This window comes from Chlorogloeopsis sp. ULAP01, from assembly GCF_030381805.1.
Lineage (GTDB): Bacteria > Cyanobacteriota > Cyanobacteriia > Cyanobacteriales > Nostocaceae > Chlorogloeopsis.
The window spans coordinates 115343-173013 of sequence record NZ_JAUDRH010000003.1 but is presented as its reverse complement, the minus strand read 5'-3'; the positions used below and the strand labels follow the sequence as shown (position 1 = coordinate 173013).

General features: G+C 39.9%; 54 protein-coding genes and 1 tRNA gene (2 of these 55 running past the window's edge). 26 read left to right on the top strand and 29 right to left on the bottom strand.

The window, feature by feature from the left end; all coding sequences use genetic code 11:
* Nucleotides 1-1135 carry the 3' end of a phosphoketolase family protein gene (locus QUB80_RS07040; protein ID WP_289788794.1) on the top strand. Its footprint begins 1247 nt before the window's first position, so 1135 of the gene's 2382 nt are visible here — the last part of the coding sequence; its start codon lies beyond the left edge, outside the window; its stop codon occupies nucleotides 1133-1135.
* Nucleotides 1136-1223: 88 nt separating this feature from the next.
* Here the strand turns inward: QUB80_RS07040 and QUB80_RS07035 are convergent, their stop codons facing one another.
* Nucleotides 1224-1904 (bottom strand): Uma2 family endonuclease, encoded by a 681-nt coding sequence (locus tag QUB80_RS07035; RefSeq protein ID WP_276747380.1) that lies wholly within the window; start codon nucleotides 1902-1904, stop codon nucleotides 1224-1226.
* Nucleotides 1905-2231: 327 nt separating this feature from the next.
* Between QUB80_RS07035 and gap the strand changes: the two genes are divergently transcribed.
* Together gap and QUB80_RS07025 are read left to right on the top strand one after the other, a co-directional pair.
* Nucleotides 2232-3281 (top strand): type I glyceraldehyde-3-phosphate dehydrogenase, encoded by a 1050-nt coding sequence (gene gap / locus QUB80_RS07030; protein ID WP_289788793.1) that lies wholly within the window; start codon nucleotides 2232-2234, stop codon nucleotides 3279-3281.
* 310 nt (nucleotides 3282-3591) lie between these two features.
* Nucleotides 3592-4587 carry a transaldolase gene (locus QUB80_RS07025; RefSeq protein ID WP_289788792.1) on the top strand — a complete coding sequence of 332 codons (996 nt, stop codon included), beginning with the start codon at nucleotides 3592-3594 and terminating at the stop codon, nucleotides 4585-4587.
* Between the two features lie 70 nt (nucleotides 4588-4657).
* On the opposite strand, the gene QUB80_RS07020 is transcribed toward QUB80_RS07025, so the two are convergent.
* Nucleotides 4658-5128, bottom strand: coding sequence for a hypothetical protein (locus QUB80_RS07020; RefSeq protein ID WP_289788791.1), 471 nt, complete (start codon nucleotides 5126-5128; stop codon nucleotides 4658-4660).
* A 444-nt stretch (nucleotides 5129-5572) separates the two neighbouring features.
* On the opposite strand from QUB80_RS07020, the gene QUB80_RS07015 reads away from it, so the two are divergent.
* Entirely contained in the window at nucleotides 5573-6787 is a 1215-nt protein-coding gene (locus QUB80_RS07015) for an acetate kinase (RefSeq protein WP_289788790.1), read from the top strand.
* A gap of 117 nt (nucleotides 6788-6904) precedes the next feature.
* Nucleotides 6905-8410 (top strand): alpha-amylase family protein, encoded by a 1506-nt coding sequence (locus QUB80_RS07010; protein WP_289788789.1) that lies wholly within the window; start codon nucleotides 6905-6907, stop codon nucleotides 8408-8410.
* A gap of 202 nt (nucleotides 8411-8612) precedes the next feature.
* Here the strand turns inward: QUB80_RS07010 and QUB80_RS07005 are convergent, their stop codons facing one another.
* The 3 genes from QUB80_RS07005 to QUB80_RS06995 form a co-directional block, all read right to left on the bottom strand.
* Nucleotides 8613-9440 carry a hypothetical protein gene (locus tag QUB80_RS07005; RefSeq protein WP_289788788.1) on the bottom strand — a complete coding sequence of 276 codons (828 nt, stop codon included), beginning with the start codon at nucleotides 9438-9440 and terminating at the stop codon, nucleotides 8613-8615.
* Between the two features lie 776 nt (nucleotides 9441-10216).
* On the bottom strand, nucleotides 10217-10846 hold the full coding sequence (locus tag QUB80_RS07000; RefSeq protein WP_289788787.1) for a hypothetical protein: 630 nt from the start codon (nucleotides 10844-10846) through the stop codon (nucleotides 10217-10219).
* Nucleotides 10847-10875: 29 nt separating this feature from the next.
* The gene (locus QUB80_RS06995) at nucleotides 10876-11316 is read right to left on the bottom strand and encodes a hypothetical protein (protein WP_289788786.1); all 441 of its coding nucleotides are present in this window, start codon (nucleotides 11314-11316) and stop codon (nucleotides 10876-10878) included.
* A gap of 382 nt (nucleotides 11317-11698) precedes the next feature.
* Between QUB80_RS06995 and QUB80_RS06990 the strand changes: the two genes are divergently transcribed.
* Nucleotides 11699-12172, top strand: a complete 474-nt coding sequence (locus tag QUB80_RS06990; protein ID WP_289788785.1) for a TspO/MBR family protein — start codon at nucleotides 11699-11701, stop codon at nucleotides 12170-12172.
* Nucleotides 12173-12378: 206 nt separating this feature from the next.
* Here the strand turns inward: QUB80_RS06990 and QUB80_RS06985 are convergent, their stop codons facing one another.
* The 3 genes from QUB80_RS06985 to QUB80_RS06975 form a co-directional block, all read right to left on the bottom strand.
* Nucleotides 12379-12576, bottom strand: coding sequence for a helix-turn-helix domain-containing protein (locus QUB80_RS06985; protein ID WP_289788784.1), 198 nt, complete (start codon nucleotides 12574-12576; stop codon nucleotides 12379-12381).
* A gap of 85 nt (nucleotides 12577-12661) precedes the next feature.
* Complete coding sequence (locus QUB80_RS06980) at nucleotides 12662-12946, bottom strand: hypothetical protein (protein ID WP_289788783.1); 285 nt, start codon at nucleotides 12944-12946, stop codon at nucleotides 12662-12664.
* A complete protein-coding gene (locus QUB80_RS06975) occupies nucleotides 12927-13172 on the bottom strand; it encodes a hypothetical protein (RefSeq protein ID WP_289788782.1) in 246 nt (81 codons plus the stop codon). Before QUB80_RS06975 ends, QUB80_RS06980 begins: the two co-directional genes overlap by 20 nt.
* 603 nt (nucleotides 13173-13775) lie before the next feature.
* On the opposite strand from QUB80_RS06975, the gene QUB80_RS06970 reads away from it, so the two are divergent.
* A complete protein-coding gene (locus tag QUB80_RS06970; RefSeq protein ID WP_289788781.1) occupies nucleotides 13776-16268 on the top strand; it encodes a tetratricopeptide repeat protein in 2493 nt (830 codons plus the stop codon).
* Between the two features lie 30 nt (nucleotides 16269-16298).
* On the opposite strand, the gene QUB80_RS06965 is transcribed toward QUB80_RS06970, so the two are convergent.
* The 6 genes from QUB80_RS06965 to QUB80_RS06940 form a co-directional block, all read right to left on the bottom strand.
* On the bottom strand, nucleotides 16299-16526 hold the full coding sequence (locus QUB80_RS06965) for a YlcI/YnfO family protein (protein ID WP_289788780.1): 228 nt from the start codon (nucleotides 16524-16526) through the stop codon (nucleotides 16299-16301).
* A 908-nt stretch (nucleotides 16527-17434) separates the two neighbouring features.
* The gene (locus QUB80_RS06960) at nucleotides 17435-19411 is read right to left on the bottom strand and encodes a DICT sensory domain-containing protein (protein WP_289788779.1); all 1977 of its coding nucleotides are present in this window, start codon (nucleotides 19409-19411) and stop codon (nucleotides 17435-17437) included.
* Nucleotides 19412-19564: 153 nt separating this feature from the next.
* The gene (locus QUB80_RS06955) at nucleotides 19565-20185 is read right to left on the bottom strand and encodes a pentapeptide repeat-containing protein (RefSeq protein ID WP_289788778.1); all 621 of its coding nucleotides are present in this window, start codon (nucleotides 20183-20185) and stop codon (nucleotides 19565-19567) included.
* Nucleotides 20186-20552: 367 nt separating this feature from the next.
* A complete protein-coding gene (gene murQ / locus QUB80_RS06950) occupies nucleotides 20553-21479 on the bottom strand; it encodes an N-acetylmuramic acid 6-phosphate etherase (RefSeq protein WP_289788777.1) in 927 nt (308 codons plus the stop codon).
* A 122-nt stretch (nucleotides 21480-21601) separates the two neighbouring features.
* On the bottom strand, nucleotides 21602-22009 hold the full coding sequence (locus tag QUB80_RS06945) for a DUF3110 domain-containing protein (RefSeq protein ID WP_289788776.1): 408 nt from the start codon (nucleotides 22007-22009) through the stop codon (nucleotides 21602-21604).
* Nucleotides 22010-22195: 186 nt separating this feature from the next.
* Complete coding sequence (locus tag QUB80_RS06940) at nucleotides 22196-22600, bottom strand: NIL domain-containing protein (protein ID WP_289788775.1); 405 nt, start codon at nucleotides 22598-22600, stop codon at nucleotides 22196-22198.
* Nucleotides 22601-22960: 360 nt separating this feature from the next.
* On the opposite strand from QUB80_RS06940, the gene QUB80_RS06935 reads away from it, so the two are divergent.
* From QUB80_RS06935 to QUB80_RS06915, 5 genes are all read left to right on the top strand, one after another.
* The gene (locus tag QUB80_RS06935) at nucleotides 22961-24451 is read left to right on the top strand and encodes a catalase (RefSeq protein ID WP_289788774.1); all 1491 of its coding nucleotides are present in this window, start codon (nucleotides 22961-22963) and stop codon (nucleotides 24449-24451) included.
* A gap of 181 nt (nucleotides 24452-24632) precedes the next feature.
* Nucleotides 24633-25223 carry a thioredoxin family protein gene (locus QUB80_RS06930; RefSeq protein ID WP_289788773.1) on the top strand — a complete coding sequence of 197 codons (591 nt, stop codon included), beginning with the start codon at nucleotides 24633-24635 and terminating at the stop codon, nucleotides 25221-25223.
* A 411-nt stretch (nucleotides 25224-25634) separates the two neighbouring features.
* On the top strand, nucleotides 25635-25940 hold the full coding sequence (locus QUB80_RS06925; protein WP_289788772.1) for an ArsR/SmtB family transcription factor: 306 nt from the start codon (nucleotides 25635-25637) through the stop codon (nucleotides 25938-25940).
* Nucleotides 25941-26076: 136 nt separating this feature from the next.
* A complete protein-coding gene (locus QUB80_RS06920) occupies nucleotides 26077-26292 on the top strand; it encodes a hypothetical protein (RefSeq protein WP_289788771.1) in 216 nt (71 codons plus the stop codon).
* A 379-nt stretch (nucleotides 26293-26671) separates the two neighbouring features.
* Nucleotides 26672-27049: a hypothetical protein gene (locus QUB80_RS06915; protein WP_289788770.1), complete on the top strand. Its 378-nt coding sequence runs from the start codon at nucleotides 26672-26674 to the stop codon at nucleotides 27047-27049.
* A 65-nt stretch (nucleotides 27050-27114) separates the two neighbouring features.
* Here QUB80_RS06915 and QUB80_RS06910 read toward each other — a convergent pair whose 3' ends face one another.
* Nucleotides 27115-27240 carry a hypothetical protein gene (locus QUB80_RS06910; RefSeq protein ID WP_289788769.1) on the bottom strand — a complete coding sequence of 42 codons (126 nt, stop codon included), beginning with the start codon at nucleotides 27238-27240 and terminating at the stop codon, nucleotides 27115-27117.
* A 27-nt stretch (nucleotides 27241-27267) separates the two neighbouring features.
* On the opposite strand from QUB80_RS06910, the gene QUB80_RS06905 reads away from it, so the two are divergent.
* The 3 genes from QUB80_RS06905 (at nucleotide 27268) to QUB80_RS06895 (ending at nucleotide 31752) form a co-directional block, all read left to right on the top strand.
* Complete coding sequence (locus QUB80_RS06905) at nucleotides 27268-29370, top strand: M3 family metallopeptidase (RefSeq protein ID WP_289788768.1); 2103 nt, start codon at nucleotides 27268-27270, stop codon at nucleotides 29368-29370.
* Nucleotides 29371-29747: 377 nt separating this feature from the next.
* Nucleotides 29748-30488, top strand: a complete 741-nt coding sequence (locus tag QUB80_RS06900; protein WP_289788767.1) for a DUF928 domain-containing protein — start codon at nucleotides 29748-29750, stop codon at nucleotides 30486-30488.
* 412 nt (nucleotides 30489-30900) lie between these two features.
* The gene (locus QUB80_RS06895) at nucleotides 30901-31752 is read left to right on the top strand and encodes a universal stress protein (RefSeq protein ID WP_289789093.1); all 852 of its coding nucleotides are present in this window, start codon (nucleotides 30901-30903) and stop codon (nucleotides 31750-31752) included.
* Nucleotides 31753-32003: 251 nt separating this feature from the next.
* On the opposite strand, the gene QUB80_RS06890 is transcribed toward QUB80_RS06895, so the two are convergent.
* Complete coding sequence (locus tag QUB80_RS06890) at nucleotides 32004-32939, bottom strand: ABC transporter permease (RefSeq protein WP_289788766.1); 936 nt, start codon at nucleotides 32937-32939, stop codon at nucleotides 32004-32006.
* Between the two features lie 801 nt (nucleotides 32940-33740).
* Between QUB80_RS06890 and QUB80_RS06885 the strand changes: the two genes are divergently transcribed.
* Complete coding sequence (locus tag QUB80_RS06885) at nucleotides 33741-33959, top strand: hypothetical protein (RefSeq protein WP_289788765.1); 219 nt, start codon at nucleotides 33741-33743, stop codon at nucleotides 33957-33959.
* Between the two features lie 4 nt (nucleotides 33960-33963).
* Here QUB80_RS06885 and QUB80_RS06880 read toward each other — a convergent pair whose 3' ends face one another.
* A complete protein-coding gene (locus QUB80_RS06880; protein ID WP_289788764.1) occupies nucleotides 33964-35163 on the bottom strand; it encodes a helix-turn-helix domain-containing protein in 1200 nt (399 codons plus the stop codon).
* Nucleotides 35164-36224: 1061 nt separating this feature from the next.
* Here QUB80_RS06880 and QUB80_RS06875 point away from each other — a divergent pair.
* Nucleotides 36225-36386 carry a hypothetical protein gene (locus QUB80_RS06875; RefSeq protein ID WP_289788763.1) on the top strand — a complete coding sequence of 54 codons (162 nt, stop codon included), beginning with the start codon at nucleotides 36225-36227 and terminating at the stop codon, nucleotides 36384-36386.
* A 79-nt stretch (nucleotides 36387-36465) separates the two neighbouring features.
* Here the strand turns inward: QUB80_RS06875 and QUB80_RS06870 are convergent.
* The 4 genes from QUB80_RS06870 to QUB80_RS06855 form a co-directional block, all read right to left on the bottom strand.
* Nucleotides 36466-36539, bottom strand: a tRNA-Pro gene (locus tag QUB80_RS06870).
* Nucleotides 36540-36587: 48 nt separating this feature from the next.
* A complete protein-coding gene (locus QUB80_RS06865; RefSeq protein ID WP_289788762.1) occupies nucleotides 36588-36953 on the bottom strand; it encodes a DUF1818 family protein in 366 nt (121 codons plus the stop codon).
* Nucleotides 36954-37029: 76 nt separating this feature from the next.
* A complete protein-coding gene (locus QUB80_RS06860) occupies nucleotides 37030-37539 on the bottom strand; it encodes a hypothetical protein (protein WP_502875283.1) in 510 nt (169 codons plus the stop codon).
* 53 nt (nucleotides 37540-37592) lie between these two features.
* Nucleotides 37593-37829, bottom strand: coding sequence for a DNA-directed RNA polymerase subunit omega (locus QUB80_RS06855; protein WP_289788760.1), 237 nt, complete (start codon nucleotides 37827-37829; stop codon nucleotides 37593-37595).
* Nucleotides 37830-38059: 230 nt separating this feature from the next.
* Between QUB80_RS06855 and QUB80_RS06850 the strand changes: the two genes are divergently transcribed.
* Both QUB80_RS06850 and QUB80_RS06845 read left to right on the top strand, forming a co-directional pair.
* On the top strand, nucleotides 38060-38230 hold the full coding sequence (locus QUB80_RS06850; RefSeq protein ID WP_289788759.1) for a hypothetical protein: 171 nt from the start codon (nucleotides 38060-38062) through the stop codon (nucleotides 38228-38230).
* 230 nt (nucleotides 38231-38460) lie between these two features.
* Complete coding sequence (locus QUB80_RS06845; RefSeq protein WP_289788758.1) at nucleotides 38461-38880, top strand: fasciclin domain-containing protein; 420 nt, start codon at nucleotides 38461-38463, stop codon at nucleotides 38878-38880.
* 15 nt (nucleotides 38881-38895) lie between these two features.
* On the opposite strand, the gene QUB80_RS06840 is transcribed toward QUB80_RS06845, so the two are convergent.
* Complete coding sequence (locus QUB80_RS06840; RefSeq protein ID WP_289788757.1) at nucleotides 38896-40359, bottom strand: glycoside hydrolase family 13 protein; 1464 nt, start codon at nucleotides 40357-40359, stop codon at nucleotides 38896-38898.
* 570 nt (nucleotides 40360-40929) lie between these two features.
* On the opposite strand from QUB80_RS06840, the gene QUB80_RS06835 reads away from it, so the two are divergent.
* Entirely contained in the window at nucleotides 40930-42690 is a 1761-nt protein-coding gene (locus QUB80_RS06835) for a WD40 repeat domain-containing protein (protein WP_289788756.1), read from the top strand.
* A 103-nt stretch (nucleotides 42691-42793) separates the two neighbouring features.
* Here QUB80_RS06835 and QUB80_RS06830 read toward each other — a convergent pair whose 3' ends face one another.
* Complete coding sequence (locus QUB80_RS06830; RefSeq protein ID WP_289788755.1) at nucleotides 42794-43426, bottom strand: PEP-CTERM sorting domain-containing protein; 633 nt, start codon at nucleotides 43424-43426, stop codon at nucleotides 42794-42796.
* Between the two features lie 220 nt (nucleotides 43427-43646).
* On the opposite strand from QUB80_RS06830, the gene QUB80_RS06825 reads away from it, so the two are divergent.
* Complete coding sequence (locus tag QUB80_RS06825; RefSeq protein ID WP_289788754.1) at nucleotides 43647-43802, top strand: hypothetical protein; 156 nt, start codon at nucleotides 43647-43649, stop codon at nucleotides 43800-43802.
* 39 nt (nucleotides 43803-43841) lie between these two features.
* Here the strand turns inward: QUB80_RS06825 and ftsH are convergent, their stop codons facing one another.
* Both ftsH and QUB80_RS06815 read right to left on the bottom strand, forming a co-directional pair.
* A complete protein-coding gene (ftsH, locus tag QUB80_RS06820; RefSeq protein WP_289788753.1) occupies nucleotides 43842-45779 on the bottom strand; it encodes an ATP-dependent zinc metalloprotease FtsH in 1938 nt (645 codons plus the stop codon).
* A 98-nt stretch (nucleotides 45780-45877) separates the two neighbouring features.
* The gene (locus tag QUB80_RS06815) at nucleotides 45878-46546 is read right to left on the bottom strand and encodes a DUF1614 domain-containing protein (RefSeq protein WP_289788752.1); all 669 of its coding nucleotides are present in this window, start codon (nucleotides 46544-46546) and stop codon (nucleotides 45878-45880) included.
* A 153-nt stretch (nucleotides 46547-46699) separates the two neighbouring features.
* On the opposite strand from QUB80_RS06815, the gene QUB80_RS06810 reads away from it, so the two are divergent.
* Nucleotides 46700-46891 carry a hypothetical protein gene (locus QUB80_RS06810; RefSeq protein WP_289788751.1) on the top strand — a complete coding sequence of 64 codons (192 nt, stop codon included), beginning with the start codon at nucleotides 46700-46702 and terminating at the stop codon, nucleotides 46889-46891.
* A gap of 91 nt (nucleotides 46892-46982) precedes the next feature.
* The gene (locus QUB80_RS06805; RefSeq protein ID WP_289788750.1) at nucleotides 46983-48155 is read left to right on the top strand and encodes an AI-2E family transporter; all 1173 of its coding nucleotides are present in this window, start codon (nucleotides 46983-46985) and stop codon (nucleotides 48153-48155) included.
* Between the two features lie 4 nt (nucleotides 48156-48159).
* Here the strand turns inward: QUB80_RS06805 and QUB80_RS06800 are convergent, their stop codons facing one another.
* Entirely contained in the window at nucleotides 48160-48876 is a 717-nt protein-coding gene (locus tag QUB80_RS06800) for an SDR family NAD(P)-dependent oxidoreductase (protein ID WP_289788749.1), read from the bottom strand.
* Nucleotides 48877-49481: 605 nt separating this feature from the next.
* Here QUB80_RS06800 and QUB80_RS06795 point away from each other — a divergent pair.
* On the top strand, nucleotides 49482-50714 hold the full coding sequence (locus QUB80_RS06795; protein ID WP_289788748.1) for a succinate--CoA ligase subunit beta: 1233 nt from the start codon (nucleotides 49482-49484) through the stop codon (nucleotides 50712-50714).
* Between the two features lie 371 nt (nucleotides 50715-51085).
* The gene (locus QUB80_RS06790) at nucleotides 51086-51970 is read left to right on the top strand and encodes a succinate--CoA ligase subunit alpha (RefSeq protein ID WP_289788747.1); all 885 of its coding nucleotides are present in this window, start codon (nucleotides 51086-51088) and stop codon (nucleotides 51968-51970) included.
* 48 nt (nucleotides 51971-52018) lie between these two features.
* On the opposite strand, the gene QUB80_RS06785 is transcribed toward QUB80_RS06790, so the two are convergent.
* The 3 genes from QUB80_RS06785 to QUB80_RS06775 all read right to left on the bottom strand — a co-directional run bounded on the left by QUB80_RS06785 (nucleotide 52019) and on the right by QUB80_RS06775 (nucleotide 56791).
* The gene (locus QUB80_RS06785) at nucleotides 52019-53713 is read right to left on the bottom strand and encodes a hypothetical protein (protein WP_289788746.1); all 1695 of its coding nucleotides are present in this window, start codon (nucleotides 53711-53713) and stop codon (nucleotides 52019-52021) included.
* A gap of 62 nt (nucleotides 53714-53775) precedes the next feature.
* Nucleotides 53776-55692 (bottom strand): ABC transporter permease subunit, encoded by a 1917-nt coding sequence (locus QUB80_RS06780; protein WP_289788745.1) that lies wholly within the window; start codon nucleotides 55690-55692, stop codon nucleotides 53776-53778.
* A 148-nt stretch (nucleotides 55693-55840) separates the two neighbouring features.
* On the bottom strand, nucleotides 55841-56791 hold the full coding sequence (locus tag QUB80_RS06775; RefSeq protein WP_289789092.1) for an ABC transporter ATP-binding protein: 951 nt from the start codon (nucleotides 56789-56791) through the stop codon (nucleotides 55841-55843).
* Nucleotides 56792-57370: 579 nt separating this feature from the next.
* On the opposite strand from QUB80_RS06775, the gene QUB80_RS06770 reads away from it, so the two are divergent.
* On the top strand, nucleotides 57371-57671 hold the start of the coding sequence (locus QUB80_RS06770; protein ID WP_289788744.1) for a hypothetical protein. It continues 542 nt past the right edge of the window; only the first 301 of its 843 coding nucleotides appear in the window; the start codon lies at nucleotides 57371-57373; the stop codon falls past the right edge of the window.

Here is a 57671-nt window from a genome sequence, read left to right as displayed (position 1 = left end):
AGAAAGCTTTAACTTTCGGATTTTTGGCCCAGACGAAACAAAATCCAATCGCTTGGATGCCGTATTTGAAGTTACAAATCGAACTTGGGTAGCCGAAACTCTCCCTGAAGACGAGAACTTATCTGCCGATGGACGGGTCATGGAAATACTCAGTGAAACTACTTGTCAAGGATGGTTAGAAGGCTACCTCCTTACCGGTCGTCACGGCTTCTTTTCTTGCTACGAAGCATTTATCCACATCGTAGACTCAATGTTTAACCAGCACGCCAAGTGGCTGGATACTTCCCGTGACATTCCCTGGCGCAGACCAATTGCTTCCCTCAATTATCTGCTCACTTCCCACGTTTGGCGGCAAGATCACAACGGCTTCTCTCACCAAGATCCTGGCTTTATTGATATTGTTGTCAATAAAAAAGCAGGCGTGATTAGGGTGTATCTACCCCCCGATGCCAATTGCCTGTTGTCAGTAACCGACCATTGCCTAAGAAGTCGTGACTATGTCAACGTCATCATTGCCGGAAAACAACCTGCTTTACAGTACCTTGGCATGGACGCAGCAATCAAGCACTGTACCAAAGGTATTGGTATTTGGGAATGGGCAAGTAACGATCAAGGTAGCGAACCCGATGTAGTCATGGCTTGTGCTGGCGATATTCCCACTTTGGAAACCTTGGCAGCAGTAGACATTTTGCGGCAGAACTTCCCCGATTTGAAAGTGAGGGTAGTAAACGTAGTCGATCTGATGGTATTGCAACCACCGAGCGAACATCCTCACGGTTTAAGTGATAAAGACTTCGATAGTATTTTCACTACAGATAAGCCAATTATCTTTGCCTTTCATGGCTATCCCTGGTTGATTCATCGTCTTACCTATCGCCGTACTAACCACAATAACTTGCACGTGCGCGGCTACAAAGAGGAGGGAACCACCACCACACCCTTTGATATGGTTGTCAGGAACGACTTAGACCGCTTTAATTTAGCAGATGATGTAATTGATCGAGTACCAAAGTTGGGTTATAAAGCAGCTTATGTGAAGCAGATGCTCCATGATAAGCTTATTGAGCACAAACATTACATCGCCAAGTACGGTGAAGATATACCGGAAATTCGCGACTGGAAGTGGCCCTATTAAATGGCAAAACTAGGACATTAGGAATAAACCTGGCTTTTTGAAAAAGCTGGGTTTATCAAAAATAGGATTTCTAGCACACTGCTTGAGTCTAAATTGTATCCGGGTCAATATTTAACTCCCGCAATTTCGCTGCCAAACGTTGTGCTTTTTGTTCTGCTTGTTGTGCTGTTTCTTCAGGTGTTGCTACTAGTTGACCATCTGGTGTAAAAAAACGCAATAATCCCTGATAAACTCCCAAATATAACCTTAGCTGATGACTCCACAAATATCCTTTTTCCGAAGCTTGCAGAGGTTGATATTCTCCATCTACTAAATGAAATCCTGCAAATTCTAATGTGTATGGGTCGAACCAAAAATAATCTGGCGTGCGGAAAGTATCTTGATAAATTTCTTTTTTTAAACCTTTGTCTGTATTTGCTGTTGAATCGGAAAGAATTTCTAGAATTAGATTGGGGTATTTCCCATCTTCTTCCCAAACCACCCAACTTTTACGGGTTTTACGTTCGGTTCCCAGCACTACAAAAAAGTCTGGCCCTCGGAAATGTTCTGATTTCAGTTGGCGTGGACTATAGTAAATAGTCAGGTTTCCAGCAGCATAGAAATCATTTCTGTCTCGCCACAGCCATTCTAGACATGATAAAAGTAAAATTATTTGTCGTAGATGCAGTTCGCTTTCCAAGGGAGGCTCATCACTATATAAATCACCAGGTGGAAAAATAACATCTTGGCAGATGCCTCCTTGAGAACCTAATTCTTGAGTAATAGTCATAGAATTGTTGCGGCATCAAGTAGTTATGGATTTATTTTAGCGATCGCTAGATACAATCTTAAATAAACTCATTAGCCGCCTCTGGATTTTAAGTACGTTGTTGATTTTGGTATATTGTCTGTCGGTATTTTTATGAAGTTAAAACCTAAGAATATTACAAGAATCTTAAAAGATGCCAATTAAAACCGCTTTTGTTGACTCAGGCTGTCAGGATCGGGTAAGTCAAACTTTATAGTGACTAAAGCCAAATGAATTATCCCCGCTGAAAGCAGCGTGAAGGGGAGGAAAATAACTCTTGGTAGAGTTTCAGGAATAGGAGATTATATCTTGGCTAAGTTGAAAGTAGGTATTAACGGATTTGGTCGGATTGGGCGTCTGGTGTTTCGCGCTGGCATCAATAACCCTAACATCGAATTTGTGGGTATTAATGACTTGGTGCCGCCAGATAACCTCGCTTACTTATTAAAATATGACTCCACCCACGGTATGTATAAGGGTCAGGTGGAAGCAAAAGATGACGGTATCGTTGTGAATGGGCAATTTATCCCTTGCGTATCAATTCGGAATCCGGCAGAATTGCCCTGGGGTAAATTAGGTGCAGATTACGTTGTCGAATCTACGGGACTGTTCACAGATTTTGATGGAGCGGCAAACCATATAAAGGCAGGAGCAAAGCGAGTGATAATTTCTGCTCCTACCAAAGATCCAGAAAAAGTTAAAACTCTATTGGTTGGTGTAAATCATAACTTGTTCGATCCAGCCAAAGACACTGTTGTTTCTAATGCCAGCTGTACTACTAACTGTCTTGCCCCCATTGCCAAGGTGATCAATGATAACTTTGGTTTAACTGAAGGCTTAATGACGACAGTCCACGCTATGACTGCCACCCAACCCACCGTAGATGGCCCTTCCAAAAAGGACTGGCGCGGCGGACGTGGTGCGGCGCAGAATATCATTCCCTCATCTACTGGGGCAGCAAAAGCAGTAGCGCTGGTGTTGCCAGAGTTGAAAGGCAAGTTGACAGGTATGGCATTCCGGGTTCCTACACCTGATGTCTCAGTGGTTGATTTAACCTTTAAGACAGCAAAGGCTACTAGTTATAAAGAAATCTGTGCTGCTATGAAGCAGGCTGCTGAAGGAGAATTAAAAGGTGTACTAGGATACACAGATGAGGAAGTAGTTTCCACAGATTTTCAAAGTGATTCTCGCTCTAGCATTTTTGATGCTGGTGCTGGGATTGAACTTAATTCCAACTTCTTCAAGGTTGTGGCTTGGTACGACAATGAGTGGGGCTATTCCAATCGGGTAGTTGACCTCATGTTGTCAATGGCACAGAAAGAAGGACTTTTGGAGCGCACAGCAGTAGCAGCAGTGTAATTGAGAGTAATGGTGAGCAGATCCCCAGCTTTTTGAAAAAGTCGGGGATTTTTTAACCAAAATTGCAAAATGATTTAACGAAATTGCATACGATCGCACAACCAATCTGCAAAGAAACTGCCTAGAATAGGCCAGGAGGGGAGTACTCAGGACTTTTTCCAAAATTCTTAATGTGTAATTGGTAATCAGTAATCAAGAATATTAATGAATCCCTAAATAACCAATTACTCATTACCACTAAATTTAAGCATCAATAGCATCACAGCTAAATGGTATCTGTCCTGAACCAACTACATTCAAGAGGTTAAAAATGTCGAAGAATTTACTTGAACAATTGCGAGAAATGACCGTAGTAGTCGCAGATACGGGAGATATCAAGGCAATTGAAAAGTTCAAGCCACAAGATGCGACTACCAATCCCTCCTTGATTACCGCTGCGGCACAGATGCCGGAATATCAGGAAATCGTCGATCAGACTTTACTCCAAGCAAAGAAAGATGCTGGTTCAGGAGCAAGTCAAGCGCAGATAGTTTCTGTTGCGTTTGATCGTTTGGCAGTGTCCTTTGGATTAAAGATTTTGCAGATTATCCCTGGTAGGGTGTCTACAGAAGTAGATGCACGCTTATCCTACGATGTGGAAGGAACAGTGGCTAAAGCACGGGAGTTAATTGCCCAGTACAAAGCTGCTGGAGTTTCTCGCGATCGCATTCTGATTAAAATCGCTTCGACTTGGGAAGGTATTCGCGCTGCTGAAATACTAGAAAAAGAAGGAATTCACTGCAACCTTACCTTGCTGTTTGGCTTGCATCAAGCGATCGCCTGTGCCGAAGCGAAAGTTACCCTAATTTCTCCCTTCGTCGGACGTATTCTCGACTGGTACAAAAAAGAAACCGGAAGAGATTACGCTCCAGCAGAAGATCCGGGAGTTGTTTCTGTCACAACTATCTACAACTACTACAAAAAATTCGGCTATAAAACCGAAGTTATGGGAGCTAGCTTCCGCAATATCGGCGAAATCACCGAACTCGCAGGCTGCGACTTGTTAACTATTTCTCCAGCACTTTTGGGTGAATTGCAGGCAACTGTTGGCGAACTGCCTCGCAAACTCGATCCCAAGAAAGCAGCAGGAATGGACATTGAAAAAATTTCGATGGACAAAGCTAACTTTGACAAGATGCACGCGAGCGATCGCATGGCATCAGAAAAACTAGACGAAGGTATCAAAGGTTTCACTAAGGCACTGGAAACTTTAGAACAACTATTAGCAGAAAGACTGACTAAATTAGAGGCTAAAGTTACTGTTTAATCGCAATTGCCGTATATCTCTACAATGAATGAGATTCCCCCTAGTCCTCGCAAAAAGGCTAGGGGATTTTTTAACGAAACATACTGGCACTTATTTGCATAGCTCTGTTAATAGCTTCTGCACTAGATTTCCTGGCTTGAGTCAGTGCTTGTAGGTGTGCTTGTACCAAATTAACGTTTGTTGGAGATTGGGTTAATTGTGCGTACACCCCAAGTAGCAAATCAGGATCAATGATTGGCAACCCATTAGTTTGTACATAAGGATTTCGTGTAACTATGATTACAGGATTATTCCCATAGATAATAACAGGAGGATAGGTGCAGTAGGGATTGTAAGGGCTGTATACACCCCATTGACCACCGTATAAACCGTAAGGATTACTTATGCTGAAAACACCATACTGACCACCATAAAATCCATACTGATTAAGAATTGAATTTGCTTCGTATGTGTTGCTTGATAAAACTCCTAAAAATTGCCCATCACCACCGAATAATTGAGCAATGCCATTGACATTAACCAAAAAATCTATAAGTTGCATTATTTTTGCAGTATATTATTTCATTTTTCATTTTCTAAAGAAAATATATGAGCAACATCAGTAGCAGTATTGAAAGTTTTATGAAGATAGTTAGGCATGACGATACATCAAATCACTCACTTGCAACCTTTAACACCGATGACTTCAAACGGTTTTCTGAGATTACCACGATCAATTCGCACAGCATTTCTTCAACCTTACCTTTAACAGAGATACAGTAGTCATGAAGTGACGAGAAAGCAGTAGCTAGTTATAAAAGTGGTAAAACCGTGCAATTGAAGTTCGTCTGAAGTTCGTCAGGAGGTCGAGAAGCGTTTTAATCTAGTTGGAGTGTGCGATCACCATTTAGCGAGACGAAACCAGCAAAGCAGTTATCCCTCCAGCGAAAGTTGGCTGAAAAAAAGGTAAAAGCTACAAAATAAAAGACAGATTTTTCTTCTGACTATGAAAATACTGGTACTAAATGCCGGATCGAGTAGCCAAAAAAGTTGTCTGTACGAGATCACAAGTGAAGCTCTACCTCAAGAACCACTCCAACCTCTTTGGGAAGGGAAGGTAGATTGGACTCATCATCAAGGCGTTGCAGAAATTGAGGTTAAAACCGCTACTGGAGAATCGTTGCAAGCCCAAATCTCGGCAGAGTCTCGTCCTCAAGTTATTGCCTATCTACTCGATACTCTATACAAAGGTTCTACCCAAGTCATTAATGAACTGTCAGAAATTAATGTGGTAGGACATCGTGTGGTACATGGTGGACAAGAATACCGTGAAAGTGTAGTAATTACTGAAGATGTCAAAGATGCGATCGCTCGTCTTTGCAGTCTTGCACCTGCCCACAATCCCGCAAATTTGGAAGGCATTGAGGCAGTAGAGCAACTGTTGGGAGATATCCCCCAGATAGCAGTTTTTGATACCGCTTTTCATAGCAATATGCCCGATGCAGCAGCAATCTATCCCGGCCCCTACGAGTGGGTAGAGCAAGGTATCCGTCGCTACGGTTTTCACGGTATTAGCCATCAGTATTGCGCTCAACGGGCGGCTCAAATTCTCGGTCGAGATTTAGCTTCTCTAAGAATAATCACTTGCCATCTTGGTAATGGTTGCTCTCTGGCAGCAGTTAAAAACGGTCGCAGCATAGATACGACAATGGGCTTCACCCCGCTAGATGGACTGATGATGGGCAGTCGTTCGGGTGCTGTTGATCCTGGTATTCTCATCCACTTATTGCGCCAAGATGGTTATACTGTTGATAAGTTAGATAAAATTTTAAACAAAAATTCTGGTTTACAAGGAATTTCAGGGGTGTCTAGTGATATGCGACGAATTCGCTCTAGCATCGCTCAAGGTAATTCTCGCGCTCAACTAGCTTGGGATATATACGTACATCGCTTGCAATCCTATATTGGTGCGATGATCGCGAGTTTGCGAGGACTAGATGTTTTAGTATTTACAGCTGGTGTAGGTGAAAATGCTGCTGATATTCGCGCTGGGGCTTGTGAAGCTTTTGAATTTTTGGGATTGAAACTCGATTCGCAAAAAAATATCGGCAATCCAGTAGACTCAAATATTGCCGCCCCTGACTCAACGGTGCGAGTATTGGTAATTCATACCCAAGAAGATTGGGCGATCGCAACTGAATGTTGGCAATTACTGATGTAGCTCATGTTAACGGATTTTCTTAGATATCCTGACCGAGTAAATTTATATTCCTCTAGGGAAGTTATTTGTTTATCACATCAGTCAGAAGAAAAATGGACTGCAAAGAGTGTTAAATGCTTGCTGAAATTGGAGGAAAATAGCTTAAAAATTTTCCTAACAAGTCCTAAACTTCCAGTTTCTCGCCTTTGTTTACGCTGGCAAACAGAATTTCCCGAACAATCTCGCTTTCTAGGAGATAGTTGGGAACGCAGTTATGGAGAACTAGAATGGCGAGGACTTTTCCCAGAGCGCGTCATGCCCTGGTATATGTTGATTTATGATGGCAAATTAACGCATGGATTGGGAGTAAAAACGCGATCGCGTTCTTTTTGTTTCTGGCAGACAGATGCAGAAGGAGTGAGTTTATGGTTAGATGTGCGCTGTGGTAGTGTAGGCGTTCAACTGGGAACTCGAACTCTAGAGGCAGCAACTGTCGTATTTAGAAGAGGAGAAGAAGGTGAAACTCCTTTTCAGGCAGCGCAGGCATTTTGTCAACAGTTGTGTACATCTCCCAGGCTGCCATCTCACCCTGTATATGGAGGAAATAACTGGTATCACGCCTACGGTAAAAGTTCAGCTACTCAGATTCTCGATGAAGCCAAACTAATTAGCGATTTATCTGCAAATCCAGATAATCGCCCATACATGGTTATTGATGACGGATGGCAAATCTGTCGAGAACCAGGTAATGGCGGCCCTTGGTGTATGGGAAATGCTAAATTTCCAGATATGGCAGCCTTAGCGTCACAAATTCAGGCAGTTGGTGCTAAACCAGGGCTGTGGTTTCGTCCTCTATTGACAGCAGAGTACGTGCCGCAAGAATGGAAGTTAGGAGTTCAGCGTCAAAGTCATTTGGGAATAGAATATCCCCTCGATCCTTCCCAACCAGAGGTATTGGAATTAATACGCAATGATATGCAGCGTTTTCTGGACTTGGGATATCAACTTATTAAACATGATTTTACAGCTTGGGATATTTTCGGACGCTGGGGACGGCAAACTTGGGTAAAACCTTTGGGAGCAGAATTGACTGATGATGGATGGGCATTTAGCGATCGCTCTCGTACCACAGCAGAAATAATTTTGGAACTGTACCAGGCATTACGTGAGAGCGCAGGAGATGCAATCCTCATCGGCTGTAATACAGTTAATCATTTAGGTGCAGGTTTTTTTGAACTCCAACGCATTGGAGATGATACAAGTGGTTTGGAGTGGGAACGAACTCGTCGCATGGGAATCAACTCCTTAGCATTTCGCATTCCTCAACATCAGGCATTTCATGCTGTAGATGCTGATTGTGTAGGGTTAACTCCCTTAGTACCGTGGGAAAAAAATCAAGAGTGGTTGACACTTGTTGCTCAAAGTGGAACTCCCCTCTTTGTCTCCGCAAATCCCGCTTCTATTAAAGTTGAACAACGTCAAGCCTTAGAGAGAGCTTTTACATTTGCTGCTAAGGAATTACCCCCAGCAGAACCCCTTGATTGGTTGTACAACACCTGCCCCCGACGCTGGAAACTCAATGGAGAAGAAGTGACATTTAATTGGTTTGATACAACAGGAGCCTGGGTTTTTACAGATTTGTAAAGTTTTAAGAAGGCAGAAGGCAGTCCCTATGAACTTCGTACACCACCAAGTATGAAAGAGGATTCTTTCCCCTACACCCCTAAACCCTTATACCCCTACACCCTCTTTCAAGTCAGGAGGCAGCAGGCAGAAGGGAAGAGGTTTGACTTGTTCTAGTTCTCGTTACTAGGTTACCAGGTTGAAACGAGAGGGCTGCTAGCCTCTAGAATGTTGTGACTGTTGCAATATGCTGGTACAGTGACTCCATAAAATTGTAAGTATCATCACACGCTTGAAAAAAACCTTGGCGCAATCGCTCTAGATCCGATTCACTATTCAATGTTCTCTCAATCGTATCAACTGCTTGATTAGCGTGTTCTTCTTCACCACTAGAGTCTAAATGGATTTCAAACCAAATTGTTTGCGCTAACTGTTCTGAGAATTTTGATTTGCAACTTTCTTCAATCAGATCAATTTGATACGCACCTTCTACTTCTACCCCTAATGAGTATCCCAAGGCAAAAGGAATATCACTGGTAAAACCTTTTACCATTGAATCAATAAATTGTTGTGCGACAACTGGTTCTTGAATTTGAAAACCGCAAGACTCAATAAATTCTTTTAAAATTACACAATGCATCCGTGGCCGACTTTCTTCTGCAAGCATAGTTTTTATATAATTGCGCCAAGTTTTGTCTTGGTGTGCATTTAATGCTTGGCGTAAAACGATCCAAAAGAAGCCATGACAGGAAGCATGATAATAATCATTAAAAAAGATTTCAAATCCTTGTGTAGATAAGTCTTGACTAAGAAGCTTTGAATACATCCGATTCGTTAATACTGGATGCTCCTGAATCGCAAAACGGTGTATTTCATCGATAATATCTGATTTAGCAACTCTCTTCTTGGCTTTAATTCTTTTATCCAAAATTTCCGCCATTTTTTTAGAGCTTGAAAAGTTGACTTTAGCTAGGTCAGTTGCATTATTATTAAACGAAAGAGATTGCAAATCCAGATAAGTTATCGATTGCATATAAGTCAGTTGTGTCATACTAATTTACTTAGAAAAACACTCAAAATTGCACAGCAATACCATCAAATTAATTACAATTTGAAGTCGCTGTGTTATGGTGTTTAACTTGATTTTTTGTCTAGAAAAATCATCTGTTGCATTATTATTTAATTTTTTCTTCAAAATCTATCCGTAATTACCTAGATTTGTCAAAAATATTGGGTAATAAATATAACTATGTAAAATTATGTACACAGTATTTATGTTGAGTAACAAATTTGTGTAAAGATTAACAGTAATTTAGTAATATTACAGTATGCTTTTAAAACTTAGATTTTATTGATTTAGATTTAGACTACGTTACAATTAGCAACCTATTGTGATGTTAGTAAACTAAAATTTTAATCATTTTTTAAACATTAAAAAATAATTTATTTTATCGTTTATGTATTAAAAAAACTGAAGGTTCAAGTATAATTACGTACTTGTCATGATTACCTGACTTTTCTGTAACTTAACAGTCTTGCTTATTTACCTACTTAAGAAATATCCGTAATACTAACTACAGCTAGGTCATGATGGTTGGGAAACTTGGAATAGTCTTTTGGTAAAGACTTTACAATTCAAAATAGGTATCTGCTAGAAATTACGCAAATTATGATTTTTATACCATTTGGCTGATGATTGCTTAAACATCACCCGTAAGTAGTAAATATATTAAGCAAGTAAATATACTTAGAATAAGAGATTGACAAATCGACCAAATTAATATTTTTTGGGATTAGGGGCTAAAAGCTTGAGACTAAGCCGCTCCCCTAAATCAATTGCAAATAACTAAAAATTTTTCTTGCTAAAGGCTCAAAACCATCGCCGAATTCTGCTGGATAGTGTTGTACTGCCCAGAAGGCTCTGCCATTGTATTCACCAACAAAGACACTGCCAACGATATTGCGATCGCCTTGTTGCCGAAAGACTATTTTTTCTGTTGCCCAAGGATATAAATCCTCTTGAGCTTGAGAACGGTTAGTTACTTGCCATTTATTGATGGCAAATAAACCATTATTTCCCAATAATCTTTCTGTTGTCTGTTGCAAAGTTAACTTTTCACCAGGAAAGAAAAACTGTACGTATACGTTTTTATTGGGTTTACAATCAGGTTGAAGCCAATAAAACCATACTGCTGTTCCCTCCCCGGAACTAACTGTTTGATCTACAAAACGATTGGCTGGTACATAGGTTGTAAAGGGTAAACCTGCTCTTTTGTAGAGGTTGAGCGTAATTTTCTGTTTTTCTCCTTCTACATTAATGGTGTCAGTAATTGTATTTGCTCTCGGCTGGACTATTGGTAGAGTAGAAGTTGGTGTGGGATTTGGATTCACTTGCACCGTACAGCCATTGCTAAAGATGAGTGCGATCGCACTCATAATAGAAAAAATCTTATTCATAATTTTGATGCTTTTTTAGCATTACTATTTCAGCAACGTCGCAAAAGTACAAGCCAAATCATAAACAGCCTCAAAGGCAAAGGAATAGTTGTAGGCAAATCTGCGATCGCCCTGCGAGTAAAAGTATGTTCAGGACTAATTGCACCGATTATTAGTTCGCGCTCTTGTAAAACAAACTCTCTAGAAAAAGGGGATTCAGCTTTTAGCTCGTATTTGGTATCAGCATAGTTAATTTCAAACATTCTTGCAAAGGGATTAGGTTTCACAGCCCAGGCAATACGTTCACCGTTTTGTTCTAGAAAAAAAATTGCACTTACTGGAGTTTCACGGTAAGCTACATAGCAAGAATTTGAAATAAAAAATTGACCAGCTTCTCCCCAAGCTGAAAATTCGATACTTCCAATAGCTAAATTATCCTCTACAACGTCACAATTCCAAGTAAACCAATTTTTTGGAGTCGTCTTGAGCACTCTTGCCTCCCAAATTTTATTTATGATGGACTTTTTTGCTGTTCATTAGTCCTCATCCTAAATAGAGATGGCAGCAATTGAACTCATGCATTTGGATCACCAATTCAGGTGATTGTAGCGGTTTATGTAGAGTAAATCTTTTGCACTCATTCTATTTTCAAACAAATCGACCACAGATAGACACAGATGAACACGGATAATATCTGTGTCTATCTGTGTTTATCTGTGGTTATAATTAACAATTATCCGGATTTGTGTAAGCAATCTAGTAATCTTCACCCCATCTGCTAGAACAGAGTGAGGTCTTAAACTCAAGATAGGTGCAATAATGTTCACTAAAGTCTAAACTGCTAATAAAATCCTACTTTTACAGGTATTTGTTGTGAAAGCTAGATGGATTATTGTCGCAGTCTCAGCAGCGCTGTTTTTTGGCGGCAGCCTGTTTACATCTTTACGCGATCCCTGGTTTCAGAGCTTGGAACGCCCAGACTGGTTGACATTTGAGTTTATCATCCCGTTTGTCTGGTTTGTGATTTGGAGTTGTACTACAATTTCTGCAATATTAGTGTGGGATCAAAGCTCAAAAAGATTTCGTCCTTGGTTTTTGATGGCGATGTATGCAGCGATCGCTATTTTGACTTCAGCATATAGTCCGATTGTGGTTGAACTTCGCAGCCTTTTTGGTGGAATGATTGTTGGTGGCTTGGCAACAATTCTTGTTTACATTTTGGCATTTTTGGTTAAACCAATTTCCAGAACAGCTTCTTGGTTATTTTTACCTTACGCTCTTTGGGGGCCATTTGGTACTTATTTGACTTGGGTATTGATTCAACTTAATCCCGGCGTAGGCAAATAAAAAAGGGTACTGGGTGCTGGGTACTAGGGATTGGGAAGAAAAGGACAAGGAGAGTGGAAGGGAATTTATAATATTCCTTCTGCCACGCCACGTGCTACAAGTCGGCGCTAGACGCTCGCCGCCGTCAGGCGTTGCGTTAGCTAGCGGCTACCCGGAGGGTAGCCGCTAGGGCGCAGTGGCTCCTCTGCCTCCAGCATAGCTGCCTCCTACTCAAACCAATCTTGATGGCGACAAACAAGCCGTTTTCTGGCTTGATATTCCTGCACAGCACCTTCAGTAATAACTCGTTGTCCGTTTCGTCTGCGAGTAGGAAGTTGTCCTGAGTGTAAAATTTGGTGCATTTGGCTTAGATCTATACCTAAACGCCTGGCTGCTTCCAAAGTTGAAATTCCGCGATTAAGCATACTTTTTTTCCTGCTTCTGAGTTGCTAAATTTGCTTTGAATGCCCAGATGAGTCAGTCTTGTTTACAGTAAAGTATCAAGTTGCCTCAATTATTTTCAAAATCACACTCATCTTCTAACGCCAGTAAATTTTGACGTTTATTCTCATTTTTAAGAACACCCACATAGTAATCGGCATAGCGAAAAGCAGATGCACGATCATAAGCAGCAATAGATATGGCTTGTAAGAATACGTTTGTGGGGATTTCAAATCCAGAGAATTTTTCGTATAAAGTCAATAAATCCTCAGCCGTTGGAAACAAACCAGTGTTTTCTACTGATTCCGAGTAATCAAATATATCCTCTATATCTTCAATGAATGCTTTGGACATCTTGTACCTCCCCAAAAGCATAAGATGCAAAACCTGTGATGAAATTTAACTGCTGCTCACGAGTTTGTAAGTTGACAGGGAGTTCAGTATCAGAGCATCCTATCTGTCTCAAAATTTCCAAGCAGTAAGCACTGAGTTGAGTATATGAAGCTTGCTCTAATTCTTGAGCAACCTCTTTTGCCCTTTCCAGATTGACTCGAATCACTGTCATTACAGGGCTGGTCATAAAATGCACCCTAATTAAACTGGATAATTGCAGTTTTGATCGGGATCGCAAAAGAGTGTAACCGTGTTTTTGCGGTATTTATGAAAAGGAAAAATTAAAGTAGCAGTGTATTTACGCAAATATGTCTGGAGCGATCGCCTATAAGCCTATAAACTGTGCTGTGAATATTCAACAAGGCTTGGGAAGTTTGACGGCAGTATTTTTGGAATTTATCTTAAAACAAAGAGGGCTGTTTTAGGGATAGAGCACTAAGAAATAAGTACAAATAATTCATCAGGATGACAAAAATAATTTAAGTTTATTAGAGTTAGTATTGCTGCCATTAAGTCTCAAAATATGTAGTTTAGAATACTTGTAAATAATTAATACAAAAACTACATTTATAATTTACTATTTTTCATCTAAATGCTGTGACAGTATTTGAGAATGATTATGGTAGAAGCAACTCTGTACTCTTTTCTATTCTTTAAACTTAATTAAAAAAAGTTTTTTTAAGAAGGTTTCATCTTCAGACTTCGAGAAATTTTGAGATGGAAACAACAAAACAAGATTATAAAAAGGGTTTTGAGAATAAGATTTAAATAAACTTTATAAGTTTTAACTATGCCCTATTTTGCACGAATTTTGTCTTATTATCGCTTAGTCATTACTGGCATGATTGCTACTTCCATCTTGAGTACTGCTGGGTTTTATACGTGGCGAAATTTACCGAACAATGACATTGTTGTTCTACTTGCTAACTTTGAAGGTTCGGGTTTAAAACATAAAAATTACCGTGTGACTAAAAATATTTTTGATAGTTTAGATGATGCTACTAGAGGCTTTCCTGGTGTTAAAATCCAATATTTAAATAAAACTATCACAGGACAAAAGGATGCTCGTGATGAGGGTAAAAAACATAAGGCAACTATTGTGATCTGGGGTGATTATGGAGCGACAGATGTCGCCGTACAGTTGAGCGCCCATTTTGAAGTTTTACCTTCTCTCAAAGAATTACCTAAAATCAAACGACTAGAGAAAACCGCAGATGTATCAGAATTAAAAAGTTTTAAATTGCAAACTAGCGTCTCCAATGAAATGATTTATTTAAGCCTTGTTACAATCGGAATCATCCGCTACAAAGCCAGTGATTTAGATAAGGCTATTGCTAGTTTCAATGATGCGCTAAAAATTAAAAAATCTGTTCTCACTTTGGATAAGAGCATAGTTTATTTCTATAAAGGAAATGCCTATGCTCAAAAGAAATACTATAATAGTGCTATTGCTGACTATAATCAAGCCATTAATTTAGACTCTAGTTTAATTAATGCTTACTATAATCGAGGGCTAACTTACTATTATAAGAAAGAGTATGCTCGTGCTATTTCTGACTATAACCAAGTTATTAAAATTGACCCTAATATAGCAGAGGTTTATAAAAATCGGGGATTGGTCTACGCTGAGAAAAAAAATTATGATCTCGCCATTGCTGACTACAATCAAGCCCTAAGGCTTGATCCTAATTTAGTGAATGCTTACAATAATCGAGGGGTTGCTTATTACTACAAACAAGATTATAGGCGTGCTATCACTGACTATAATCAAGCTCTTAAACTAGATCCTCATGATGCTAAAGCGTATAACAATAGAGGTAATATTTACTACTCTAAAAAAGACTATGAGCGCGCTATTGCTGACTATAGCCAAGCTATTAAACTTGACCCTAATTTAGCAGAAGCTTATAAAAATCGGGGGCTGGCTTACGCCGACAAAAAAGATTACGAACACGCTGTTGCTGACTACAACCAAGCCATTCAACTTGATCCCAATTTAGCAGAGACTGAAAAAAAACAGGATCTATCTTATGTTGATCCAGCTGCCCAAAAGAGTAATAACAAATCCTCTACCGATAACAACAAAGCTCTCAATGTTGATTCCGATGATGCAAAAGCTTATAAAAAGCGAGGCAATACTTATTATCGCCAAAAAGATTATGATCGCGCTATTGCTGACTATAACCAAGCTCTTAACCTAGATCCTAAGGATGCTAAAGTTTATAAGAATAGAGGAAATGCTTATTACTACAAAAAAGACTATAGTCGCGCTATTTCTGACTACACTCAAGTTCTAAAAATTAATCCCTATGATGCTGAGGCTTACAACAATCTGGGATTAGTACATGCTGATAAAAAAAACTACAATCATGCTATTGCTAACTACAACCAGGCTATTAAACTTAATCCTAATCTAGCCGAAGCTTATAACAATAGAGGCAATGCTTACTACTACAAAAAAGACTATAATCGTGCCATTGCTGACTATAACCAAGCTCTCAAACTTGATTCTGGCTTAATTAAAGCCTATTACAATCGCGGACAAGCTTACTACTACAAAAAAGACTATAACCGCGCCATTACAAATTACAATCAAGTAATTGAACTTGATCCAGATGATGCCAAAGTTTACTATAATCGTGGACTAGCTTACTACCACAAAAAAGACTACGATCGCGCCATTGCAAATTACAACCAAGCCATTAAACTCGACCCAAATGATGCTAAAGTTTACTATAATCGAGGGTTAGCCTACTACTACAAAAAAGACTACGATCACGCCATTGCTGACTATAACCAAGCCCTCAAACTCGATCCTTATGATGCCAAAGCTTACAACAATCGAGGGAATGCTTACTATCCCAAAAAAGACTATGATCGCGCCATTGCCGACTATAACCAAGCCCTCAAACTCGATCCTAATCTAGTCGAAGCTTACAACAATCGAGGGAATGCTTACTATCCCAAAAAAGACTACGATCGCGCCATTGCTGACTACGATCAAGCCCTTAGGCTCAACCCTAATCTAGCTGAAGTGTACGGCAACCGATGCCAAGTATACCTTAGAAAAGGCGAGTATGATCGCGCCATTAGTGACTGTAATCAAGCTCTCATGCTTAATCCTAATCTCTCTGATGCTTACTACAACCGAGGAATTGCTTACAAAAATAAAGGTAGCAAAGACGAGGCTATCAAAGACTTCAAAAAAGTCTTGGAACTAGATAGCGAGCAAGAGTTACATCAAAAAGCTGAAAAACAACTTCAAGAGATAGGCTCTAGATAGTACAGCCTATAGATTATTCTACAAGCCCTCTCAAAAATAATAACTTTGACTCTCGCTGATTAATTTGCTCTGATGAGAGACGATTGCAGACATACACACTTCAAGCACAACATCATCAGGGAAAACTTCCTCTAAATACCGTGCGATCGCTTCCCTAACTACATCAGCTTCAGTACATCCAGAAGCTTGGGCTAAGAATTGAATCTTTTGCTGCCATTTTTCAGGAATCCTAGTTCCTACCATTGGTGAAAATACCATTAAAGCTACTCCACTATAATTAATTATGTGAGTAATTAATTATACGTAAGCTTTAGGAAGTCAATGGCATTTTTAAAGATTAACTTTAGAAATTTTGTAAAAAAAATAACCAAATATTGAGTTACCGTAAATAAACTACATACACCAAAGGTTACTGGCTAATAGATTCTTTAAATTCCTAATACCTAATCACTAGTTCCTAACCGCTATTTATTCTTCTGCCTCCTTGTTACTATCCGATTTTATATCGTGTGCCGTATAAAATGTTCTGTTGGTTTATCGTACAGACTATTTTCCCTAAGCTTGTAGGAAACCATCGTATAGCTTAATACTAAGCATCCTAGAAAAAAAATGACACTAAACCAAGTCATGAGGTTATTGGTTATTGAAAGCTCTCTCTCTAACAATCGCATCTTGGCTGCGTCAAATTCAGTTCTAGTTATCTTAGTGGTATGAAATTGTGTAGTTAGATTAGGAATGCGCGATATCGTCTCTGTTAGCTTGTTCTTCTGTTTTTCCAGGGGCATATATTAAAGCTCATTCGTCAGCAACAAAGATAACATGGCTTTTGTCAAGTAGCAATTATGCTGAAAAAATTAAAAAATAATGTATAAATAAACGCTTATAGTTGTTTTTCAGCCAACTGAGAAGCTCCAACTCTTTCTTGCTTAAGCTTTGTGTTTTTTGACTGGATTGTCTGACAACAAGAATTTAGAGGAAATTTATACTGTCTGCGTCAAGAAATTTTGATATGACAACATATGCGATCGCTTTTTGTACAGTTTAAAGCAAATTTACTTAAGTCATGGCTTCGTATTCATCCATATCAATTCCAAACTAACAGTGTCAGGTGCAGTTTCAGTTGAGTAAAGTTGCACGGATAAAATTTTTGCTCAACAACATAACCTCTAAGCGATCGCCAACGTAAAATGAAACTCGCTACCCTGATTTTTACCCCCAGAAGTTGCCCAAACCTCTCCCCCTAGCTTTTGAATAATTTGGCGACAAATTGCCAAACCCAATCCAGTACCGCCAATAGTACGCCGCAGAAAACCTTCTTCTTGATAAAAACGTTGAAAAATGGCTTCGAGCTGATTTGGCTCAATTCCCCGACCTGTATCTGCAATAATGATTTCTAACATTTTCTGTAGCTTCGGCTTTCTTTGGGAAGAAACAGAAGTAACTGAATCTATTTCAGGATTTAAAACTTGGGCGCGAATCGTGACTCTGCCATCGGGTTTGGTAAATTTGCAAGCATTATCCAAAAGCTTTGTCAATACTTCTATCAATCCTTCGCCATCCGCTTGTACCAAGGGTAATTCCGGTGGTAACTCCAGAAAAATTTGAGGTAGAGGCTGCACTGATAAACGTTCTTTGAGGCTACCTAAAACTAGATCTAAACTTACCTGTAGAGAAATTGGCTCTAGCTGCCAGCGCATCGAGCCTGCTTCTAAACGAGAGAGGGTAAGAAAATCTTGGATCAACCGCCGCATTCTTTCTAAATCGGTTAAAGCAGTTTGCAGCATAGACTGCTGCATTTCTGGTGGCATTTCCCCTTCAGTAGCTAAACTCTCCAAACAAATTTGGATCGTAGACAGGGGAGTTCGCAATTCATGTCCTACGATCGCTATAAGGTTGCTTTGGGTACGTTCTAGTGCTGCTAGTTGCTGGTTAAGAGTTTCTAGGTTACGGTAAGCTTGAGCTTGGATGAGGGCAACTCCCACAGAGGTAGCGATCGCTTCTACCACAGCCTGCTCAGAATCACTCCAAACATAGGCAGACTCACCACAATGGTGCAATTCCAATATTCCCAACCAGGTTTCTTGATAGCGAATTGGCACCAGCAAGCACGAGCGAATCTGCCAACGCTGTAGTTGAGAGCTTAATTTTGAATCTGCTCGTATACCCAAATCTTTTGTAGTGTCGGTGATAACAACTGAGCGATCGCCAACTAAAGCAGCTTGAAACAGTGGATGAGTTGCCAATGACCAATTTTCGCCTTTCATCGCCGGAAAATCAAAGGCTACCCATTCATACTCAATCGGCGCTACCACTTCACTCACTTGATATGGGTAAAGTAAACAACGACAAGGGCTAAATAACTGCCCCAATTCTCTAACTGTAATTTGGAAAACTTCTTCTGGTTTTAAAGAACTGCGGATAGCGGCGGTGATCAAATTAATTAAGCGTTCATTGCGCTCTTTTTTCGTAATGGTGCGATAGGCTTTGAGTTGTTTATATTGGCTAGATTGCAAATAGGTTACCAGGCGATCAGTAAATAATCTGGCATCAATTTCTAGTATGCGATCGCTTGCTACACCAAATGAAGCTGTAGGAGATAAACCGTAGCGCTTTTGCGATCGCTTGATAGCAGCAGCCAATTCTGGGCGATATACTAAAATTTTATCCAGTAACAGCCCAGCTGCAACCATACTAATCTGACGATCAAAAGTCCAAATTCCTTTAAATTGCCTTGCTTGATCCAGTGCTGCTGCATCTATTGGCGAAGCGAATTCAAGGGCAACTATACAGGCAGCATACTTTTTACCAATAATAATCAAATGCCATTCCTGTGCTAAATCATCTTCTGGAGCGAGGGGAATGGTGAAATAGGGAGCTGAAACTGCTGCAAAATCAGACTCTCGTGCAGCTAAGACATAAATCTGATTTGTACGCTGGGCAATTCGCTGATAGCGACGGCTCTCCTGACGATAGAAGCGCTCTTGCTGAAAGTTAGCAATTACCAAAGGTTGATCTTTCCCTACCAGCACCAAGTCTTCCATTGCGTGAGAAAGTGCTGTCAGGGAAGCCTTGAAATAAATCTGAGGACGTAGATGCGGTAGAGTTTGAAGTAAATCCTGCAATAGGGAATTGGCACTCTTCATCACTAATAAGCTTTAGAGCCGCCTTCTGTTACAAGTTTTTAAACTAATACTACGGAGCTATAAAAATGATTTGCTCCTCCAAAATCATGATTATGCGATCGCCACAATCAATTTATGAATGATTTCTGAATGATATCACCAGGCAGGGTGCTATCAGCCTGCTCTGTGCAAAATTGATTCTGGCGAAAAAGTTTTACCCAAATTGGCATCACGCAGATCCACATCACCCAAATTGATGCAACTTAAGTCTGTATTGCGTAAATCAGTTCTTGACAAAATAGCCTTTGTCATGCTGACATTGTACAAATCTGCCTTACTCAAATTTGCTCCAGTCAAATCTGCCTTACTCAAATTTGCTCCTGCTAGATTGGCACCAGTAAGATCCGCATAGCGTAAATCCGCACCTTCGAGATGTGTATTACTCAGATCGGCATAACGCAGATCAGCTAGCCGCAGATCAGCTTCAGTTAAAATCGCTCTGTGCAAATCCGCTTTGGTGAGGGTTGCTCGAATTAAACAAGCTTTGCTCAAACAAGCCCAAATTAACAAAGCCTCTGTTAAGTCAACTCTCCATAAAATTGCTTGCTCCAGAATTGCCTCACTTAAATTGGCTCGATACAAAGAAGCTCCAGATAGATTAGTTCCACTCAAGTCTGCCTGCCCCAGGTTTATCCCAGCTAAACAGATTTCACTCAAGTTTAATTGTCGCAAGCTGACCTGTAAAAAATCCTTGTTGCCTGCACTATGGTGTTTGAGAATGTCATCAGCATCCATGATCTTTACAACTGGACTTTTTTCAGTTTGTAAACTTATGTAAATAAATATAACAAAAATTAAAAAATAAGCCAATCATCGCTGTGCATAAACACAGCGAGATTGAGGGCGAATACAGTCGCAACATTTTGTTTCAGCTTTGCACCATCAGATCCAAAAAAGAAACAATTTTCATAAATCATTGATGAGAGCAGCCTAATTCTCAGTCAATACGGTTACGATAGCCGAACCCTTAAAAGGTGCAACAGAGAAAGCCTGCAAAAGCAGGCTTGGTTCTAACTAGCCTCAGGCCTTAGCCTGTAGGCTGAAGTTAACAACAATCTTGGATTCTCAGTACCAAAAATTTATTGAAACATTTTAAAATACACTAAGACAGACTGTTATTTTTTTGACTAGAAACTGCCGCTCTCAAATTACCTTGATATTCTGAAAGCAACTTTAAGCCTGCCTCTTTTTCCAAACCAGTCCAATGCATTAACAGTGCTAATTTAACCCATTTACCGCTTCGTTCTAGTAAAAACCCAGATGCCTCACGACTTAAACCTGTTAAGTCTTGCAAAATTCGTAAAGCGCGATCGCGTAATTTTTGATTAGTAACTGCTACATCTACCATGCGATTGCCATAAACTTTACCCAAACGTACCATCACACCTGTAGAAAGGATATTTAAAGCTAGCTTTGTTGCCGTACCTGCTTTGAGGCGAGTAGAACCAGCTAATATTTCTGCCCCGGTTAACAAGCGGATGTCAACATCTACTTCCACGCTTACCTGTTCGACTGGTACGCAGGCAATAAAAATAGTAGTAGCTCCCCTTTGACGAGCAGCATTAATTGCACCGTGAACAAAAGGTGTTGTACCACCAGCCGTAATGCCAACTACTACATCTAGTTGTGTCACTTGACGTTGTTGAATCGCAGCCTCTCCATCTTGAGAGCGATCCTCTAAGTCTTCAGAACTGCGCACCAACGCGCCAGCACCACCAGCAATAATTCCTTGTACTAGTTCTGGAGGCGTACAAAAAGTAGGTGGACACTCAGCAGAATCTAGTACCCCCAGTCTACCACTTGTGCCTGCACCAACATAAAACAAACGCCCTCCCTGGCGCAAACACTCAGCAGTACGTTCAATTGCCTCCGCCAAATCAACTCTAGCTGCTGCCACCGCAGCTACTGCTTTTTGATCTTCATTATTAAAAAGTTCTACCAATTCTAAAGTACTGAGCTGGTCTAAATTAAGACTATTTGAATTAACCTGCTCTGTTAAAAGATGCCCGCGCTCCTGCAAATTCGTCATTTATTCTTTGTCCTTTGTCATTTGTCATTTACCCACGGTGATGGGAAGCTCAAAGTCAACAGTCCAAAATTCAGAGTAAAGGATTGTGATCATTGATTATTAAAAGTTGAGTAAATGACGAACTACAACAATCCCTCCAATCTGCGACGTATACTTTCCAGTTCAGAATCAGAGAATTCTGGCTGTTGTTGTGATTCTTGTTTTTCAGGCACAGATTCCTCTGCGTCTGGTTTCCAATCAGTTTCTTCAACATTTACTTCTGGAGGAACTATTAATGCGCTGTTTTCTGGGATAATTTCCCAATCATAGTCAGCACTTTGGCAAAATTCCTTAATTTCTTCCGCATCTATTGCCTCTACTGTCGGTGTGGGGAAATCCTGAGCTTCCAGCATCAAAGCAAAACGCAGGGCATCGTCTTCTGATTCAAACATGAGAATTTTGTTGCGATCGCTGACTCGAATTGTGTGAATTCCCTCATTTTCTGTACCAGCATTAAAAATTAACACAAAAACACGCATGGGTGTAATCATCTTTCCTATCATCTGGGGCCTATTTTTTTAATATGTGATACTGTGATAGTACTAGGATTAATTTAAAATAACTTCACAACTACTTTTGAGTAATTTAACCTAGTTTTTGTCAGAATTTACTCATGTAACTACCAGGTGATTGCGAAGTTGGGGCGATGAACCCCAGCTTTTTATTTGAAGATTTTTTCAAATATTCGTGGAAATTGCTTGCACAGGACACGTCGGAATACATTGTTCGCAGACTATGCAGCGCGATCGCGTAAATGTCAATTTATAGCTTTCTGGGTTGAGGGTTAACGCTTCAGTAGGACAGACTCCTGTACATAACCCACAATGCACACACAAATTTTCGTCGATGGCAATTTCCCCTAATGTGTGGGAAACACTGATATTTTGTGATCGCATCCACTCAATCGCAGCATCTAGCTGATCTATATCTCCGGAAAGTTCCACAACTAGCTTGCCAATTTGGTTCGGTGCCACTTGGGCGCGGATGATATTAGCTGCAACATTAAAATCTTTTGCCAGTCGATAAGTAACTGGCATTTGAATGGCACGTTTAGGAAAAGTGAGGGTAACTCGTTTTTTCACAATGGTTGAAATTCTTTTGCATCCACCTCATCTTTAGTTCTAGCGTACTTATGCAAACAGCGCCCGTACGTGCGATCGCTAGATTTTCTTAAACCTTCTTAAACCTTTCATATTGTTTTGCGCCACATCTGTTGAGGACGTACATACTAATTACGCTGGCTCATTCTCAAGAATTGAGTAAATATTAAAATTTGTTACAATCTCTGCTAAAACCCTACTAATCCATAGTCGTTTTGACTACGTTATAGAAACAAAGTCATAACGACTATGAATAAATTGACTGTTTATGAGTTCAAGCGCGAACTACCGAACAGATAAATATTGCAACGTTTTATTAAACTTATGGAGAAATTGCCCACTATGGCTGATCCCAAAACATTGACAACCGCCGATGGTATTCCAGTTGCAGATAACCAGAACTCTTTAACAGCAGGTGATCGTGGCCCTGTGTTAATGCAGGATTTTCATTTAATGGAGAAGTTAGCTCACTTCAACCGAGAACGAATTCCTGAGCGTGTTGTGCATGCGAAAGGAGCCGCCGCATTTGGCACATTCACCGTTACTCACGACATTACTCGCTACAGTAAAGCCAAAGTTTTTTCAGAAATTGGCAAGCAAACCCCAGTTCTTCTCAGGTTCTCTACGGTAGGAGGCGAAAAAGGTTCAGCCGATGCTGAACGCGATCCCAGAGGCTTTGCAGTCAAATTCTATACAGAAGAAGGTAACTGGGATTTGACAGGTAATAATACACCAGTCTTCTTTATCCGCGATCCGCTCAAATTCCCTGATTTTATCCACACGCAAAAGCGCAATCCGCAGACAAATTGTAAAGATGCCAACGCCATGTGGGATTTTTGGTCACTTAGCCCAGAGTCTCTACATCAGGTTACAATTCTATTTTCCGATCGCGGCACTCCTAAAACCCATCGGCACATGAACGGTTATGGCAGCCATACATTCAGCTTGATTAATGCCCAAGGAGAACGGGTGTGGTGCAAATTCCATTTCAAAACCATCCAAGGCATTGAAAACTTTACAGCAGAAGAAGCAATTCGAGTTAAGGGTGAGGATCCCGATCATGCCACCCGTGATTTATTTGAGGCGATCAAGCAAGGAAACTATCCGCGTTGGCGAGTCTGCATTCAGGTAATGACACAAGAACAGGCGGCACGGCATCAAGATAATCCCTTTGACTTGACAAAAGTTTGGAAGCATTCAGAATATCCCTTGATTGACGTAGGTATTCTCGAACTCAATCGCAATCCTCAAAACTACTTTGCCGAAGTTGAGCAGGCGGCGTTTTCTCCTTCTAACGTCGTTCCCGGCATCAGCTTCTCTCCCGATAAGGTATTGCAAGCTCGGATTATGTCCTATCCCGATGCTCACCGCTATCGGATCGGTGCCAACTATCAGCAATTACCTGTCAATCAGCCAAAATGTCCGGTAATGCACTACCAGCGTGATGGTGCGATGGTATTGGGTAACAACGGCGGCAATGCACCCAACTATGAACCCAACAGTTATGAGAACGCACCGAAGCAAAATTGTGCTTATGCAGAGCCAGCTTTGGATTTAGGCAATGTCAAAGTCGATCGCTACGATCACCGTGCCGGAAATGACGATTACACCCAAGCAGGAGATCTCTATCGGCTGATGACACCCGATCAACAGGAGCGTCTGATCCAGAACATTGTAGGCAGTTTAAGTCAGGCGCGACACGATCTGCAAATGCGTCAACTTTGCCATTTCTTCCGGGCAGATGTGAATTACGGTAGTCGCGTGGCAGAAGGTTTAGGAATAGCGATCGATCCATCTATGTTTCCCAAGTCTGCCCAACCCGTTGCTCGGTAAGAGGGGATAGGGAAGATGGGGGAGATAGGGAAGATGGGGAAGAATTTACTCTTACACTTCCTCAACTCCTGTCTCCTTGTCCTCTTCTTACCTGGCAGCAGTCAAAAAACACAAGGCCATTACCTAACAAAAGTACTAGAGTTAAAGATAACAGTGCTTAATATGTTTTAATAAACCTGTTATGAGTACGGATTCACCTGTGAATTCTCCAATCAAGCCGGAATCTTCTTTTGGAGTGCGCCTGAGAAATTTTTTAATTGCAGTTGTGGCGATCGCCCTTAGTGTTGCCCTTGTTTTGGGATTGAAAAGCGAAACTAGCTCAGTTTCCCTGACTAGTTTAGATGAACAATCTACACCATTAGAAGTAGCTTTGACCAATGGCAAGCCATCGTTAGTGGAATTTTATGCTAATTGGTGTACTGTTTGCCAGAAAATGGCACCTGACATCGCTCAACTAGAACAGCAATATGCAGACAAAGTTAATTTTGTTATGCTCAATGTGGATAACACCAAATGGCTGCCAGAAATGTTGAAATATCGGGTAGATGGTATTCCCCATTTTGTATATTTGAGCCAGAAAGGAGAATCTGTTGCACAGGCGATCGGCGATCAACCCCGCACAGTTATGGCAAGTAATTTAGAAGCCTTAGTTGCTAATTCACCCTTACCCTATGCTCAAGCTAGTGGGGAAGTTTCTAAAGTTTCAGCATCAGTAGCACCAGCAGGTAGCAAAGACGATCCGCGCAGTCATGGTAGTCAAGTAGCAGATTGAATTTATAGTGGGGGCATTGTAATAGCGTCTCCTGACTATAAAATTTATCTAAAACACACGAGAGAGCCAGAGGCTCTATATTCTCGTTACCAGGTTGAACCTGGTAACGAGATTACCCTGTTGTTAAGAGGGCAAATTTTCTCTCCCCAGCTTTTTAAGCTTACAGATTGGTCGCATACTTGCTAACCTAGTAAAACTAATAGCTAGAGGTTAATGTATTTTTAATTACGAAAATACTGTCAGTGTAAATAGAACAGAAAGACTAATTTCATCATAATTACAAAAAATCTCTCCTTTTAAGGAATTTTACAAGAAACAGTATGTTAATTCCCTACATTTATTTTGATTTAGGCTAATTACACTACCAATAGTAGTCTTGAAACATCGAATTTATTCGATATAATTAGCCTTATGGATACGAAAGATACTGATATATTTAAAGTTCTTGCTAACGAAACTAGGCTACAAATCTTGCATTGGTTGAAAGAACCTGAAGCAAACTTTCCTCCTCAAGATGTAGATCCTAGTACAGTTGGTGTTTGCGTTAGTAGTATTCAAAAGAAAACTGGCTTGGCTCAATCTACTGTGTCTCATTATTTGTCTATGCTGGAGGCTACAGGGCTGATTATATCTACACGCCAAGGACAGTGTACCTATTATCGTCGTAATGAAGAAGCTTTCTCTGAGTTTGTCACTCATGTGGCTACAGAGTTATAGTATAGATAGAGATAAATTCTCCTCTTCATCAATTCTTTTTATCTAATATCGAAATTATTCGATATTTCTAATAGTCAAAATACTGTTATGGTGTAGGAGCGACAGACAAGCGACAGTGTAGATGAGGGAGAGCAGGATGCTAGCAAGTTATTTAGTGTTGTTGTTTATCGGCTTGGGTGCTATCTGGCTAGGACTCAAAGTACGTGAGGAAGTCTATCGCATTGCAGTTGTATTTAGCGGAGTAATGCTGTTAATAATGGGATTCGTGTTGTCTCCATCTGTTGTGCAATTTTGTGTTGTGCTAGTTTTGCTGGGGCTGCATAAACTATATACTCCGCAGCCGAAATTTTAGATATTTGGAACTAAACCATCAAATTGTTGAGTTTTAACAGGATAGATTATTAGCGCAACTTACAATCGAACTGTAGTAGATCGGCGACATAGCGATCGCGCTCTTGCTAATTAATGGTTATGGAAGCAGTTCTAAATTATTTGTGAAAAAAATTTGTGAAAAAAAAGATTCCCAAGCTCCCTAACTTCTAAAAGAAGTCGGGGATCTGTATGTTGAAAAATAGGATTGCCATATATATCGTCAGGCTGATGTGCGCTTTTAATAAAAGCTAAATACTGATATCGTAACTTGCAAAAAAATTTTCTGTGAATTACGTTCTCGGCATAATTAGCATGAGAAACATTCCCAGACATCTACTAATACAGAAGGTTTCATCTCGATGAATCGAGTAATAACTTGGATAGAAGGTATTCACTTACGCCAGATAGTTACTGTTTTGCTAGTAACTATTGCATTTTTATTTAGTACAGCATTTGGCAATTCTTATCAACACTCTGCTCAGGCGAAAGCGCTAACACCAGAAGCACAACAATATCATTCTGAAGGTGGCGAAGAATTTCAAAAAGCAGTAAAGGATACTCAAGAATCTGGTAAAAATATCTTAGAAAGCGCTAAAGAGAATATCATTGAAAAACTTAATCTTAATGAACCGATTCCTCCAGCGACTAAAGAGTTTTTCCAGGATGTAAAAGAAAATACTCAACAAGCAGTTAAGAACCCACAAGTAGTTATCCAAGGTTCTCAAAATCAACAATAAAAAATTAGCTTTTAAAAGCGAAATTTAAGTACAAACTGTTCAAATTAACCCACAGCTTAGTAAAGTTAGGCTGTGGGCTTTGTAAATAACTGTATGAGTACGGGTATTTTGACATTGGCTACAGAGAAACCCCCAATAGTAGATGCGATCGCTACATTAGAAAATAGAGAAAGATAAATCACTGATCGCATTTAATTTTAGGGTACTCAGAATAAATCATGAGTGAAAAAGCTACTATTTTAGATAATCCGTTGCTTCAAGGCTCTGGTTTGCCTGCATTTGCAGACATTAAACCAGAACAGGTGGTGCCAGCATTCAACCAGCTGCTAACAGAATTAGATCAAGAACTTACCAAATTAGAGTCTAAAGTACAGCCGACTTGGAACGATTTAGTAGAACCTCTAGAAAAAATTACCGAACGTCTCAGTTGGAGTTGGGGTGTAGTCAGCCATTTGATGGGGGTAAAAAATAGCCCAGAACTCAGAGAAGCTTATGAAACCGTACAACCGCAGGTAATACAGTTTTCTAACAAGTTGAGTCAAAGTCAACCCATATATAATGCTTTTAAAGCACTGCGCAACAGTAATAGTTGGGATAATTTAGACTCTGCCCAAAAGCGGATTGTGGAAGCTGCGATTCGAGATGCAGAACTTTCTGGAGTTGGTTTGCAAGGTGAGGCAAAAGAGCGTTTCAATGCCATTCAAATGGAGTTGGCTGAACTCTCCACTAAGTTTTCTAACCATGTCCTAGATGCAACAAAAGCTTTTGGCTTGACGTTAACAACTCAAGAAGAAGTTGACGGTTTGCCCCCCAGTTTACTTAGTTTAGCAGCACAAGCAGCACGAGATGCGGGAGCAGAAGATGCAACTTTAGAAAATGGGCCTTGGCGCATTACTTTAGACTTCCCCAGTTATGTTCCTTTTATGCAGTCTAGTACTCGTCGTGACTTGCGCGAAGTGCTTTACAAAGCCTACATGACTCGTGCTTCGTCTGGAGAGTTAGATAATAATCCAATCATTGAGCGCGTTTTAAAGTTACGTCAAGAACTAGCAGAGCTACTTGGCTATAAGACTTATGCAGAAGTTAGTTTAGCGAGTAAAATGGCTCCCAATGTAGAGGCTGTAGAAAAACTACTGGAAGAATTGCGCCAAGCTAGTTACGATGCAGCAATGCAGGAATTAGAAGATTTGAAAGCCTTTGCAGCTTCTAAAGGTGCAGCAGAAGCTAATGATTTAAAGCATTGGGATTTTAGCTTTTGGGCAGAACGCCAACGAGAAGAAAAATTCGCCTTCACACAAGAAGAACTACGTCCCTACTTTCCTCTACCCCAAGTGCTAGATGGTTTATTTGGATTGGTGAAGCGCATATTCAGTGTGACAGTCACACCTGCTGATGGGAAAGCGCCCGTTTGGCATGAGGATGTCCGTTATTTCCAAATAGCTGATGAGGCAGGTAATCCCATCGCTTACTTTTACCTAGATCCTTACAGTCGCCCCGCCGAAAAGCGTGGTGGTGCATGGATGGATACCTGTATTAATCGGGGTAAATTCACAGAAAATGGTTCGGCGAAGACTCGCTTACCCGTAGCGTATTTGGTATGCAACCAAACACCCCCAGTTGATGGCAAACCAAGCTTAATGACTTTTACGGAAGTAGAAACTTTATTCCATGAATTCGGCCACGGTTTGCATCATATGCTAACTAAGGTAGATTATGCTGGAGCCGCAGGTATTAATAATGTCGAATGGGATGCTGTAGAATTGCCTAGTCAGTTCATGGAGAATTGGTGTTATGATCGCCCGACTTTGTTTGGCATGGCTAAACATTACGAAACTGGCGAAACCTTACCAGAACACTATTACCAAAAGCTACTAGCGGCAAAGAATTATATGAGTGGCAGTGGGATTCTCAGACAACTGCACTTTAGCCTCCTTGATATCGAACTGCACCACCGCTATCGCCCTGGTGGAAATGAAACACCCAAAGATGTACGCGATCGCATTGCCAAGACAACTACTGTCATCCCACCGTTACCAGAAGATTCTTTCTTATGCGCTTTTGGACATATTTTTGCGGGAGGATACGCAGCAGGTTACTATAGCTATAAATGGGCAGAAGTCCTTAGTGCAGATGCGTTTGCTGCTTTTGAAGAGGCAGGTTTAGAAGACGAGCAAGCCGTAAAAGTTACAGGTAAACTTTATCGTGATACAGTTTTGGCTCTCGGTGGTAGTCAGCACCCAATGGAAATATTTAAGTCTTTCCGGGGGCGTGAACCAAGTACAGAACCATTACTCAGGCATAATGGTTTAGCTGCTGCCTAAGACAACAAATTTATCAGCATATGATGGGTAAAGCTTGCGCTCTACTCATCCTACAAATGATAAAAACAACAAAGAAGGCGCTATAACTAGCGCCTTATTACCGTGATTAGATGAATTCATAAGGTAAGGAACAAACTTAGATACTCACCTTATTTATTCAGGGATAGTTTCTGCGTGAACAATAACATGGATAAGAATAATACAAAAGTACATTAAATAGTCTCTTAAGGTTTGAATGTCAGGGAACTATTTTTTCCTAACCAGGTGTCTGGTTTGTAAGGAACACAAGCAAAATAATATTTTTTGACGTGTATCGCCCAAATTTTTTGAAAGTTTGTTTATCTTTGCTTCTGCATATATTCCCTTGGGGCTTACCCTTGGAGGCTATTGCACAGAAAACCTCCAATTCCCAACTACCAAGCAAAACAAAACAAACAGGTAATCGTAGCAACAAAAGTGGTAACCTCCAAGTTAAGATACCTGTGAAGAAACTACCAGCACGCCGGGAAGCTGGGAGTACACGTAGAGGTAGCTGTATTTCTGGCGATCCGGCACTTTTGGCTTTACTGTTGCCAGCAACTAATTTGGGATTGACAAGTGCTGCTTATCCTCGTTTTTTTTGGTACTCACCTAAAAATACAGCCCTACAGACAAAGTTTTCCTTATATAAGATAGATGAGCGATCGCGCCAGCAAACCCTCCTGTACAACACAACCTTCAAACCCAGTACTGAAGCAGGCGTAACTAGTTTAGCCCTACCTAATCAAGGTAAGACTCCACCCTTGGAAATTAATCAAACTTATTATTGGACTGTATCAATTATTTGTGATCTAACAGATTCTTCACCTCGCTCTGTTATTTCTGTAGATGGTTGGATACAACGAGTCGCCCTCACTCAAAATGTAACTAATCAATTGCAGCAATTGAACCCTAAAGAGCGTATTTCTATCTATGCCGAACAAGGTCTTTGGTTTGATACACTATCAACCGTAGCAGAACTACGCGCCTGCAACCCCTCTGACAAGAATTTATCGAACCTCTGGATCAATCTGTTACAACAAGCCGAGTTAGTAGAACTTGCCCAACAACCTTTGCAGCAAGAATGTTCTCGCCCGTGAGAGGTTATTACTTACAATAGGTAAACTCCTAATAGCATATTGAAAATTTGTCAATAAACAAAAATAGATTTTATCTATTTTTTCTGTCTTTCTTTGCAATACTTAACTTAGCTTTAATTAAAAATAGTAAACATAGATTAAAACTAATAAAATTCATCATCATTCATTAAGTTAATCGTGCAATATTAAGAGTAAGCTGAATAAATGAAGCCTAGTTGAAAATTATTCGTCACTAGGTATAAACAAAAATAACATTTGTCAATATTTAGCAGTGTATAGTCAAAAGCATTAAATTCGCATTCTATTGACTATTTACTGTTGAGAGTTGATAGTGTTATTCAGCAAGGCGGTGAAAGTTAAGCCAATTACAAGAGATTGCAAACCAAAGCTACGTGAGCAACAAGGCGTAACGATGATCAACAATATTTTGCTAGCTGTCTCTGGGCTGGGACATGCGGAAGAGATGCTGAAAACTTTGAAGGAAATACCATCAATTCAACGAGCAAAAGTCACAGTTTTGCACGTTGTTCCGCCACAAAGCACCGCCGGAGCTATGACAGCTAAGTGGGAAGAAGGTGGCAAAGTATTGGCTAATGCCATTCAAACTTTGAATTTAGATCCCAGTCAAGTCTCTTCAATATTGCGGCAAGGCGAACCCAAAGATGTAGTTTGTCAAGTAGCAGAGGAAATGGATGCAGACTTAATTATCATGGGTTCTCGTGGACTCAAACGACTGCAATCTATTTTAGCAAATTCTGTCAGTCAGTATGTTTTTCAATTATCTTCTCGCCCCATGTTGCTGGTAAAAGATGACATTTATGTCAAAAAAATTAACCGCATTATGGTAGCGATGGATAATTCTGACGCATCAAAACAGTGCTTGAATTTGGCATTATTTTTAATTAGAGATATCAAGGGAGGAGAATTAATTCTGTCCCATGTAATCACAGATTTAGGAGGTGAATCTGCTACATCAACTCAGATTAATCCCGAACAACATCCTGTTTTAGCAGGCGCTGTTGCAGAAGTTAAAAAACAAGGTGTACAACCTCGTTGCGTGCTGAGTATGGGTAAGCCGGGTGAAAAAATTTGTCGCTTGGCAGAGGAGTTAAATGTGGATCTATTACTAATTGGTTCTCCAGATCGTCGTCCTTCAATTGCTAAAAGTTTTGTTGATTTAGATCGACTTTTAGGCTCTTCTTTGTCTGACTACGTGAGAATCAATGCTACTTGCCCAGTTTTATTAGCACGAACTACGGGCTAAAGTTAGAATTTTATAATTCATCAAGTCGTAGCAGAACTCTGACAAACCCTTTATAAACGTTTAAGAATAAGGGTTAAGACGGGGCATCATCGCCCCGTTTGGATATCTGCAATCGGCAATTATTAAAATTTGGCATTGCTGATTTCATGGTGTGAAAATGATTTTGCTTAATGCCAAAATCTTTAGTAGAGACACGATATATCACATCTGGGCATCTGAATTTATAGTACGATTTGGTAACATCTAAAATTTTATTTACTTGCTCTATTGTCTCGAAAATACGGTACTCCTAACGCTGCTGGGGGCGTTAATTTACCAGCTAATCCCAATAGGGCGAGTAAGGCGATCGCATAAGGTAACATCACCAAAAACTGATAAGGTATATTCGCGCCCAAGGCTTGAATCCGCAATTGTAAAGCTTCGGTGGCACCAAACAGCAAACACGCTAAAGTACTGCCAAGGGGATGCCACTTACCAAAAATTAAAGCTGCTATGGCAATAAATCCTTTACCAGCACTCATGCCCTCAGCAAAATATCTGACTTGAACTAAGCTTAAATAAGCACCCCCTAAACTAGCAAGACATCCACTCATCACTACAGCCAAATAACGTACGCGCTGTACAGATACTCCCGCAGTATCAGCAGCCTTAGGGTATTCTCCTACCGCTCTTAAGATTAAACCAAAGCTAGTCTTAAATAAAAGATAAGTAGTAAAAATAACTAAAATTAAAAGAAAATATACAAGAATATCTTGTTGGAATAATAAAGAACCAATGAGCGGAAGATTGGCAAGACTAGGAATAATGATCGGCTCAATTCCTGGTAAACGCTGTGTACTACTACCGTGAAATACTAGCCGCGCCAAAAAAGATGTGAATCCAACTACTACCAAATTAATCGCCAAACCAGATACTAATTGATTCACGTATAAACTAATGCATAAAAAAGCGTGGATCAGTCCGACGAATCCACCAGCTACTAATGCTGCAAATACCCCAATCCAAACATTTCCAGTGTAAAAAGTTGCAACTGAACTGCTAAAGGCACCAGTTAGCAACATACCTTCCAAAGCAATATTTAGCACTCCCGAACGTTCCGAGTATAGTCCTCCTAAAGCAGCGTATGCCAAAGGTACAGCGAGGCGCAAACTGGCAACGAGGTAATCTGAGAAAAAATCACTTGTCATTTTTTGTTAGGGTGGGTTGAGTAAATAGGCGATCGCCTCCAATAGAGATATCATTGACAAAACCCATCCGTATAGTATCTAGCAGTGATCTCTTGCAAGGTAAAGATTTTTAATCAATTAAATAATACAATTAATACAGGGCCTACGCACGGGTGTATGGAATAATAAACCGCAGAGAATGCAGAAGAAAGAGGATTTTAGAGAAATTTTACGTAAGTCCTATAATATTTTGCACTTTTTTCAACGTAATTTATCAACACAAATTATTAAAATTAAATCTATTTTGCTCTTAGCCAAATTTGAGAGTTTGAGACCAAAATTAAAAATAGATTTTTATTAACATAAAGATAAGAAGATTACAAAGCTAAATTGAAATACCTTGTAATCTCCTAGCCCCAGAATACTTGTCTGAATCAAATCTAAAGCTTATTAGAAAGTAAACTACATTCTATATATAATACTCTTCTATCTAAAGAAATAAATTAGTTTTACATAAGAGTGTGATAGTTAATACACTTTTGTTAAAACACAACATTGTCAATATAAATATCCATACTTTTTGTTTGTATAAAAAGTTGGCAGCAAAATAATACTATTTAATCAATGAAATATCTGGCGACAAAGCAGTAATTTAAGATAGCTTTACAGCTATTAAGCAAGGATTTGTATTGACATATACATCTTTATTTCATACTAAATAAACTTTTGATAGAAAACTAATCTATTCTTGAGTTAGAAGATAGTAAAAATATCATTAATTAATTTAGTTATTAATTACAGAGTTAAGAATGGAAATTAACAATGAATAAAAATCAGCAGCTAACACCACCGAAATTTACTATCCATCAGTTTGTTTATTTTATTGGAGGTGTTGGCACAATTTTAGATTTTCAAGTTGATGCCAACACCTGGAAATATGCCGTTGAAATGGAAAAAGGGCCAGAACCAGTTATGGGTAGAATTGGTAGTGAAACAACAATTTTCTTGCATGAAAGAGATATTCACGGAATAATTAGTTAATTAGCTAGTCTATATTTCTTAGAATTATGTATCTGTGAACATCAAAAGAAATTCTTCCTTGTTTTTTTAACTTGCACAGCAATCGTGTAATAGTTACTCGAGTAGTACAGCAAGCGTTGGCAAAATCTTCGTGAGTTAAGCGAACTTTAAGGCGGGTTCCCTGTACTACTGTTTCCCCTATTTCCTGTTTCAAAAGTTGCAAAAAACACTCTAATCTATCATGCACTTTTCTTAATCCAGAAATCACTAAAAAAGATTCTGTTTGCCGTAATCTCTGATTTATTTTAGGTAAAAGAGCATGGCTTAAACTTGGAGAAGCTATGATTTCAAACACTGAAATAGAGACTAATTCAGTATCCGAAAGTGCTGTGGCTTGGTAAGTGTTTAGAGAAGTCATGTAAGAGCCAAAAACCATTCCTGGAACAGCCAATCCTACTAGCACTTCTTCATTGGTTTCACAAAGCGTAGTTAGTTTTACTAAGCCTTGATGCACATACCAAATCGTCTGTGGATCTAAAGGGATAATTTCTCTTTTAGAATATTTATGTAGGGGGCGATCGCTACTAAAGTTGTAATCTTTTTTGTTTAATGCTAATTCCCCTCGTCGGGAGTCAGTTGTGTCTCGCAGTAGCCAACGTAAATTTTGGGGTTTCCCCTGCTGATTGTAAGTAACTGCTACTGTTAATGCTGCATTAAATAACTTGCCTCCCCGTTGTTGCAAGCCTATAATTAACTCTTGGCTTTTACGATGTTGGCTTAACTGGGTGAGTAAGTCACGAAAGCATTGACGCTGCTCTAAGGCAACAAAACTAATCATCAGTTTGCCAACTAGAAATCGCTTTTCAACATTCAGCAATTTAGTAGCAGTATAGTTAGCTTCTTGAATGCAGCCCTGGGCATCAGTTACCAAATAGCCGTCTGGTGCTTCCTCAAATAGCTCCTCGTAACGTTGGTACTGCTCTTCTAAAATTTCTTGTGTTTGTTCTAGTTGCTCATTTTGCTGGTACAGTTCCTCTATTGCATGATGCAGTTTTTGTGAGGCGGTACCAAGTTCGAGCAAAGCTTGCGGCACTGCATTAGCTGGTACAGGCATAGCAATAACATTTTCGTACAGTTGAGCTATACGCTGATCCATTGCTCGTGTTTTTTGAGCAAATTTGTCTATTTTTACTTTATTTACATCTTTTGTCTTATCTACATCCATTTTAGTTTTACCCAACTTGAAAATAAGGTAGAGAACAATAGGAAATTGGGATAGATACGGGGAAAGAGAACTAACAGACGCAGACTAGGAGTAAAAACGCGCTCCCCGTCTCTCTTCTCCTTGTCCTCTTCTATACACATTTCAGCAAGGGTTACTAATTGAACAAAAAGTTAACTGCCTAATACAGTTTCGTGTAAACCGTAGCTTTTTAAAAGCATAAAAGCACTATGCATCTTTACACTTCTATAACTTGAGTGAAAAAATCTTAGTGTTTAACAACATCTAAAATCGATGGAAAATGACTAAAATCACCCTCTTTTGCTGCTAAATGCTAATCAATTCATCTTTAGACAAGTTTTTTAATTGGCACAGATGCTTACTTGTATGCAACCGCAGAACCTGAGATATGCTCCCAAAAGTGTCATAAACTCTTCCGGCATTTTTGTTTAATCAATGCATAAATGTTTACAATAGTAAATTGTATACATTTATACAATTATTTATTACTGCTTTTATTAGAAGATAGCTACTGTTATCTACTCCTAGCTTCTTCTATAGGAATAAATATACATATACCATACGAACTGGTTTGATGTTAATTGAGATTGTAACCAGAATTACAAAAATCATTGTATGTAATCAAGGACAAGTATTTAGGCATATACAGCCCATCTCATCTAGATGAAGTACATTGCTCCACCTACCCTATCGGATACACCCCTTTCATCCCCCTTAGCAAGGCAGATGAAAGGGTGTACTCTATTAACTTGCAATCCGCTGTATTTGAAAAACGAGCAATAGTTCGAGTTTATAAGTTTATGCCGATCGCTTTCCGAGTATTGTTAAGAATATTTGCGTTATGTAATGTTGATGGATGCTCTTTAAATCTATGCTGACAAAGACGCAGAGCATAGTTGCTCGTCATATTTTGTGAAGTGTAGTGGCAATCCTGGTTGAAGTTTATATGAATTACACTCAGCCATTACTACAGTCACGTTGCAAGCGGGAACAATAAAATCGCAAAGGAAGCACGAAACCCAAAAGGTAAAGGCAATATAGAAATGTTAACAACCAGAGAGTATCAGATACTGTACGCAGTCATGGAGTTTTGTAACGAAACAGGTGATTTGCGAGAACGATTACTCGGTTTATATGGGTTTAATGTTACTCAGCAAGAACTAAATGAATTGAAGGATAAAGTGATGCAGTTAGCAACGGGGTAAGGATACATCTACTATTCTTCGTATTCTTTGCTGGCAGGCTCAACTTGCTATTATTTAAGCGTTTCTAAATGCTTATAAATCGGAGCGGCGGGATTTGAACCCACGACCTCCACTACCCCAAAGTGGCGCGCTACCAAGCTGCGCTACGCCCCGACAACCTTTATATACTAACACAAACTTTAAAATAAAAATATAGTTCAACTAAAAAACCTGAAGCATTCCAGCAGCTTGCACTAAACCTGGAATAGCACAAGCACTCCATTTACCTTCTACACAACGACCTGTATTTACAATCAAGCGAAGGCTATAGTCATAAGGATAACCTTCTGCCTCCATCCAAAGTAAATCGCTTTCGGCTTCACAGGCAATTTTTTCTTCATCCATTAATTCAGACGAAAGTTGCTGCATTGTGTCTGCTAACTGTAACAATAATCGGCAAAAATCATCTAATTCTGCTTCTGTTAACTCGATCGCCCAATCATCTGTACCTACTAAACCTTTAAATTCAGGTGCAGATGGACTCCAACCAATACGCCAACCAGATCCACTTTTAATTACACGTTCCATAATTAGGGGCTAGAGGCTAGAGGCTAGGGGCTAGAGGCTAGAAATAAAAAATTTCCTAGTCCCTAATCCCTAATCCCTAGTCCCTATCATTAAAAACATTGACTAACGCTTGTACTAGGGCATTTCGCTGCTGACGATTGAGGCGACGGATGGCAGCGCGATCGCCTGCAAATGGGTTTTGACGCAGTATATCATGACCTGGATATAGTGTTTCATACATAACTTCATTCGCATCCAGGTAATCAGCTAAAGTTAATTTCCAATCGAGTCGATAATTTGGTGGGCGCCCCTTAACATAAATGTGATAGCGGATCATGCGACTAACTAAGGTGTTGTTTGCAGCAACTTTTCCTGTTTCTTGGCTAGTATAATTATTTTCCTTTGGTAAATCTGGCAACTGCTTATATACTTGTTGCCAAACTTCGCTAGGATTGACTCTCTGAGCGTAAGCAGGTTTGGCAAAGAACAAACTAGTGTATGTTAATCCTGTTTTACTAAAACCCAAAATCAATACACTCAAAACTAATATTATTTCTGCCCCCTTTTTAAGGAGGAGTACAGAGAGTATCTGCCAAGACTTAAGCATAAGCTGCAATAACGATAATTTTTTGCTCATTCTACTTGGCAAATAGTATTTCCTTATACTTCGCCTATAATTTCTGGTTGAGTTAGTTCGTCTGACATTTCAATAATTGCCCTCAACACCGGCTTCATCATTACATCATCGTTATTGTCAAAGTCTTCGTAACGCCGACGTTTTGCACGATTTGCCACCTGAACCGTAATGCGGTAGCGATTTGAGGCTGCACTAATCAGATCCTCAGCGCGGTGCATAATTTGGGTTTGGGTAGTCTCGAACTTAGAACGCTTTAGCATATTTACTGGTTCTTGGGGTCATTTTTAGTTTAGCAGGATAATAGTTAGTAGATAGTGGTTATTGAATAGTGCTAAGTGGCAACAACCAATTACTGTACGGGCGAGTTTTAACAATATATTTCTCTAACAAAGACAAAATATTTAAATAAACCCGCACGGCAGTCGCTACAACCGGGGGAACTCGACGCCAGGTGCGACAACGCGCTGCCTCCCCTACTAACCATTGACTAATGACTAACTACTATAGCGTTTCCCAAGCAAATAAAGTACACCCCACTCGCGAAGACAGTGCACCCTCACGCCAGGTGACGCCAGTCGCTACAACGCGCTTAACCCGCAAGGGCGCGCTGGCTCCTTTATGCCGGGGAACCCTTTCGCCAGTCGCTACAAGTCGGCACTAGACGCGTTCGCCGTCAGGCGTTGCGTTAGCTAGCGGCTTCCCGGAGGGTAGCCGCCCAACGCGCTGGCTCACCACCGCACTGGCTCCCCTTAGCAAGGGGAGGGTTGGGGAGGGGTCATTTCGTACCTCACCAGAGTGGGAAAGGCTATATCTCTTGATAGAGGTTGTTTAGCTGTTGATAAATTTATAAGGGGTTTGTAGCACTACCTGAAAATAAAGTTACAAAATATTATGGCTGACATTGTGGAAACTGCTGTCAATGCTGGTTCTTTCAAAACCCTGTTAAAAGCTGTTGACATTTCTGGACTTACGGAAACTATTAAAAGTCCTGGCCCATATACAATATTCGCACCTACTGATGATGCCTTTGCTAATTTATCCCAGGAAACATTAGATTCTCTGCTGCAAAACACTGAGAAATTAAAGAGAATTGTTGCCTATCATATTGCCTTTGGAGATGTTAGATCTGATGATTTAGCACAAATTGACGAAGCAGAGACTGTTGAGGGATCAGTTATAGCTATTGAGTCTGCTAACGGCAAAAGTAAAGTAAATGACGCCAATATTATCAAGACTGATATCCTAGCTGATAATGGCGTCATTCATGTAATTGATGTGGTGTTAATGCCTGCAATCTTGGCTGGACACTGACTTTAAGATCAAAAATTACCCTACACCCAAAATGCAGCCAGTACGTGGAGGTAAATTTAAACTCAGATGCTTATTTTCTCCCTCACCGTACCACTCTATATCAGCATTACCATATAAGAGCTTTTGGGGTTGGGTATGCAAACTAGTTGTATCAATATTCGCTTTTGCTGAACCAGTACCAGCGTTAACGGCTATAACTATTACCTCTGTATCTAAAGTGCGGGCAAATATGTAAAGCTCTCCTTGGGCATACAGAACTTGGTAATCACCGATGCGCAAGCATGGGTAAGCATGGCGCAGAGCAATTAACTGGCGATGGGTATTAAGAATTTCTCGATCCCAACTGGCTTCTAAAGGAAAGCCACGACGCGAATCTGGATCAAGACAACCAGGTAAACCCACTTCATCGCCATAATAAATACTGGGCGCACCAGTAAATGTAAGTAGCAATAAAGTTGCTAGTTCCACACTAGGAATATCGCCCCCAGCAATAGAAATCAATCTAGCAGTATCGTGGCTGGCGAGCAAATTTAATTGGGTGAGTTGAATTTCCCAAGGGTAAAGTTGCAGTAATTGCTGTATTTTGGCAGCATACTCGGCAGCAAACAAAGGTGGGTAGGGATGATAGGAACGCCCTTGTACTTGTTCGATATCTACGCGATCGCCTGCGGTAAAAGCGATCGTTGGCGCAGCAAATAAATAATTCATCACCCCATCAAATTGTGTGCCATCCAACCATTGCCGAGAATCGCCCCAAACCTCACCGACAATATAGGCATCAGGGTTGATCGCTTTGACGCGATCGCGAAATTCCTGCCAAAACCCAGGAGATTTAATTTCAAATGGTACATCTAAACGCCAACCATCGATGCCAAATTTAATCCAAAATTCGGCAATTTCCATGATATATTCCCGCACTTCTGGGTTGTCATGATTAAACACTGGTAACGCTCGATTTCCATCCCAACCCACATAGTTAGCAGGAAATTCCCCATTATAAGGACAAAGAGGCCAGTTTTCAATTTTGAACCAGTCTACCCAAGGCGAATAAGGGCCATTTTCCAAAATATCGTGAAAAAAGAAAAAGCCACGACTAGCGTGATTAAACACTCCATCTAAAACAATTTTGATATTGCGGGCATGGGCTGCATCTAGCAATTCTTTAAATGCTGGATTGCCCCCCAGCATGGGATCGACTTGATAATAATCGTGAGTGTGGTAGCGGTGATTGCTGGCAGATTGAAAGATGGGTGTAAAATAAATGGCATTGATTCCCAAATCCTGAATGTAATCTAACTGTTCAAGCACGCCCCACAAATCTCCTCCCTTATAGCCTTGGAGTGTGGGCATAGCATCCCAATCTTCCCAACTGGCATTAGGCAACACTCGCTTGCGGGATTGTTTGCTTTTGGCAAAGCGATCGGGAAATATTTGATAGAAAACAGCGTGTTTAACCCAGTCTGGCGTATGAATCTGCATCAATTGTTCCTGGTTCCTAATCTATCCATCGCGATCGTTGCAGATAGTTGGTTATTTGTGTCTCACACTTGTGGTAGAAAATTTTGTTAATAGTCATTGGTTATTGGTCATTAGTCATTTGTTAGTAGTTCTCCCCATCTCCCCTGCCCTTTGTCTCCCCCTCCCCTTTTACTCTTTTTGGAAGAACTGCTTACCTAGAAACAGTATTTTTGTCCCCAAGTTCGTTAGAATGAACTGCCATCTCTAAATTCTTCTTGCGGCAAACCTTGTACAGTAACCATATTTGACTGTATCTGGTGAATACCCCCCAGTCTCAGGCACGATGGTTATGTTACCTTGGCTTCTGGTATTACTGAGCGCTTGTTCACTCAATATCAAAACTTGAGTGATGTCTCGGTATAGCCTAAGGTAGGTGTGCAATAATTTGCCCCAAAAATATACTTCACGCCCTCTTTGCTCATACCGCAAGGTTGGACAAAGATTTTCGGATGATGACAGTCTAACCCTTACTGGCTGCGCCACAACCAATCGCTAACGCGATATAGTTGCAGTACCCTTGCGAGGTTTTCGATGGATTGGACTAGCTTACTCAAAGCTCAACAAGCTGATTTCCTTCTCCGGGTGAAAAAACCAAAGACTCATGATGTATGTTTATTAGAAAGTCAAGTTAAAGGTTGCCATACTGAAATAATGGCTTTTTGGGGCGAAATGCTGGAAAAGTTACTGGCAGTTGCTCGCCAACAAGCAGAAATTTTGGCTAAAAATCCGCCTCCAATTCCACCTGAATATCCTGAATTTCCTGAGTGGGCTATCCCCTTTCCAACATACTTTCAGCAGCAAGCAGAAGATTATATTTTACGAGAGCAGATTGTCGAACAAGTCATCAATCAGCGCCTGGGTAAAATTGTCAAAAAAGTGCCACAGGATACAGTTAAAAATATGCTGTTAGATGATGAAGGCAATTTGCGTAGTGAAAGCAAATTTCCTTACGTAGTTGCTGATAATCCCAAAGTCAATATTTTAGTTTGTGTCGCGGATGGAGAAAGTTTTAATGGTATTAAGAAAGATAAAATTAGATGGTCTGTTACTCAAGAGGATGCTAAAAAATACCGATTATTGATTTTTATATGTTTGTTCTATCCGTTTAGTGGCAAAAGAGGATACGAAAAACAAGCTATAGTTATCGGCTTCTTACCTACAAATCAAATTGAATTTAATGAGCCAAAAATTTCTGTCACTCCCAGTAACTTATTATATGCAGGAGGATTGAATTGGTATTTAGAAACAGGAATTAACAAACTGGATGTACCACCAGTTATTGATGAAATTGTGGTGCCAGAAAAAACTCAGACTGTGCCATCAGAACATCCCCTTAAAAACATCATTGGAGACTGGGAATGCTGGCAAACATTGAAAGGTCATACTAGAGGTATTAACTGCCTTGCTTTCAGCCCAGAGAGTCAAAACCACGAAAATTTACCTTTGGTAGCAAGTGGTAGTCGTGGAGAGACAAAATTATGGGATTTGGCGAGGGGAGAATTGGTATGCACTTTATCTGAGTATCCTTGGATTTTATCGAGTTTAGTGGATGAGGTAAACGCTCTCGCTTTCAGCCCCGATGGGCAAACTTTAGTAAGTGCAGGTGCAGATTCTACAATCAAAATGTGGCACGTAGGCGCGCAAGACTTGATAGATATCTTGCATAAGCACAATGGTATGGTGCGCTGCGTAGCCTTTACCCCCGATGGACGGGTATTAGCAACTGGAGGAGATGACAGAAAAATTTTATTTTGGGATTTGCTCCATCGCCAGGTGATGTTTGCCCTTTCTTTAGATGATACTGCCGCTCATTCTTTGGCTTTAAGTCAAGATGGTCAAATTTTAGTTACAGGCAGTTACCGCAAAATTAAAATTTGGCAAGTATCTCAACAAATAGGCGGTAAACCTCCTATCCCTGAACTATTGCACAGTCTTACAGGTCATATTCATATTGTTTGTTCTTTAGCAATGAGTGCAGATGGTAAAATTCTTGTTAGTGGCAGTCGAGATAAAACTATTAAGATTTGGCGCTTAGATACAGGAGAATTATTACATACCCTGAAGGGACATAGGGATGGAGTGTACGCTATTGCCCTCAGCCCTGATGGGCAAACGATCGCTAGTGGCAGTGCCGACAAAACCATTAAGTTGTGGCATCTGTCAACCGGAGAACTACTAGGTACTTTTACAGGGCATACTCACACAGTTACAGCAGTAGCATTTACTGCTTCTGGGGAAATGTTGGTGAGCGGAAGTTTGGATAAGACAATTAAAATTTGGCAGCGTAGTTAAGGATTTTTAATGGGATTTGGTGATTTGTAGAGACACGATTGATCACGTCTCTACATTGCTGCCACGATCGCAGTTTTGTCTGAGCTAAAAAGTATTGGTTTATTTATTCTTCTAAGTTTGAAATAGCTTGAGATTTCTTCCTTTTCAGAACGATACCAATACTACCAGCGAGCAAAGTACCAGCAATAGTCAAAGGCTCAGGTACTGGTTCGCTGTATTGAAGAGAAATGTTGTATCCCAGTGGTTCTGTTGAAGGATCAGATGCAAAAGAAGCTACAGCAATTGTATACAATCCAGAATTTGGCAATGTAAAGGTTGCTTCTGAGTCACCCCAAAGCCCAGCAGGAATAGCTGGTGGTAGATCGTCATCTCCAATAGCGATTAGTGGAGTGGTAGCACCATCTGCGAAGATATCAGTGTAGTCAGAAGTATCTGCTTCAGTACCAAACCATACACCAAAAGCTGGATCCAGTGCCGCTACAGCTCTTCTCACTGTTACAGTCGCAATATCACCTGCATTGCCAGAGAAACTCCAGAATTTCCACTCTGAAGGATTTCCAGTATTGTCTCCACCTGGAACTACTCCAGTCTGGGTGCTGCCAAAAGAAAGATTTCCTTCAAATGTGACAGCAGCAGCTTGTACAGAATTAATTGCTCCTAAAGCGATCGCTGTTGTTGTTACAGCTAGTATGGAAAATTTCTTCACAATTGCAGTAGTAGGGTTTAATAGCTTCATTAGACAAAGTACTCCTGTTGCTGATTTTTTTGGGTAAACAAAGTCAACTGCCCAGCAATGTTATAATTATTTTCTGTAATTTATGTCAACCTAATCTCAGTATTCTTACTTAAATAAGATATTAGGGTTCTCCAAGGTTATACAGCCTGTTTACAAAAACTTGACACTAAATAATATTTTTTTTATATCTTTGGATAGATGAAAATACAAAAGATTTATAGTGTATATCGCTAGTAGGGAATTTGCAATTAAAAAAGCGATCGCCCCCGGTGAAAGAGCGATCGCTTTTTTCAATTCAATTTTTAACGCTCAGAGTAATCCAGTAATCTGTTTCATTATTTATGAAGGGGTTCGTAGTAAGCAATTTATCGCTTAATTTCAAGCGGCTAAAGCCCTAACTACGAACTTTCATAACTTACACCAACAATGTTTGCATCAAAGGCTTATCTTCCGATATCTTACCTGTCCGTAACCATTCTTGGAGTTCAGCAGGTGATTTGGCTTGGTTGAGTTTTTCCCGCAGTTGTACGCCTTCAAGAATTTCCTTTTGCAACAATTCTTGTGCAGTTTCCTCTAACAAGTCCCGGTTTTCATGGAGAATCGTTAAGGCAATGTGGTGAGCATTATCAACTATTTGCTTCACCTCGCGGTCAATTTCCTCAGCCACTTTTGGACTGATTGCCCGACGCGGATTGCCATAGCCTTCGAGGAATTGTTGTTGAATCTTCTCAAATGCTACTGGCCCTAGTTGCTCACTCATACCGTAAAGAGTAATATAGCGTTCTGCCAAGTCTGTAGCTTTTTGGATATCATCACTAGCACCAGTGGAAACTTTACCAAAAACAACTTCTTCTGCGGAACGTCCACCCAACAGGGTAGCAATGCGACCACGAATTTCATCTTCTATCATCAAGAAGCGGTCTTCTTCAGGCATCTGAATAGTATAACCCAAAGCACCCACGCCCCTCGGCACAACAGAGATTTTTTCAACTTTACCAGCACCAGGCATCAAAGCACCAATGATGGCGTGACCAACTTCATGATAGGCGACAGTCTTTTTCTCTATCTCATTCAAGACGCGAGAGCGTTTTTCTAAGCCAGCAACAACGCGCTCAATCGCTTCGTTGAAATCTGCCATTGCCACTGCTTGCCGATTTTGCCGTGCTGCTAAGAGTGCAGCTTCATTGACAAGGTTAGCTAAGTCTGCTCCAGCAAAACCAGGTGTGCGGGCGGCAATAATTCCCAAATCGACATCATCAGCTAATTTGACGTTGCGAGCATGAACTTTAAGAATTGCCTCCCGACCGATTTTATCAGGGCGATCCACCACAACTTGACGGTCAAAGCGTCCAGGGCGGCGCAAAGCTGGATCAAGAATTTCTGGACGGTTGGTAGCAGCAATGATAATTACACCTGTGTTGGCATCAAAGCCGTCCATTTCGGTGAGCAACTGGTTGAGAGTTTGTTCTCGTTCATCGTTACCACCCATCATCGGGCCTGCACCACCACGAGATTTACCCAGTGCGTCTAATTCATCAATAAAGACGATACAGGGAGCTTGTTGTTTAGCTTGCTCAAACAAGTCACGAACACGGGCTGCACCTACACCCACGAACAGTTCGATAAATTCTGAACCAGAGATGCTAAAGAAAGGAACACCAGCTTCCCCGGCAATAGCTTTTGCTAATAGGGTTTTACCTGTTCCCGGAGGCCCCACTAAAAGTACACCTTTGGGAATTTTCGCACCCAAGCGGGTGTATTTAGCAGCATTTTTGAGAAAATCAACAATTTCTTCAAGTTCAGCCTTAGCTTCGTCTACACCAGCTACATCAGTAAACTTGACACCAGTGCTGCCTTCAGAGTAAATTCGAGCTTTACTTTTACCTACAGTTAACGCCGCAGGGCCACCACCGCCCCGGTTAAGTAAAAATCCCCAAATGCCGAAGAAAATCAGGGGTGGTACAACCCAGCTTAAAAGAGTAGCAATCCAGCCATTTTGGCTTGGTGGTGGTGCAGCAAATTTGACATTATGATCGCGAAGAATCTTGGGTAAATCTAGGTCAATGGCTACTGGTGTAGTCTGGAAAACTTGTTCTGTTGGTTGGCCATCGGGTGTTTGAGTTTTGATAGAATACTCAATGCGATCGCTACCTACAACTGCCCGATCAACTTTGCCTGCTTCTACCTGTGCGATAAAGTCACTGTAGGGAGCTTGTGGCAACCTCGGCCCAAAAAAGCTAGGAACAATAAAGTTAAGTAGTAACAACAAAGTAAAAAGAATCAGCAAACTGCCACCAAACTGGCGTATCCTCGGTGGTTTGATTTGATTTTTGTTATTAGTTTCTACAGGCATTTTTTATTCATTCTCCGATTGCAAAGTTTTTATTTTTGGTTAGTAGATAGTAGGTAGTAGGTTATACTCAGTTACTTAGTACTAACCACTAACAACTATTAACTCAATAACAGGGCAAATAAACCACACAAAGCAATCCCATCAAACACTCCAGCGCCTCCAATACTTAACACTCCCGAACTTTTTGCTTGAATATCCTTAAGGTGTAATAAGTCAGCTCCAATCAAGGTTCCAAGAATACCACCAGCAAAGGCAACTGGAGCAGCATGGGATGGGGCAAGTATCATGGCAGATACCACGGCAGTGAGGGGAGCCAACAACGGATTCATTTGAATACCTATTCCCGGTACTACCCGTGCTGCATAGTAGCTAACAATTGTGACAATGGCAGTGACTAACAAAATTGCCAGGACATTACCTTGCCTAAATTGATATAGCGCCAACAGTACTGGAATCAACCCACCGCCAACATTTAAAGCAACAACAGTAGAACGTTGCACTTTCCTTAAGGGGATACCCCAAAATTCCCTTAACCATAAATCAACAAAATCATCTGCTACGGCAACGGAAGACTCAGTGCGGTATATGGGTATATTGATAGTGCTGCCTAAAATCACCAATATCAGTAATGTAAAAGCAATACTGGGAGAAAATCCCAACTTAGCTACTGCAATTTCTACTATGTCTACTGCTACAACAAACCAAAGAAAAGGTATGAGCAGCAACAACAAAAGAAATAACAGCAGTGAAACCGGCAAATAAATCATGACGGTGTACAAGCAGGAATTCGATTGCCGAAGTTCAGATGACGAAATTCGCTCTAAGCTTCTGTTTTAATCAACTTGAGTTTATTGTAAAGATTATTGTTACAATTCATTTTCGTATCTACCCCCCTAGAAAATAGGAATTGCCGTACTCTGATGGAAAATCAGCTTAGATTTATATTGAAAGTATTTTTACTCTCTGCCGTAATTTCGGTTTTGATTAAGTATGCGGGGCCTTATTTACCAATTGCGCAAACGGAAAAAAATGCTTTGATTATAGTATTGTTGCCAACTATATTTATGGCGATCGCCTTACTATGGCGATTCCAAACACACAAACAAACCTAAGGCTATATCCTCGTTGCCAAAATTGCTAGAATTCAGCTAATTTAGCTTAGTCACAAAAAATTGCAGTTTGTCAACTGCCGGGAGTTAGGGAGTGAATCTAGGTCAATGGATTGGCTTAATCGCCTTAGTCTTGTCACTGTATATTTTATGGCAAATCCGCGAAGTACTTTTACTGATATTTGCTGCTGTTGTATTAGCTACTACCTTAAATCGCCTATCTAGACGCTTCCAAAGCTCAGGAATGAGTCGAGGTTTTGCTATATCGCTATCTGTAGGTATTTTTATTGCTGCGATCGTCGGATTTTTCTGGCTGATTGTACCGCCCTTTGCCCAGCAGTTTAATGAACTTACTTATCGAGTTCCTAAAGGCTTTCAACTATTCAATACCTGGCTTAATCAACTCGAAACTCGCATTCCTGTTCAATTAACTCCATACATACCAGATATAAATAGCCTCACCAAACAAGCAGAACCTTTGATTAATCGTTTACTGGGAAGCTCTTTTGCTATTGTTTCTGGTTCTTTGGAAGTAGTACTCAAAATTTTGCTGGTACTGGTGTTAACAGGAATGTTCTTAGCTGATCCCATTGCCTACCGCAAATTATTTATACGTTTATTTCCTTCATTTTATCGCCGCCGGGTAGATGGGATTTTGGATCGTTGCGAGGTTTCACTGGGGGGATGGGTGATAGGTGCTGCTATTGCCATGACTTACGTGGGAATTATGAGTATGATTGGCTTGTTCATTTTGCGTGTACCCTCAGCCTTAGCATTAGGAGTCTTAGCAGGGTTTATGAACTTAATTCCCAATCTTGGCCCTACTATTAGCGTAGTACCCGCAATGGCGATCGCACTTTTAGATGCTCCCTGGAAGTCGCTTGTTGTATTAGGTCTTTACTTTATTATTCAACAGACGGAGGGTAATTTTCTCACACCCATCGTCATGGCACATCAAGTATCGCTGCTACCTGCTGTAACATTAATCTCTCAACTATTTTTTCTCAGTTTCTTCGGCCCGTTAGGATTATTACTAGCACTACCCCTAACAGTTGTGGCTAAAATTTGGGTGCAAGAAGTATTAGCTAAAGATGTTTTAGATCAATGGGGTAACAAGCCTTCTAGAGAGACTGAGTTTGTCATCGTTTCTGAAAAATCACTAAAACGTGAGTCTGAAGCAGAACTAGATGGATTTGTAGTAGAAAGTACAATGGATGGGCAAGATAAACCTATGATTGATGATGAGATTGCAAAAACTGAGGATTAGCACTCTAAAATTTTTCTACAGCAGGCCGCAAATCTAATTCTAAAGTCCAAACTGTCTGATCTTGCTTATAGAGTTGCCAGTAAGTTTCAGCTATAGCTTTTGGTGAAAGTAGGGTATGTGCTTGTCGTTCTATTGCCATTGCCCGCACTTTTGAAGTGTTAATCATGCCATCAATGACAATATGGGCAACATGAATACCTTGGCAACTAAATTCCCGTGCCAGCGACTGGGCTAATGCCCGTAACCCAAACTTACCCACAGCTAAAGCAGAAAAACGAGCAGAACCTCTTGTGGCAGCAGTCGCACCTGTAAGTAAGATAGTACCTCTGCCTCGTTCTAGCATTGCTGGTAAAACCTGCTGAACTGTCAGAAATGCACCAAAACAGTTTACTTTCCAACAATTCTCAAATTGCTCTGGTGTCAGTTCCATAATTCCAGCCATTTTAAAAGCACCAGCGTTGTAGACTAGGACTTCTGGTGCGTCGAAATATGATTCTACCTCAGCAAAGGCTACTTTGACAGATACAGGATCGGTAACATCACAAGGAACAGCCAAAGCTTTACCACCAGCGACTTCAATGTCATTTTGAAATTCAGCCAGCTTGTCTGCACTTCTTGCCATTAATCCCACAGCAAAATCTTCACGGGCAAATCGGTGAGCAATGGCAGCACCTAAACCAGAGCCAACGCCAACAATTACAGCGACTTTTGCTTCACTCATGACAGAAAAGCTCTTAAGAGGCAACATTCCTAAACTACATTATTTAGAAATTCCTGTTTGTAAAAATTTTTTCGATATTTGCATTGTTTTTGTATTGGTTTGGGAATGATTGCGGTGTCAGATATCAAACTTTCCAAGACTGTTTCAGATAAATCATAAACAGCGCGATCGCTCCTAAAGCCAGAATACTACAGAGTCATCCCTAAATAAAGTTTTGAGTGCTAAGATAGACACCCACTATTGCAGCTACCGAACATATAACTCCAACTGCCGACTCTAATTTGTTTTTCTCGGATTTGATTAACATTTGAAGAGCAAAACAGCTAGTTTTGCTTCTCATAGCCAATATTCTCAGTGTTGCTATGTCAAGGAGTAATTATAAAAAGATATTTCACTGAGTAACTAAGAATATTTACTGAGAATATTCTTCAGCGACAAAAGATAGAAGCTTGATTTTACCTAATTTAGTGGGTTAGATAGAAGTAACAAGAAAAATTTTTTAATTAAAAAATCAAGGTTGAATTATGTAACTCTAGTGCATTGTGCAAGCATGAGATAGTTCCCCAAAAACCAAACAGAAGTGGCTCAATTCAAGGTGTGTGTCGATGGAATTATTAGAGTACCAGGTAAAAGAATGGTTTCGTGAGATAGGTATTCCTGTCTTGCCTTCTCAAAAAATAGATCATCCTACGGATTTGAAAAGGTTAAAAATTAACTACCCAATTGTACTTAAATCTCAAGTCTATGGGGGTGAGCGGGCAAATGTTGGTGGAGTAAGGTTTGCAGAAACAACCATAGATGCGATCGCTGCTGCCCAAAACATTTTTAATTTACCGATTTTGGGTGAGTTGCCAGAAGTTTTGCTGGCGGAAGTCAAATATGATGCAGAACAAGAATTTTATCTAGCAGTAGTTTTAGATACTGCTGTTTGTCGTCCTATACTTTTGGGCTGTACGCAAGCAGATATCGATTGGGAATCTGCTGGGGAAAAAATGCAGCATGTTGTGGTAGAACAGGAATTTTCTCCATTTTACGCGCGACGGTTAGCTTTAAAAATGGGCTTGCAAGGTGCGTTAATGCAGTCAGTAAGTGCCGTTGTGGAAAAAATGTATCAATTATTTCTAGAAAAAGACTTAGATTTGGTAGAAATTAATCCTTTAGGAGTAAGTAGTTCCGATCAAGTGATGGCTCTTAATGGTAATGTGAGCGTCAATGAACGAGCGATCGCGCGTCATCCAGATCTCACTCAAATGGCAAGAAAAATAGTTAATCGTCACAGTAACATAGATTTCAAACCACATTTAGGTAACTGGGATGGGGTAGAACTTCACGGTAAAATCGGTATCCTGGGTAATGGTACAGGCTCGGTGCTGGCAACTTTAGATTTAGTAGTCAATGCGGGTGGCAAACCAGGTATTTGTCTGAATCTACGCCACGCTTTTCCTACAGATACTTCACCAACTACTTTTCGCGATCGCCTTGATAAAGCTCTCAACATCCTAACTAGTGACAAAAGTATTCAAGTCATACTAATTAATTTTTTAGGTAGCCTTCCTCAAGTGGAAGAAGTGATGGAAGTAATTGCTAACTATGTGCCAAATCACAAAAACGAACTAAAATCACAGGTATTGCGCTCTAATGGCAGTAAAAGTCGTCGTGAAAGTCACTTGCCGCGCTTGGTTGTTCGTCTTGCCGGCTCTGAGTTTGATGCAGCTAGAAAACACTTAGAAACAATTAAAACTCCAAACGATACATCTATAGTAGTGATAGAAAATTTAGATGAAGCCGTAGTAGAAGCAGTTCGTCTTGTCAAATTAACTTCTCATAAAAAGTTTTAAGATTGTTACCTCAAGCTTGTAGTAGCAGTTGAGGCAAAATGAATAAATGAGAGACACCAAGCACCTTTAACCTAAAGGATGTGGCTAGAACAATAACTGCCCACGTGGCAAACTAATAAAAATCAAAGTCTTTAAGCCTGTTTGGGCTAGTTTTGTATATGTAGCTCTACTATTCTAGGGTGGGGCTGCTGACAAAAAAGTATTTTGAGTATTACCAGCAAGAGCTAATGGGATAGTTTGTGTTGTGGCATCAAGCGTTAAGACGAATTTGTTGTAATTTTAGTAAAAATTGAGTTTATATCAATGAATATGCCATTTATTACAGTGGCTAGCTCTACCTAATCAATATTTATAAATTAACGTAACTTTTTATGAACTTAACGCCAGACAGTAAAGTTTTAATCCAAGGCTTTTGTGAATTCATATCAGCAACTCATATTGCTCAAATGATAAGTTATGGAACAAACTTAGTAGCTGGAGTAAATCCTGGTTATGGTGGGCAGAAAATATACGATCTGCCAGTATTCGATTTAGTAGAGCAAGTTGTTGAGAAATTCGGGCTGATTGACACTACGATTATCTGCGTACACCCTTACCAAGTTTTGGATGCAGCACTAGAAGCGATCGCATCCGACATCCGCCAAATCATAATCATCTCACCAGGGGTACCACCATTAGATATGGTGCAACTGCTGCGTAAAGCTGAAGCAAAAGAAACCTTAATAGTGGGGCCAAACAGTCCTGGTATTATCGTACCGGGAAAAATTCTTTTAGGTACACAACCTAGTGAATTTTATACTCCAGGCTCAGTGGGAATTATCAGTCGCAGTACTACGCTTACCTATGAAATAGCCAGGGAATTAACCAAAGCTGGTTTGGGGCAGTCACTCAGCGTCAGTATTGGCAGTGATGCGATCGTAGGTTCATCATTTATCCAATGGCTGCAAATTCTAGATGAGGATGATGCTACAGAAGCAATTGTACTAGTTGGACAGCCAGGTGGTGGACGTGAAGAAGCAGCAGCCCGCTACATTGCCGAAGCCATTGATAAACCGGTAGTTGCTTATATTGCAGGCATCAATGCCCCACCAGCCAAACATTGGCGTCAAACAGGAACATTAGCAGCAGTAATTGGGCGCCATCCAGACTTTGGCATAGCAAAAAGCAAATTGGCTGCTTTTTCTCAATTAAAAGTTCCCGTAGCCGAGCGCCCTTCTCAAATTCCAGAATTAGTAAGACAAGTAATTAATAAATAGTCATTTGTTCTTTGTCATCAGTCATTTGTAATTTATTTTTACTAATGACTAATGACTAAGTAGTGCTTTTGTAGCAGATTCTCCTACTTTTTGTAATTTTCGCTGTAACTGAAAAATTAAGCCTCCTAATATGATTCCTTGAATAAGAATCGCAAAGAAGACTGTGATTGAAGATAATGAAATTCCAGTGGGATACAAGGCAACAAGCGGTGCAATAACTGAAAAAAGCCACACAAAAGTGACATGGTTTGGGTTATTTAATAATAAGGCTAAAATAATTACTGGTAGTACAATTACAGTACCAATAATAGTGACAGTCCAAAATATTCGATTCTGAGTTTTCATGAATAAAGCTAGTTGGGTCAATGCTGCATAAATCATAGCTAGACTACCAGCTAAAGCGAGAGCATAAATACCATTAATTTTATTATTATTGTCATCTTGTGTTAAGACAGCCAATAAACTTAGAGAAACAATAGTAATCGTTGCATTTAAGGCGATCGCTACCCACGCTGGGCTTTTTTCTCCCCAAATTAAATCTTTGATTGTATGACTATTCCAGAAACTCTTGTAACTAGAGAATTGCCGATAACGCGCCCAATCTATTAAAGATTGGCGATGAGGACTAATAGCTGCAATTAAATATAAGAATAACCAAAAATGTAAAAATAAAAGAGATGAGAGATTTTCTCTTATTATTGCAGAATGAGGAGCTTTAACTAAAACTGATGATTGCCAGTTTGCACATCCTATAGTTATGACTGTAAAGTAAGACGTTAGCAAATAGCTTTGCTTCTTACTTAACATTGTGGCATTGGGATTAGAAAAGCAACGCTGTAAAGCTTGCCATGCAAAAACTGTTAAAACAGTATAATTTAAAATCGTTAAGCCAACTATAGCGATAAAACTAGCTCCGATTGGAAGAGCAAACCAATGAAATGTTTCCCAAGAGTAAACCGATTTAGAGACAGAATTGAGTAACGAATGTGGAATTGAAAAAAATGGGTTAAAAAATCTCAGCCAAACTAAAGGGTAATCTACAGGAGTGTAAGATAACCATTGTTTAGTAAAAAGAAGGAAACCAAAAACTACTCCACTCCCTAACCATGCTTGAAAACCACTTAACCAAGAACCAATTAAACCAAATAAAAGTGCAGCACTATAGTAGAAAAGACAAGCTGTAACCATTACAGCGTAAAAACAGAAAAGAAATCCTAACGGAATACCTGCCGCTAATCCTGACCACAAATGCAAAGGAATTGCTAGGGCTAATGTAATATAAACTAAGATGGGAACCCCTAATATTTTTCCGACTAAAATAGTTTGGGGAGATTGAGGACTAAGACGAATAAAATTTAGCGTGTCACGACGTTCTTCTGTTGCTAAATTACTGATTAATAAATAAGTTCCTGCTACTAACAGGGAAAAACAGCCGATAATACTGAGCAGTGTAAATAAATCTAACCACCACAACTGCCAATTTATAACTAAATTGTCAAACTCATCTAATAAACACTGCGGAAGCCCATACAAGATATTTCCCGTGCAATATTTATTGGTGAAACTTGTAACGCTGATGTCATTAGTTGTTAGTTGAACTTGGAAATACATCAATAGCAAGAATTGTCCCAGCAAGGAGACAGTTATTGCCAGTATGATGTTGCGCTGTTGTAAACGCCCTTTGATTTCCCGCAAAAATTGGGGATTCCAGTCTCCGATTTTATCTAAAAGATTTTTTATCATTGTAAACTCTCCAATAAAGTTAAGGTGCGTTTTTCGCTAACGCACCCTCAAAATTTATTAATCTAGCTTCCTGTCAACAGTGCTTTTGTAGCCGATTCACCTGCTAATCTAACTTGCCGTGTTAACTGAAAATTTAACAACACCAAGAGACTAAATTCACCCAAAAGAACAATAAAAATTGTTGGGATTGTAGAGTATTCTAAAGCACTCCAAGGGAAAGTAGAAAGTAACCATAAAATAGGAGTTTCACTAGGTTGGACACCTAACATTCCTAGAAATATCATTGGTAAGAATATGACTGCACCGACAGTAGCGATCGCCCAAAAAGAACGCTTAGAATTTTTCATTAAAAGCATCCTTTGCGCTACTGTTGCATAAATCATCATCAAGGTAATAAACAAACCCACACCTAAAATAGCCTTAAACTGCCCAATCTCATTCAGCCAATTTAATCTATTGGAGTGATGAGAATTTAAAATAGGTGCAATGATAATCAAAATGATGAGTGGAATAGTAATCATCATTAGATTTATTGCCATTGTGATTACTGCTGGACTTTTTTCCGACCAAATCAAATCTTGTAGAAGAACATCTTGCCAAAAAAACTTGTGTTGAGAAATATTTTGGTGTCGATATCTTGCCCAATCTTGTACTGCTTGGCGATGAGGTGAAACAACAGAAATTAAACTAAGCAAAACTACTACATTAAAGAACACTAGTAAAGGAAAATTTTGTCCAATTTGATAACTAACATCGTAATAGCAAAAAGATAATGATGGTGTGTATGAGCTACCTGGTGGGCAATAGTTTTTTACATATTGTAGGGTAAATCCCCAAAGAATTACTTGTAAACAAGCTACTAGTAAATAACTTTGACCTTTACTCAACATTGAGGCGTTTGGGTTACGGAAGCGACGCCTTAGTCCTTGCCAAATCCAGTAAGTCCACAAACTATAATTTAATAATTGCAAACCAAGTAAACCGACTAAATTTTTTCCAACCGGAAGATAAAAGAACTGCACTTGTTCTAGCAATTCCCATTGGTATCGACGAAATAAATTTGGGAACAAGTAACCAGTTAAGTCAAAAGGACTTAATAGTCTCAACCAAGCAGCTGCGTTGTTTAAATATGGCCTACTTGTTGCTATTTGCATTGTAATAATCAAGAAAACTAAGACTGCACCACTGCCCAACCAAGGCTGAAAGCCGCTAAAGAAACGACTAAAAAAGCCAAATAATAGTGCAGTGCTATAGAAGAAAATACAACTAGCAGCTAAAACAATATAAAAGCTGAAAATATGGCTAAAAGCTATATTGGCGGAACGTCCTGCCCAAATATGCAAAGGAATTGCAACTCCAACAGCAAGATAAATTAAAATTGGTACTCCTAATATCTTGCCAGTCAAAATACTTGTTTCTGATTGAGGACTAAGACGTAGAAAATTTAATGTACCTCGGTGTTCTTCTTGAGCTAAGTTATTGATTAATAAATAAGTACCTGCAACTAATAACGTGAAGACAAAAATGACACTAAGTGATAAAAATATGTATTCCCAATGGTCTCGCCACCAAAGTTGCATATCAATTTGGTCTGAAGGACAGAATTGATTACTACTATATAAAAAACTCTGAGTTCTACTTTCTTCTGCCTTGAGTTGTTCTAGTTGTTGTGTTAATTCCTGAACTTTTACTGCATTCTTTGCCTTACTAAATAAAGATATTTGCTGTTGTAGTTGATTAATTTGTGGGTAGAGTTGATTCAATTGTTGTCTATAAACTATGCCTTCATGGCAGTAGGTACCAGATATAGGATATCTATCTCCTGGTATTTCACGTAATTGATATAAACAAAGTATAAACTGCCCAAACAGCGATGAAACAAATGCAATGACAACAGGAAAAACTTTCAGACGACCTTTAATTTCTCTCATTAATTGAGGATTTAAATCGCCAATCTTGTCTATGAAATTGAGAATCATATATAAATTTCTCCAAAAATAGGGAGGTGAGAGAGGGGAAGCAGAAGAGCACTAGGGGCAGAGGGGAGGGACAGACAAGGGACAAGGAGAGTAACAAATAACCAACTACTAACCACTAACTCATCACTATTTACTAATGACTATTGACTTATGATGCTTGTTTGTGACCAAGTTTAAGGAAAATTGTTTCCAAATCCTCTTGAGTGCAGTGAAATTCAGTAATGGGAATTTCAGCTTGGATGAGCGATCGCAATAAATCTGCACAGTCTTCCTGTTTCCCAGAAAAATTCACTCGGATACTGTTTTTTGCATTGATTACCTCCCAGTCTTGTACTAACGGATTATTTTTCAATTCCCCCAACAGTTCCTCTTGTTTTGCTAGAGTCGAGATGATGATTTGTTGGCGGGCAAGACGTTGGTAGAGTTGTTGTAGCGAGGCACTTTCTACCAAATAACCGAGTTCCATAATTCCCACAGAGGTACATAATTCTGCTAAGTCGCTCAGAACGTGGGAGGAAATCAATATCGTCATCCCTGCTTCCTGCAAAACTTTGATGATTTCTCGAAACTGCATCCTAGCGATCGGGTCTAGTCCCGAAACTGGCTCATCCAAAAGCAGTAAAATCGGTTCGTGGATGATTGTTCGCGCTAAACTCAGGCGTTGTTTCATCCCCCGTGACAAGGTAGAAATTAAACTGTTGCGTTTATTACTTAGCTGTATCAGTTCTAAAACTTCATGCAGCCGTCGAGTGCGGCGCGGTTCTCGCAAACGATACAAACGAGCAAAATAATCTAGATAATCCCAAACCGTGAGTTCCTCATACAGTGGATAATCGTCAGGTAAGTAACCAAGACGACGCTTGAGATTAAGGTTGCTGCGATCGCGCAGTAAGCGATCGCCATTAATATAAATCTCACCCGTAGTTGGTTCTTCTGCTGCTGCCAACATCCGAATCAGAGTCGTCTTTCCTGCACCGTTGGGGCCAATTAACCCGTATACTTCACCTGTGTAAATTTCTAAATCAACATTATTAACAGCAATGTGTCTGTCAAATTGCTTAATCAATCCACTGGTGCGAATTGCTAATTCTTTTACCATAGCTGCTGGAGACGACTTGTGATTAACAAATAAGCTAGCCTTTTGCAGCAGCATTTGTCAGGTTCGTTTCGGAAAATGTAACTGGCTTTAAGAAAACTTGATGTCCTAAAATCTGGCACCAGTCTGAATAGCCTGGAGGCAGCAGCCCACAAATCCTCTTTATACTATTTCACAAAAAATGGCAGCAGTTAACAGAAAAATCACTATTTTTTTACCAGTTATTTAAAAATGTATCAAAGCAGACATCAAAAAAAAGAGGTGAAAGTTAATCATTTCCTTTGTGCTGCTTCTCATATATAGCGTATTTACTATTTTAAAAATACATTTCATTACATTAAAATGAACAGTATATATACGCACAAACAGTGAATTTTCATAGTTCAAGTTACGTAAACTCAAGGTTGTTTAATTGACAGTATAAAAGCCATTATTCGATAGAGAAACTACAACCCTTGTTTGTGGCTATGAAAAAACAAGCATAGAGATTAGGACACGCTAGATAAGATTTTTTGTTTCGCTGCAAGCTAGCGACAATCCTAGTTGTTTACTTGCAATCAATACAACTATGAGTATACAAAAATGAGTTCAAAAAAATTGGAATTGTTAGATATTTCTCGTGCAATCAACTCAACCAATGAAGAAGTAGTAAATAAACTAGCTTTACAAAGTAAAAAAATCAATAAAATTTCCTTGGAGGTGCTAGTTAAGCAAAAAGCTAAACTAATGGAGGCTGAACAAAACCAAGTTACTCCTTTAGCTCAGAGAGTTATAAATTGCATGATTCTAAAAATGCAAGAAATCGATGAACTCTTATCGGAAAGAAAGAAACAAGGCAAAATCAGCCGCGATGGTTACATTCATTATCTAATCCAAGCTTGGT

What these genes read in the sequence shown, in the direction of transcription:
- QUB80_RS07000 (WP_289788787.1), bottom strand. Translation starts at nt 10,846, where the DNA reads ATGAATAAGATTTTTTCTATTATGAGTGCGATCGCACTCATCTTTAGC.
- QUB80_RS06945 (WP_289788776.1), bottom strand. Translation starts at nt 22,009, where the DNA reads ATGATTACACCCATGCGTGTTTTTGTGTTAATTTTTAATGCTGGTACA.
- QUB80_RS06830 (WP_289788755.1), bottom strand. Translation starts at nt 43,426, where the DNA reads ATGAAGCTATTAAACCCTACTACTGCAATTGTGAAGAAATTTTCCATA.
- QUB80_RS06815 (WP_289788752.1), bottom strand. Translation starts at nt 46,546, where the DNA reads ATGATTTATTTGCCGGTTTCACTGCTGTTATTTCTTTTGTTGTTGCTG.
- QUB80_RS06890 (WP_289788766.1), bottom strand. Translation starts at nt 32,939, where the DNA reads ATGACAAGTGATTTTTTCTCAGATTACCTCGTTGCCAGTTTGCGCCTC.
- QUB80_RS06935 (WP_289788774.1), top strand. Translation starts at nt 22,961, where the DNA reads ATGGCTGATCCCAAAACATTGACAACCGCCGATGGTATTCCAGTTGCA.
- QUB80_RS07020 (WP_289788791.1), bottom strand. Translation starts at nt 5,128, where the DNA reads ATGCAACTTATAGATTTTTTGGTTAATGTCAATGGCATTGCTCAATTA.
- ftsH (WP_289788753.1), bottom strand. Translation starts at nt 45,779, where the DNA reads ATGCCTGTAGAAACTAATAACAAAAATCAAATCAAACCACCGAGGATA.
- QUB80_RS06980 (WP_289788783.1), bottom strand. Translation starts at nt 12,946, where the DNA reads ATGTCCAAAGCATTCATTGAAGATATAGAGGATATATTTGATTACTCG.
- QUB80_RS06785 (WP_289788746.1), bottom strand. Translation starts at nt 53,713, where the DNA reads ATGATAAAAAATCTTTTAGATAAAATCGGAGACTGGAATCCCCAATTT.
- QUB80_RS06845 (WP_289788758.1), top strand. Translation starts at nt 38,461, where the DNA reads ATGGCTGACATTGTGGAAACTGCTGTCAATGCTGGTTCTTTCAAAACC.
- QUB80_RS07035 (WP_276747380.1), bottom strand. Translation starts at nt 1,904, where the DNA reads ATGACTATTACTCAAGAATTAGGTTCTCAAGGAGGCATCTGCCAAGAT.
- QUB80_RS06790 (WP_289788747.1), top strand. Translation starts at nt 51,086, where the DNA reads ATGAACTTAACGCCAGACAGTAAAGTTTTAATCCAAGGCTTTTGTGAA.
- QUB80_RS06885 (WP_289788765.1), top strand. Translation starts at nt 33,741, where the DNA reads ATGAATAAAAATCAGCAGCTAACACCACCGAAATTTACTATCCATCAG.
- QUB80_RS06855 (WP_289788760.1), bottom strand. Translation starts at nt 37,829, where the DNA reads ATGCTAAAGCGTTCTAAGTTCGAGACTACCCAAACCCAAATTATGCAC.
- QUB80_RS06880 (WP_289788764.1), bottom strand. Translation starts at nt 35,163, where the DNA reads ATGGATGTAGATAAGACAAAAGATGTAAATAAAGTAAAAATAGACAAA.
- QUB80_RS06895 (WP_289789093.1), top strand. Translation starts at nt 30,901, where the DNA reads ATGATCAACAATATTTTGCTAGCTGTCTCTGGGCTGGGACATGCGGAA.
- murQ (WP_289788777.1), bottom strand. Translation starts at nt 21,479, where the DNA reads ATGACGAATTTGCAGGAGCGCGGGCATCTTTTAACAGAGCAGGTTAAT.
- QUB80_RS06960 (WP_289788779.1), bottom strand. Translation starts at nt 19,411, where the DNA reads ATGAAGAGTGCCAATTCCCTATTGCAGGATTTACTTCAAACTCTACCG.
- QUB80_RS06795 (WP_289788748.1), top strand. Translation starts at nt 49,482, where the DNA reads ATGGAATTATTAGAGTACCAGGTAAAAGAATGGTTTCGTGAGATAGGT.
- QUB80_RS06965 (WP_289788780.1), bottom strand. Translation starts at nt 16,526, where the DNA reads ATGGTATTTTCACCAATGGTAGGAACTAGGATTCCTGAAAAATGGCAG.
- QUB80_RS07015 (WP_289788790.1), top strand. Translation starts at nt 5,573, where the DNA reads ATGAAAATACTGGTACTAAATGCCGGATCGAGTAGCCAAAAAAGTTGT.
- QUB80_RS06920 (WP_289788771.1), top strand. Translation starts at nt 26,077, where the DNA reads ATGCTAGCAAGTTATTTAGTGTTGTTGTTTATCGGCTTGGGTGCTATC.
- QUB80_RS06905 (WP_289788768.1), top strand. Translation starts at nt 27,268, where the DNA reads ATGAGTGAAAAAGCTACTATTTTAGATAATCCGTTGCTTCAAGGCTCT.
- QUB80_RS06875 (WP_289788763.1), top strand. Translation starts at nt 36,225, where the DNA reads ATGTTAACAACCAGAGAGTATCAGATACTGTACGCAGTCATGGAGTTT.
- QUB80_RS06865 (WP_289788762.1), bottom strand. Translation starts at nt 36,953, where the DNA reads ATGGAACGTGTAATTAAAAGTGGATCTGGTTGGCGTATTGGTTGGAGT.
- QUB80_RS06810 (WP_289788751.1), top strand. Translation starts at nt 46,700, where the DNA reads ATGGAAAATCAGCTTAGATTTATATTGAAAGTATTTTTACTCTCTGCC.
- QUB80_RS06915 (WP_289788770.1), top strand. Translation starts at nt 26,672, where the DNA reads ATGAATCGAGTAATAACTTGGATAGAAGGTATTCACTTACGCCAGATA.
- QUB80_RS06955 (WP_289788778.1), bottom strand. Translation starts at nt 20,185, where the DNA reads ATGGATGCTGATGACATTCTCAAACACCATAGTGCAGGCAACAAGGAT.
- QUB80_RS06925 (WP_289788772.1), top strand. Translation starts at nt 25,635, where the DNA reads ATGGATACGAAAGATACTGATATATTTAAAGTTCTTGCTAACGAAACT.
- QUB80_RS06775 (WP_289789092.1), bottom strand. Translation starts at nt 56,791, where the DNA reads ATGGTAAAAGAATTAGCAATTCGCACCAGTGGATTGATTAAGCAATTT.
- QUB80_RS06780 (WP_289788745.1), bottom strand. Translation starts at nt 55,692, where the DNA reads ATGATTCTCAATTTCATAGACAAGATTGGCGATTTAAATCCTCAATTA.
- QUB80_RS06840 (WP_289788757.1), bottom strand. Translation starts at nt 40,359, where the DNA reads ATGCAGATTCATACGCCAGACTGGGTTAAACACGCTGTTTTCTATCAA.
- QUB80_RS06930 (WP_289788773.1), top strand. Translation starts at nt 24,633, where the DNA reads ATGAGTACGGATTCACCTGTGAATTCTCCAATCAAGCCGGAATCTTCT.
- QUB80_RS07005 (WP_289788788.1), bottom strand. Translation starts at nt 9,440, where the DNA reads ATGACACAACTGACTTATATGCAATCGATAACTTATCTGGATTTGCAA.
- QUB80_RS06800 (WP_289788749.1), bottom strand. Translation starts at nt 48,876, where the DNA reads ATGAGTGAAGCAAAAGTCGCTGTAATTGTTGGCGTTGGCTCTGGTTTA.
- QUB80_RS06850 (WP_289788759.1), top strand. Translation starts at nt 38,060, where the DNA reads ATGACTAACTACTATAGCGTTTCCCAAGCAAATAAAGTACACCCCACT.
- QUB80_RS06910 (WP_289788769.1), bottom strand. Translation starts at nt 27,240, where the DNA reads ATGCGATCAGTGATTTATCTTTCTCTATTTTCTAATGTAGCGATCGCA.
- QUB80_RS06860 (WP_502875283.1), bottom strand. Translation starts at nt 37,539, where the DNA reads ATGCTTAAGTCTTGGCAGATACTCTCTGTACTCCTCCTTAAAAAGGGG.
- QUB80_RS06835 (WP_289788756.1), top strand. Translation starts at nt 40,930, where the DNA reads ATGGATTGGACTAGCTTACTCAAAGCTCAACAAGCTGATTTCCTTCTC.
- QUB80_RS07025 (WP_289788792.1), top strand. Translation starts at nt 3,592, where the DNA reads ATGTCGAAGAATTTACTTGAACAATTGCGAGAAATGACCGTAGTAGTC.
- QUB80_RS06985 (WP_289788784.1), bottom strand. Translation starts at nt 12,576, where the DNA reads ATGCTTAATCGCGGAATTTCAACTTTGGAAGCAGCCAGGCGTTTAGGT.
- QUB80_RS06975 (WP_289788782.1), bottom strand. Translation starts at nt 13,172, where the DNA reads ATGACCAGCCCTGTAATGACAGTGATTCGAGTCAATCTGGAAAGGGCA.
- QUB80_RS06970 (WP_289788781.1), top strand. Translation starts at nt 13,776, where the DNA reads ATGCCCTATTTTGCACGAATTTTGTCTTATTATCGCTTAGTCATTACT.